The organism is Pontibacter sp. GD7 (assembly GCF_058216375.1).
Genome location: NZ_JBYZMP010000008.1, coordinates 57672 through 115342 on the forward strand (window position 1 = coordinate 57672; position 57671 = coordinate 115342).

Consider the following 57671-nt stretch of genomic DNA (forward strand, 5'->3'; position numbering starts at 1 on the left):
ATGTCGTCGTTGAGGGCGGCCTCTTCGTTGTAGAGGTTTATTTCGCGGAGCAGTTGCAGGTGCATCATCTTTGAACTCAGGAACCGGTTACGCTGCAAAAATTCGATACATCCCTCCACCCCAAACTCTGCCTCGTCTTCATCAAACACCTCGGTAAGGCCGTCGGTGTAGCAAAGCAGCACGGCGTGGCGCGGCACCTCAATGCGGGTTACCGACATAAATGGCAGCACATCAAACACACCCAGCATGGTACAGCCTTCGTTCAGGAGGCGGTGCGAGTTGTCTTCGTACAAAAGTATAGGTGCATTGTGGCCTGCGTTTACGTAGCTAAGCTCCCTTGTTTTACGGTTATACAGGGCCAGGAACATGGTCACGAACTTCTCGGCGATCGCATTGCGGTAGATCAGGTTATTTAGTTCAGCCACCACCGTGTTCAAATCGGAGGTCTGGCGAAGTATGGTTCTGAGGCCCGCCTGGAAATTAGACATCAGCAGTGATGCCGGCACGCCTTTACCCGAAACATCCGCCACACAGAAAACAAAGTTATCCGGGTCAATCTCGATAAAGTCGTAATAGTCGCCGCCGATGGACGAATGCGGAATATAACTGGCATAAATGGCTATGTCCTTATCGTTTGGCAAAGACTTCGGGAAAAGCATGGACTGCACCTCTCTGGCAATCTCTATCTCACGGCGAATGGACTCCTGGGCCAGTCGCTGCCGGGTCATTTTGTGGTTCTCGATGGCCACCAGCATAATGTTACTGACGGTCTGCACAAAATTCAGGGCCTCCATGTTTGTATGGTAAGGCTGCGTTTTGCCGATCATCACAAATGCCAGCACCCTGCCATTATGGAAAATCGGGATCACAATTTCGAAAGCACGCCATTTTTTATCCACGCTCAGTTTGGAGGTGCGCGTGATCTCCTTCAGGTCAAGTATGGCTTCGGGAATGTCCTGTCGGGTAAAGTCCTGCTCGGTGCCAAAACATACTTTGCACTGCCAGTTATCGTCGTGCACAAACAGCACCAAACGGCTTATCTGCAACTGGGCAAGCAGCGTAAACCTGTAAATTTTGTAAAGAGCCGGCTCCGGAAGGTTGTCGTTAATAGCCTGTGTGATTTCGAGCAAGGCCGACAGCTCCAGCTTCTTCAGGTTAAGTTCCTGTTGTATACTTGGTACGGTTATATCAGCCATTAGAAATCGGGATTTTAGGGTCGTAAGCATCGCGCAGGCCGTTGCCTAACAAGTTGAAGGCCAGCACGAGTAAACTGATGCTTATACTAGGTAAAAGTACTAAAAAAAGACCAGCCTTGGCACCTATCAACTGAAAACCTTCGTTCACCATCATACCCCACGAGGGAGCCGGAGGTTGCACGCCCAGGCCAAGAAAACTCAGGCCGGCCTCGATAAGTATAGCTGAGGCAAAGTTGGCTGTGGCAATTACGATAAGTGGTCCCAGCATGTTAGGCAGCAGGTGCCTGAATATGATCTTGTATTGCGGAACACCCAGCACGTTGGCGGCCTCTACATAGGTTTTTTCTTTCAGGCTGAGAATCTGGCCACGCACTACACGCGCCACCTCTACCCACATGGTTAAACCAACTGCCACAAACGCCACCCACACGCCTTTGCTGTCCAGGGCAAGGCTGATGGCGATCACCAGCATGATGCTCGGCACCGACCAGACCACCGTCATCAGGAAGAGCATCAGGTCATCTACCCGGCCACCAAAATAGCCACCCACAGCACCGATCGTGATGCCTACTACCAGGGAAATGAGCACGGCCACAAAGCCAATGCCCAGCGAAATACGGGTACCAAGTATAAGTCTGCTAAGTACGTCGCGGCCTGCCTTGTCGGTACCAAACCAATAGGTTTTCTGGGCTATCTTCTCACGCGTAACCACCTGTTTCAGGCTTTCCGGATCGTTGGTTTCAGCGTCGGTAACCAGGTCAGTTATGGCATAGGCACGCACTTTGTCGGCCAGGGCGTTGTTGCTGCGCAAAGGCTGCACATACAGGCTATCGCCCCGGAAAGTATAATCCTCGATAGGCAACTCGGTAAATGGCGCCGGCCTCCCGAAAAGTATAAACTCAATGAAGTTGGTGTCATCTTCTTCAGCCATGAGCGCAGGCACTTTCAGCACCTGGGTGGTAAAGCCTGGCTGCCGCTTCTGCAGCTGCACAATGCCGTTGTTGGCATTAGGCGATGAGTCAGGCATGATGGCATAACCGGCAATGGCAACCAGCACGGCGAAAAGTATGATAAACAGGCCAACCATGGCAGGCTTGTTTTGTAGCAAACGTTGGCGAACGTAGTAGGAAGGCGGCCTCGAAACCGGGGTTTCCTTAACTTTTGTGGTCATTAGATGGAGTTATGGACAACCAGGCCCGCTTTAGTGGCCAGGTAAAAGTAATCTTGGCACTGCTGCCCGAAAGTAGCCTCGTCGTATTCGTGCTCCGTGTCCTGGTCCGGGTAAAGTATCTTTACATACCCTCGCTTTATCAGCGATTGCAGGGCAGCACAGATTTCGCTGTCTGTTAACGACAGGGTGGTTTTGAGGTCTGGGTAGGAGGCCACAAAGTATAGCTCGTCCAATATGTCAAATTCGTTATCGCTCATGAGTTCTGTATTGTTCTTCCTTTCCAACGGTACCTGCCAAACAAGCCGCCAATACCTGTAAACACCACATAGGGTATATACACCAGTTGCAATGGCAGCATGTGCCAAATGTAGTCCCTCCTGTTTAGGAACACTAGTATACGTTCTAAAAATAAGAAATCTATGGCAAACTTGGTAAAATATGCCCCCAGAAAAATGTGCAGCGACAGATGACCGAAAAGCAGCAGCGGGATAGAAAGGAACAACAGGAAATTCACGAGAAAAACAGTTAGGGCTACCAATTGAACATCTATGCTCTGGTAAGCACGCCACTTGCTGGCCCATCTTACCCGCTGTGACAAAAAGGGAATCAACCCCTTACATGCATTTGTGTAAACTACAGCTTTAGGGTCTTTCAGAAATACCGCCTTGCCGGGAAACATCCGGTGCACCTTGTGCAACAGGAACTCATCGTCGCCACTGGCTATGCCTTCGTTGCCCTCAAAGCCACGCACATGCTCAAAAATATTTTTCGGGTAAGCCAGATTAGCCCCGTTACACATGTTGGGCCTGTTTAAAGCCAATGATGCGCCTCCAATACCTATTAGACTAGCAAACTCGACCAATTGCATTCGTTCAAATATTGTACACGTATTCTGGAAGCATACAGGCCCGCTGATAAAGTATGGCTTTTGAGTTTCATAGGTTTGGGCAAACAGTTTAAGCCATTCTGCTCCCACGCTACAATCGCCATCCGTAAATACTAACAGCGTACCTCCTGACTGTTCTACGCCATACTTAACCGCACCTTTCTTCATACTTAAACCTGGCTTATCAGCAAGGCTCAACACATTCATACTCATTGTGGAACCCAAACTATATTGATGTATTAGTTTAAGTGTTCCATCGGTAGAGTGATCGTCTACTACAACCACCTCAAAAAGCTGTTTCGGGTATTGCTGCGCCTCCAGGTCCTGCAACAAATTCAGGATATTGGCTGCCTCGTTACGGACTGGGACGATAATAGAGATCGAAGTTGTAGGCAAATATTCATCATGGCTTTTACCTTGAGGCATGCTTACCCAGGCAACCAGCCGCCGCAGCACTATCCAGGCATAGGCCAGCAGCGAAAGCGACAGTAGCCAGATCATGCGGGCACTCCTTTCCGGGCCAGGCGCACGTGTAGTACAAAATATAAACCCACCGCGCTGGGCACTGCAATGTTTAGCAGCCAAAGGCTCAGGCTGGCGCTTAGTACCTGTAGCCTCCCCTCCCCTAGCAGCCCGAACAGGTAAATCGCCGACAACTCCCGCACACCCAGGTCTGATATAAGGCTAACCGATGGCACCACCGATTTAAGAAAGAATGTACCGGCTACGCCGCTCAGGTATTCTAAAGGGTACAGGTTTACACCAAAAAGTATAAGCAGCAGAACAAACTGTACCAGGAAAACAAAATACCTGCCCAACGACAGTACAAGCAACTGTGAGATCTCGGCAAAAGTATATTCCCCTATCACCGACACATACTGTACAAAAGGCCGTAGTGGTTTAATGGCACCAACAACAGCCACCATGGCTTTAGCATGATAGAGCAGAACTAGCATGGTAACGCTTACAGCCGCCAACAGAAAGAGCACACTTAGTGCCGCCCCGGGGTACTGAACCCAGTAAAACCGAAGTAAAAAGTATAGCAAACCCAGAGAGCCCACCAACACCGTAGCCACCAACTGGCAATATCGCCCTATGAAAATAGCCCCGATGGCCTCAAGGCGCTGGCGGCTTTTCAGTTCCAGTACCCGGCCAGCGTAATCGCCGAGGCGGTTCGGGGTGATAAAGCCCAGCGTAAGGCCCACCATCACGGCACGGTAGGCGGCGGCAAAACTCATAGGCTCCAGTTTGTTGCCCAATAGCTGCCACTTACTGGCCTCAAATCCCCAATTTACAGGTATAAGTACGGCCACAAGTATTAAAAGTCCGGAAGATGAGCTTGAAAGGGCTGTTTCTAAAATTTGCTGCCAGCTCATCAATGTATCCGGGGCGGTAAAAACAGCCTGGTGCAGCAGGTAGAATGTGAGCAACACCACCAGCAATTTACCGGAGAGTAAAAGGAACCTTCTATTGGGAGTAATGTTCAAGATATTGTCTTAATTTTGTAGCCTTATGGTTTACACTTCTGCACTTCCTCCTAATAAACTCATACTTGGCATAGACCCCGGTACACAGGTAATGGGCTACGGCCTCATCGAAGTTACTGGTTCTAAGGTACACGTGGTGCAGTATGGTGTGATCCACTTGAAGAGCTACAGCAATCACGCCATCAAGTTAAAGAAAATTTTTGACCGTATGATACAGCTCATCGACGAGTACCTACCCGATGAGCTTGCCATCGAGTCGCCATTCTTTGGCGTGAACGTGCAAAGTATGCTTAAATTGGGGCGTGCCCAGGGCGTGGCCATTGCAGCCGCTTTATCACGCGATATACCTTATGTAGAGTATGCCCCAAAAAAAGTAAAACAGTCTGTCACAGGTAACGGCAATGCCTCTAAAGAGCAAGTGGCAAGCATGTTAGTTCAAATTCTCAAAATTCAGCCTGATCCGAAGATGTTTGATGCGACAGATGCCCTTAGCGTGGCCCTTTGCCATCATTACCAGAAGGGCAACAACGCCAAGCAAGGAGGCAAGTCCTGGAAAACTTTCCTGGCCGACAACCCGGATAGGCTCGCCTGAGGCTGAAAGCTGCCTTTCATTTCAAGCTTTCGGCAAAGCCACACATTAAGCATTATGCACATCAACAAACTTATAATGTGCCACTTACGCAGCTTTACAAATTGTAATACCCTGTACCATTCAGTGTGTCAAAATATTAGCATCTGAAATTATTTTGCTCCAGTGCAAAAAATCGTACCTTTCCTTCGTAAAGGTAAGCTGTGCGTTAACAAAAGCGCCGCCGCTTTGTATTAAAAATAAATCATTTGAACCGTTGTCTTGGTAAAGACAGATTAAAGATGCTAGTTAAACAGCATACATGGATTTAGACAACAACAAACCCGGAAACGTTAGAACCCGGCGCAGGTATGTTACCACCCGGAGGCTCGACAGGATATTTGTGGAGTTGGCCAGCGTATTCCGGTTCATCGTACGTTTTTTTAAAGAATTACCGTTCCCACCTTACGAGTTTCGGGAGATCATCAAGCAGTGCTACGAAATCGGGGTGCGCTCGCTTCCGCTTATCTCCCTTACGGGGTTTATCATCGGTATCGTATTTACTAACCAGTCGCGCCCTTCGCTTGCCGATTTTGGTGCCACCTCGCTGTTGCCTGCGCTTATCTCAGTGGCTATTGTAAGGGCTATGGGCCCACTTGTAACCGCGCTTATTGCTGCTGGCAGGGTTGGCTCAAACATTGGCGCCGAACTAGGCTCTATGCGCGTAACTGAGCAGATCGATGCCATGGAGGTATCTGCTACTAACCCGTTTAAGTTTTTAGTGGTAAGCCGCGTGCTGGCCTCTACCCTGATGATACCCGCACTAACCATGTACACCACAATGGTATCATTGCTTGGTGGTTACCTGAACGTGCACCAGAACGAGCTCACCACCCTTACTACTTTCTTTTACCAGGTATTCGAGGCCATTACTTTCCTCGACATCATCGCTTCATCGGTTAAATCCGTGATATTCGGGTTTACGATTGGTATGGTAGGGTGTTATAAAGGGTATAACTCTTCTAAAGGTACTGAGGGTGTAGGCAAGGCTGCCAACTCATCGGTGGTAACGGCGATGTTCCTTATATTTATCGAAGAGCTGCTGATTATGCAGGTGATTAACGCAATTAGAGCATTTTAGCGCCAATGAAGGCAAAGGAAATAAACCCGAAGATAGACAGAAGCGAGAAAGTGATCTCTATTAGAGGTCTCCGGAAGGCTTTTGACGATTTTGAGGTGCTGAAAGGGGTAGACCTGGATCTGTATAAAGGTGAAAACCTGGTAGTGCTGGGTCGCTCGGGCACCGGCAAGTCCGTGTTGATCAAAATAATATCTGGTTTGTTACAGGCCGACGAAGGCTATGTAAACGTACTGGGCAGGGAGGTTGGAAAACTGATACCCAAAGAGCTGGATAAGCTACGGTTAAAGATCGGCTTCTCGTTCCAGAACAGTGCCCTATACGACAGCATGACCGTAAAGGAGAACCTGGAGTTTCCGCTGGTGCGTCACTCCAAAGAAATGAGCCAGCAGGACCGTGATAAGCTGATAGACGTGGTGCTGGATGCTGTTGGTTTGTCGCAGGCACTGCACCAGATGCCGTCGGAGCTTTCGGGGGGGCAGCGCAAACGCATTGGCATTGCCCGCACACTTATACTTCGGCCCGACATTATGCTGTATGACGAGCCTACTGCCGGCCTTGACCCTATTACAAGTATAGAGATCAACAAACTGATAAATGAGGTACAGCGCAGGTTTAACACCTCCTCCATCATCATCACCCACGACCTAACCTGCGCCCGCGCCGTAGGAGACAGAGTAGTGATGCTGCTGGACGGGCAGTTTCAGCGGGAGGGCACGTTTGAGGAGGTTTTTGCGGCCCCTGATGAGCGTATTAAAGCTTTTTACAATTACAACTTTATCGACTAAATGAGTTCTGCAGATAATAAACGAACCGTGATAGTGGGCATCTTCGTGTTCCTGGCTATTGTTATCCTGGTGGCAGGTATCTTCACGCTGGCAGGCCAGCAGAAGCGACTGATAAGCACCATCTCTGTGATGGCCATATTCGATGATGTGGCCGGCCTGAAAAAGGGTAATAACGTATGGTTCTCCGGTGTAAAGATCGGCACCATTAAGTCCATCAGCCTGTATGGCGATGCGCAGGTAATGGTAACCATGAACATCGAGGAAAGCGCACAGCAGTACATCCGTGAGAACTCCATGGCACGCATCAGCTCCGAAAGCTTTATCGGCAACAAAAATATTGTAATCGAGGGTGGCACCCAGGCAGCACCGCCAGTGGAAGACGGTGACATCATCAAGGCCATCAATCCCCTAAACACCGACGACCTGATGGAAACGCTGCAGAAAAACAACAAGAACCTGGTAGCCATTACCAGCGACTTCAAACAGCTTTCTTCTAAGCTCGTGCAAGGCGAGGGCACCATCGGGGCCATACTTACCGACACTGTGATGGCTGATAACTTCAGGGCTATTGTGGCAAACCTACAGCAGACTTCCAGAAGAACAGTGGCTGCTTCTAACGAGCTGTCTAGGTTTACATCTAAACTGAACAGGCCTGGCGGACTTGCCAACAGCATTGCCACCGACACCGTGGTTTACAGCAGATTGAAAGCATCTATGGCCGAACTGAAGCAAGCCACTGACGCAGCATCCGATTTGATGGAAAACCTGCAGGAAGCCAGCCAGAAACTGAATAGCAAGAACAATGCTGCAGGCGTACTGCTATCGGATGAACAGTTTGCAAGACAGCTGCAGCGCACCATGCAGAACCTGGAAACCAGCAGCAAAAAGTTCGACCAGAACATGGAGGCCCTGCAAAGCAATTTCCTGCTACGTGGTTTCTTCAGAAAACAAGCCAAACAGGAGGCCGAAGAGCAACTGCAGAAAGACCTGCAGCAGAAACAGCAGGATACTACGCGAACGCAGTAGTTTTTTTCGTTATTCGTTGTTGGTTGTTCGTTGTTCGGAATGTAGAGACGCAATATTTTGCGTCTTGCCAGCTACAAGGCAGTAGATTTCGTTATTGATTATTAGTTATTTGTTATTGGGAAATGTAATCTTGTCCCCTACAACGCAGTAGATTTCGTTATTGATTATTCGTAATTCGATTCTGTAGAGACGCAATACTTTGCGTCTTGTCCGCTACAGCGCAGTAGGTTTCAATTTTGATTATTGGGAAATGTAACCCCAGGGCATTTGAAGAGCTAACATAAAAAGAGGCGGGGCAAGTATAAAACTATACTTGCCCCGCCTCTTTTTATACTTTTACCTATACCTTAAATGTGGTATTCAGCTCTTATTTTCTCAGCTACTTCCTCCATCTCTTCTTTGCTGAATTCTTTTTTATTGGCAAAGTTCATGTCCTGCATGCTGTTTAGCGGAATCAGGTGTACATGTGCATGCGGCACCTCTAAACCAACCACAGCAACCCCAACCCTGTTGCAGGGCACTGCCTTTTTAATGGCCTTGGCCACCTCCTTCGCAAAAGCCATCAGGCCCAGGTACAGGTCATCGTTCAGGTCGAATATGTAATCCACCTGCTCCTTCGGTATTACTAAAGTATGGCCTTTGGTGGTCGGAAACACATCCAAGAAGGCAAGGTAACGTTCATTCTCTGCTATTTTATAAGCAGGGATCTCACCCTTAACAATCTTTGTAAATATCGAAGGCTCCATAGTTCGTTTAACGGCTGATTTCTAAGACTTCAAACTGAATTTTGCCGGCAGGGATGGTGATCTCCACAGTGTCTCCAACAGACTTGCCTAGCAAACCCTTACCGATTGGCGATTTAACGGAGATCTTTCCTGCTGCCAGGTCTGCTTCCTCTTCCGCCACCAGTGTATAGTCTACTACCATATTGTTCTTAAGGTTTTTGATTTTCACCTTAGACAATATCAGTGCCTTACTGGAATCCAGGTTCGACTCATCGATCAGGCGGGCATTGCCTACGATCTCCTCCATTTTGGCGATCTTTAGTTCCAGGTGGCCCTGTGCATCCTTGGCAGCATCATACTCCGCGTTCTCGCTCAGGTCACCTTTATCGCGTGCCTCAGCTAACTGGCGTGCCACCTCGGCACGTCCTTTTGTCTTGAGCTCAGCCAGTTCGTCTTTCAGTTTCTGCAAACCTTCTGCTGTGTAATAAGAAATCTTGCTCATAGTTATGTTCTCACGTTTAAAACACAAAAGCAAAAAGAACGGTTATGGCGCGCATAACCGTTCTTTTTGCCAAATATGTAAAATTATTTAATTCTTTTCTAGTTCGGCGGCAGGTGTGTTGGCAACAACCGCCAAAGTTTTAGCATAAGCATCAACTTCTGTCCTACAATTAGGCCTGCGAGCTTCTCTCTTTGGCCTCGACTAAGGCAAATATAATACTTTTAATACATAATAAACAATAGCCGCCTCAGCTATCTTTTTTACGTTACAAACCAAAGTTCAGCCGCCTTGTTTCCTAAATTTATACTTGCTGGTACAAGAGTAAAGTTGACTGCTCATAGGTTTGCTGGCACCACTCCCACTTCTCCAAAACCTGCTCAGGCACATTGCTTGTGTCGGCAACCGGTTCAAAACCGCATTGCTCATAAAACCGATGCAAATGACTAAAGGGCAGGCAGTAAACCGTTTTTTGCTCAGTCTGGTGCAGCAGGTAGGTAACTATACTTTTAGCCAGCCCAAAGCCGCGGCACTTCTCCTTTATATACATGCCCCCAAGCTCCAGACAGCTTTCATTTATACTTACCAAACGCCCTATACCAACCCGTTCCCCTTCTACCTCAACTATGGCAATGATCTCCTGTTCGTAGACTGAGGGGCGAAACCTGACTTTACTGTACTGTTCGTTTATCCACTCCAGCTCTTCCGGCTCGGCTTTCCTGATTGTAACATTCATACTTTAGTTTACGGAAAAACACACAAAGTATACAGTTGCTTAATTATGTTAAATTAGATTCAAGACTTTTATCCTTTCTACCAATACCTCGTTGATCTTAACATAAGATTCGTGCGTCCAGCCGGCAATATGCGGGGTAAGTATGACATTGATGGCCTGGGCCAGGTAATCGAAGGTTTGTTGCTGCTGCACTGTCAAAGTGTCTAGTTTTTCGTTTTCCAGTACATCCAGGGCAGCGCCTTTTATATTTCCGTTTTGCAGGTACTTCACTATTGCGGCCAGATCTGCCACATCGCCGCGCGAGGTGTTCAAAAACCAGATTGGTTTCTGAAAGCCTTCAAAAAATAACTCGCCAGCAAAATTCAGGTTTTCTTCAATAAACGGTATGTGCAGGCTTACGATATCCGCTTGTTGCTGCAGTTCTTCCAGTGATACACGCTCAGCGGGTGCGGCTATCTTTTCAGGGGCATAACGGTCGTAGGCTATAATGCGGCATCCAAAACCGCTGAGAACTCTGGCAAAGCTCTGCCCCATGTTTCCGTAACCTATAATTCCCACCGTTTTTCCGCTTATCTCCTCTCCCCTGTTTTCTTCACGCAACCACACTTTATTGCGCACCTCCATATCGCCGCGCACGATGTTGCGCATCAGGGATAACAGCAAACCTAAAGCAAACTCACCTACTGCCTGTCGGTTTCCTTCGTTGGCACCTATCAGGGCTATATTTCTTTCCTGTAGCGCATTGGCATCAATGTTATCTACACCGGCACCAGCCCGGGCCACAAACTTAAGCTTATCGGCATACTTCAGTGTATCAGCTGTAATCCGCATCTTGCTTCGTACAATCAGCCCGTCAAAGCCTGCCAGCGCCTCGCATACTTCCGCAGGTTTTATCTTTGGCCTGTAATCAGCCTCCATACCTATACTTTCCAGCATCGGAAATATACTTGGATGAATCTCATCGATGATCAGGACACGGGGCATAGAAATTATGAATTATGAATTATGAATTATGAATTATGAATTATGAATTATGAATTAAGAATTGGGTGGATTTTATACGTCAGAGTCTTTAAGGAGAATATAGCCCTCTTTTGATTTAATGTTTAAGGAAATGTAATTCGTAATTCCCTACAAACTATACAGCAGATGCGCCACGCCAAAGTATATGGTCAAACCTAAAAGGTCGTTGGCAGTGGTGATAAACGGACCGGCGGCCACAGCGGGGTTGATCCCGAATTTGTCGAGCACCATCGGCGTAACAGTACCCATAAGCGAGGCCAGCATTACCACAGAAAAAAGCGCCACCGATACCACAACAGATAACGTAAGGTCGTTTCTGAAAATATAGGTAAAGCTGAACACCAGGATCGAAATGATAAGTGCATTGAGCAGGGCCACCAACACCATTTTAAAAATACGCTGGGCAAAGTTCTCAAACATCACTGCGTTGGAAGAAAGCGTCTGGATGATGATGGAAGAAGACTGAATACCCACGTTACCGCCTGTTGCCGTGATAAGCGGAACAAACAGCGCTAATGCCGGAAGTATGGCAATGTCGCTTTCGAAGAAACCCATGAACTGCGCAGCCAGCAACCCACCCACCATACCGATAATCAGCCAGGGCAAACGCGAACGCGAAATTCGGAACACGCTGTCGTCTTCCTCCACGTTCTCCGAGATACCCGTCATCAACTGGCGGCTTAGTTCGGCTTGCTCCTGCATTACGTCTACCACGTCGTCGATGGTGATACGCCCAAGTAGCCTGCCCTGTATGTTTACTACAGGTATGGCTTCCAGGTCATACTTCTGCATCACGCTCACTACTTCGTTCTCATCCCTGAACGACTCTATCGAAATCACATCCGGGTTATAGATGTCCTTTACAAGTATGTCGTCTTTAGAGAGCAAAAGCGCCTTCACACTCACGCGCCCAACCAGCACGTCGCGGTTATCTACCACATATACCGTGTAAATGCGTGACACATCTTCTGCCTGCCTGCGAATCTCCTCGATACACTGCCTCACACGCCAGTTCAGGTTTACCTTGATAAGCTCTTTTGCCATCAAACCACCCGCACAATCCTCTTCGTAGTGCAGCAGGTCCAGGATGTCCTTGGCCTTCTCCTCGTTCTCGATTAAAGCAATTACCTCCTCACGCGTCTGCACCGACTGCTCGTTCAGAATATCCACGGCATCGTCGGAGTGCATCAGGTTTACGTAGCGGGCAATCTCGGCGCTGGTAAAGTAATCGAGAAAGTCTTCGCGTATGTCATAGTCCAGGTCGCTCAGGATCTCGGCTCCCACCTCCGGCGGCAGCAGGTCCATCACATACTTCGACTCGTTTGCATCCAGTTCGTAGAGCACCGTGGTAATATCGGCCGGGTGCATCTCTCCCATCGTACTCAGGATAAACTCGCTATCCTGGCGTTCAATGGCCTGCTCTACCTGCTCAATATAATCACGTGTAATCTCTAGCTGCTGCATACTATGGCTGTATATTCTGCTCTATCAGTTGGGTCAATTCTACGAAATCCTGCACGGAAAGCTGCTCGGCGCGTTTGTCGAAAACAGGCTGGGCAGTTACTTCAGGCGGCAAGTTATAACTTCGGAGTGAGTTACGAAGCGTTTTGCGTCTTGTTCCGAAACTTAATTTAACTACCTGAAAAAACAGTTTCTCGTTACAGGCCAGTTTCTCCACCTCGTTTCGCACCAAACTAATTACGGCAGATTTTACCTTTGGCGGCGGGTTAAACACCTTCTCTCCTACGGTAAACTTGTAATCGATAGTATAAAAAGCCTGCAGCAGCACGCTAAGTATACCATATGTTTTAGACCCCGGAGGCGCTGCGATACGCTCTGCTACCTCTTTCTGAATCATGCAAACCACCTCCGGCACCACATCGCGCTGCTCCAGCACTTTAAAGAATATCTGGCTCGAGATGTTGTAAGGGAAGTTACCGATAATGGCAAACGGCCCCGGGAACAGTTTGCTCAGGTCCGTCTTCAGGAAGTCGGCAGAGATAATGCGGTCTCCTAAGGTCGGGAAATGTTCCTGCAAGTAGGCAATGGACTCACGGTCTATGTCCACCACTGTGGTTCTGTAGGCTGGGTTCTGGATAAGGTACTGCGTGAGCACGCCCATGCCCGGCCCTATCTCCAACACATCCTGTACACCATTCGGCAGTGTAAGCTGGTCTACAATCTTTTTAGCAATGTTCTGGTCTACCAGAAAGTGCTGGCCCAGGTGCTTTTTTGGTTTTACATTACCCACTTTATACTATTTAGGAGCCTGAGTATCAAAAAGTATACTTTTCCGCTCAATCTCGTTATACCTTACATTGCGCCGGCGCTACAACCACAGCGGGTCTACAGCGCTTTTCGCATTACGTATTATACTTACTATATTTGAGGCTCAAAGATACGAACGACAAATGCCAACACAACTTAAATACGACACAAGCTTAGCTAAAAATACCGATCTGGCTATAATTATCGCCAAAGATGCGGTAAGTCAGGTGCAGGAACTGCAGCCGGAAGAGCAAAACTATGTGCAGCAGCAGGTAGACCAGGACGCCAGGTTCATTTACCTGAACCGCTACTCGCACCGCGTATATGTGCTGGTACAACCAGAGGCTAAAACCGAATATCTAAAAAATGAGGCGTTGCGTCAGGCGGGTCATGCGCTGCTAAAGCAACTGCGCACCGACAAGGCCAGCCAGGTAACCATACTTGATAAAACCAACTCGCAGGCAAGCTTATACTTAGCCGAGGGTTTATACCTTAGCAACTATCAGCACCTAAAGTATAAAACCAAAGACCCGAAAGCCAGCACGCTGCAAACCATTACCATTGCCGACGAAAGTATAAATGCAGACCAAGTGCAGGAACTTGCCAATGTGCTGGAGGCCGTGTATAAAGTGCGCGACCTGGTAAACGAACCACACAGCCACCAGTCGGCCACGCAATTTAGCGAGCAGCTGGAAGAACTGGCAAAGGAAGGTGGTTTTGATATTGAGATACTGGATGAGCTGAGAATTCAAAGCCTGAAGATGGGTGGCTTGCTGGCCGTGAACCAGGGCAGCGAAGAACCAGCCACCTTTAATATATTAGAGTGGAAACCTGAGAACGCCAAAAACAGCAAACCATACATATTGGTAGGTAAAGGTGTTGTGTACGACACTGGTGGCCTGAGCCTGAAGCCAACACCGCAGTCGATGGACTACATGAAGTCTGACATGGCCGGTGCTGCTGCTGTAACAGGTGTGCTTTATGCCGCTGCTAAAAACAAGTTGCCTCTGCACATTATCGGTTTAATTCCGACTACGGATAACAGACCAGGCGGCAGAGCCGTTGCCCCAGGCGACGTGATCACGATGCACAACGGCATGACCGTAGAGGTACTGAACACCGACGCCGAAGGCCGCCTTATACTTGCCGATGCCCTTAGCTTTGCCAAGAAGTATAACCCAGAGCTAGTGATTGACCTGGCCACGCTTACAGGTTCTGCCATGCGCGCAGTAGGTAAAGAAGGCCTGGTAGTGATGGGCACTGCCGGCGAGGAAGTAATGGCTGGCTTGAAGAAGTCTGGTGACAATGTGCATGAGCGTACTGTGGAGTTTCCGTTGTGGGATGAATACAGAAAACAGCTTGACTCCGACATTGCCGACCTGAAAAATATTGGTGGCGCAGACGCTGGCCACATAACAGCGGGCAAGTTTTTAGAGGAGTTCACTGATTACCCTTGGGTGCATTTCGATATTGCCGGCACAGCCTACCTGCACGCCGAAGACTCTTACCGCGGCAAGTTAGCCACAGGTTCAGGCGTTCGTCTGGTTTACAATTACCTAAACTCTCAGGTACGATAAGTATAAAATGGACAATAAATATAAAATAAAACTAGGCATCAGCATCGGCGACACTAATGGCATTGGCCCGGAGGTGATCGTAAAAACGCTCAGCGACCAGCGCATCCTTAACTACTGCACCCCGGTTATCTATGCCGCACCTGCTGTACTCAACAAGGTGCGCAAAGCCCTTAGCGCAGAGCATTTCTTCTATCAGCAAGTAAACGCTGTTGATGCACTGGTGCCACGCAAGATCAACCTGATCACCTGTTGGGAAAACGACCTGGAAGTTACTCCCGGCACCCCTACACCGGCATCGGGCAAAGCATCACTGGATTCGTTAATGGCTGCCTGCCAGGACCTGAAAGCTGGAAAACTGGATGGTTTGATAACGGCCCCTATCAATAAGGACAATATACAGGCTGAGGATTTTAACTTCCCGGGCCACACTGAGTTTCTTACCTCCTACTTCGATGCGCCTGAAAGCCTGATGCTACTGGTTAGCGGAGACTTAAGGGTAGCCACCGTAACCGGGCACATGGCCTTGAAAGATGTGGCAAACAAGATCACGCCTGAGTTGCTTATCCGCAAGATGACCATACTACTGGAGTCGCTGCGAAAAGACTTTGGCATACTAAAGCCACGCATTGCCGTGCTGGGCCTTAACCCACATGCCGGCGAAGAAGGCTTACTAGGCACCGAAGAGCAAGAGATCATCCGTCCGGCCATTATGCAGATGAAAGAGCGCGGCCATTTGGTGTTCGGTCCGTTTCCGGCAGACGGCTTTTTTGGCATGCAGCAATACAAGCAGGTAGATGCCGTGCTGGCCATGTACCACGATCAGGGGCTTATTCCGTTTAAAACTTTAGCTTTTGAGAGCGGAGTTAATTTTACGGCTGGTTTGCCGATCGTGCGCACTTCACCTGACCATGGCACCGCCTATGACATTGCAGCTAAGCATGTTGCAAATGAAACCTCTTTCCGGGAGGCGTTGTTCCTTGCCTGCGATATCATAAAAATGCGTAAAGAAGAACAGCTGGCCGCTGTTTAATAGCGTCAGGTATTTTTTTTATCAGATTTATATCATAATTTTGCGTCTTGCAATAAAAAGTCGGTTGTGAAAAAGCTAAAAGATTATGAAATCGGCATTGCCAAACTCAGCAACAAGGTACATACCTATGAGTTTGAGATGGATGATTCTTTCTTTGACCTTTTTGGGAAGGAGATAATTTCAGGAGGACAACTTATTGCTAACGTGGAGCTCGATAAAACAGAGTCGCTGCTCACGTTTAACATTGACATAAAGGGGCATGTGCGCCTGACCTGCGACAGAAGCCTGGATGAGTTTGATTATCCGGTAGACGTGCAGGAGGTTTTCAGGATCAAGTATGGTGATGAAAACATGGAACTGTCTGATGACCTGTGGCAGATCACAAGCGGTACACAGTCGGTAAACATTGCACAGCACCTGTATGATTACATCAGCCTCTCGCTGCCCATGAAAAAACTGCATCCGCGGTTTATCGAGGAAACAGACGAGGAGGATGAAGAGAATGAGGAGGACATCCTGATCTATACTTCGCGCAGCGAAAGCGACAGCGAAGATGAGGACGACGATGACGAGGACACTGATCCGCGCTGGGACGCCCTCAAAAACCTTAACTAAAAGAGTTTCAGAAGTATAAAAAGTATAAACTAGTAAGTAAATTTTCAACTAAAAAATGGCACATCCTAAACGTAAGATTTCGAAGACCAGAAGAGATAAGAGAAGAACTCATTATAAACTTTCTGAGAAAGCTATCGCAACTTGCCCTACTACAGATACGCCTCACCTGTTCCACCACGCTTACGTGGTTGACGGAGACCTGTACCACAAAGGCAAGCTGGCAATCAAAAATTATACAGCAAACGCGCAGTAAGCACTTACCCTGCTTTAAGTTTAAGTTCTGTATAATTAACAACAACATCCATTCATGAGGATCGCCTTAGACGCTATGGGCGGCGACTATGCACCAGAGGCTGTCGTTAAAGGTGCCATACTTGCCGTAGAGCTACTGGAAAAAGATGACGTGATCATGCTGATCGGCAAAGAGGACGTTATCAAACCACTGCTTGACGAATACAATTACGCTGGGAACAACATCCAGATTGTTCATGCTAGCCAGGTTATCGAAATGGGTGAGCACCCTACAAAGGCGCTTTCCCAGAAAACCGACTCTAGTATAGCCGTTGGCTACGGCCTGCTTAAAATGCAGAAGGTAGATGCCTTTTGCAGCGCAGGCAACACCGGGGCTATGCTGGTAGGTGCTATGTTTAGTGTAAAGGCGGTAGAAGGTATACTAAGGCCCTCTATTGGAGGCTTGGTTCCGAAGGTGAACGGTGGCTTCGGCATTATGCTGGACGTAGGCGCCAACGCCGACTGCAAACCAGAGGTACTGGAGCAGTTTGGCGAGATAGGCTCAATCTATGCCAAGTATGTGCTGGAGATCCCTAACCCGAAGGTCGGTTTGATGAACCTGGGCGAAGAAGAAGGAAAAGGCACTGTGGTAACGCAGGCTGCCCACCTGCGCTTAAAAGCGAATGGCAACATCAACTTTATCGGCAACATTGAAGGGCGCGACCTTTTCAACGATAAGGCTGATGTGATCGTGTGTGACGGTTATACCGGCAACATCATTCTGAAGATGGCGGAGAACATCTACGACATCCTGAATGAGAAAAACATGCACGACGAGTTCTTCGACAAGTTTAACTACGAGGCTGTAGGCGGAAGCCCGATCCTGGGTATTAATGGCAATGCTGTGATTGGTCATGGGGTGTCAAGCCCTAAGGCTATCTGCAACATGGTGATGCAAGCCCAGAAAATGGTTTCGTCTAAACTTTCAGACCGTTTCCAGAAAAAATACAGCGCATAATCTGTTTCCCTTAAAAAGGGTAATAGCTTAATATTTAATTGGCTTAATCTGTTTCAGTAATTCTTTTTAAGAAAACTGACAGGTTATGCCAATTTTTTTTTATTAATTTGCTCGCTTACAAAATTCTCTAACCGAAATAATCTTTACAATGAGTAAAATTACTGCCGCTATAACTGGGGTGAGTGGCTATGTTCCAGAATACGTGCTCACGAACAAAGAGCTCGAGACAATGGTAGATACCAACGACGAATGGATTACTTCCCGCACTGGTATCAAGGAAAGGCGTATTCTGAAAGGCGAAGGCTTGGGGACCTCACACATTGCTGTTCCGGCGGTAAGAGAATTACTTAAAAAGACTAATACTAAACCAGAGGAGGTAGACCTGCTTATCTGCGCCACCACTACCCCTGACATGGTTTTCCCGGCAACTGCCAACCTGATCACCGCGGAAGTGGGTGCTGTAAATGCATTCGGTTACGACCTTCAGGCTGCCTGCTCAGGCTTCCTTTACGCTGTGGCTACTGGCTCTAAATTTATCGAGTCTGGCAAGTATAAAAAGGTTATCGTGGTGGGTGCAGATAAAATGTCATCTATCATTGACTATACCGACAGAGCCACTTGTATCATCTTCGGTGATGGCGGTGGTGCTGTGATGCTGGAGCCAAACACAGAAGGCTACGGCGTGCTGGATGAGGTTCTCAAATCCGACGGTACAGGTGCACAGTTCCTGCACATGAAAGCCGGCGGCAGCCGCAAGCCAGCCACTGTGGATACAGTGCTTGCAAGAGAGCACTATGCCTACCAGGAAGGCCAGCAGGTGTTTAAGTTTGCCGTTAAAGGCATGGCCGATGTATCGGCTGAGGTAATGGAGCGCAACAACCTGACCGGCGACGATGTGGCGTGGCTTGTACCCCACCAGGCAAACAAGCGCATCATCGAGGCTACAGCAAACCGCATGGGCCTCAGCAACGAGAAGGTAATGCTAAACATCCATAAGTATGGCAACACGACAAGCGGCACTATTCCGCTTTGCCTATGGGAGTACGAAAGCCAGCTAAAGAAAGGCGACAACATTGTGTTGGCAGCTTTCGGTGGTGGCTTTACATGGGGCGCCATCTACCTGAAGTGGGCCTACGACCCTAAAAAGATATAACTATACTTAAAAAGCGGCCAATGGCCGCTTTTTTTTATGTCTGCATATTTTTGAAAAAGTATATATGCCCCTTCCCTTTGATCGGTTTACTGAACAGCTGAACCTGCCTTAATTTTTCCGTGTGCTCCGGATTCGCTTACTGCGGGCTCATGTAGCCATGCCAGTGCAAAAGCACCAACAGCCATCACAAGGTCTCGTACGGCTACATCGAGGTATTGCCCGGTGGTAATAAGGTTAATGGCAATACACACAAGCCAAATGCCTACAATGTACCCCCCTATTCTGGGTCTGAACAATACCAATATACCGGCAATGATCTCAATTACCCCCACGATAAGCATAAAAGTATGCGGATCAAAAGGAATAATAGCCTCAAATGTAGGGCTTAGATATTTGTCCCAGTTTGTTAATAAGTGCGTAAACTTATCTATGCCTGCCACAATGGGCACAATCGCATAAGTATACTTTGTTAGTGCCTGCAACCTATGCAGGCGTTCTGCTGAAATTTCGTTTGTCGAGTTCATAGTGATGCTTTAATTGGTTTTATACTTAGATGCAAAAAGAAAAAATCCGTTACAAAAAGTAACCATGATAGCCAAAGTGCATCCAATTGCTAAAAGCTATACCAAATGCACAATATGACTAAACAGAGTAAGCTTGCCACTGGCAGCAACATAACAGATTCAGAAATCATAGCACGAATATTATCAGGCGATAAGCAACTGTACGAGCTACTGATGCGGCGATACAACCAGAAACTATACAGGGTAATCAGGAGCTATCTTAAAAACGAGAAGGAAGCAGAGGACGCTATGCAGGACACCTACCTCAAAGCCTTCGAAAACCTGCTCCAGTTCCGGAATGATGCACAATTCTCTACCTGGCTTATCCGTATCGGTATTAATGTGGCGCTGGGAAAGCTTCGCAAAAATAAAATACTGGAAACCGCCCATTCTGATCAGATTGATTACAGTATGCTTAAAAGCCGTGTCGGCCTGCCCATGGATCCTGAAGACATCATTCTACACAAAGAAGCAAAACACCTGTTGGAGAAAGCCATTGATACATTGCCCGAAAAATATAGAATAGTGTATGTGTTACGCGAGATAGAGGGGATGGGCGTGCAGGAAGTAGCAACGTGCCTCAGCCTGTCGGAGAGTAATGTGAAAACAAGACTGCACAGGGCAAAAGCGCTGCTTAAGGAAAGCCTTTACCAGATCGCAAACGACAGGCATCTGTTTGAGTTTGGCAATAAACGCTGCGACGGTGTGGTACACAAAGTTCTACAAAATTTGCCCAGGCCTTAGTATAAAGTATAACAATGCCCGCCCTGAAGCCAAAAATATTAATGCATGGCTGCAAACAGGGCGCAAGCAGCCTTTGCCAAACCTGGCAGCACACTTTACTTAATGCTTTGTCACTTAACCCTTTTTTTTGATAACAAATTCGGCAGATTAACTAACTTTGCTTGCAATACATAGTTTTGCGCTATACTTTTATCGTTTCAAACAAGTACAACACGATTTAGAACATTTTATGGCAACCACAGCTGATATTAAAAACGGCGTTGTGATTGAATATAACAACGACCTATACCAGGTTATCGATTTCCAGCACGTAAAGCCAGGCAAAGGCCCCGCCTTTGTTAGAACGAAGCTGAGAAACGTGAGAAGCGGCAAAGTAGTGGATAACACTTTCTCTGCCGGCCACAAGATCACAACGGCACGTGTAGAGCAGCGCCCTCACCAGTTTATCTACAAAGATGACATGGGCTATAACTTTATGGACATGAACACCTTTGAGCAGGTAACACTGAACGAGAACATGGTGCCATTCGCCGACCTGATGAAAGAAGGACAGGAAGTAACCATACTTTTCCATGCAGAGACGGAAACCCCGCTTACCTGCGAGATTCCTCCTTTTGTGGAGCTTACGATAACGTATACTGAGCCAGGCATTAAAGGTGATACGGCGACAAACGCCTCAAAACCAGCCATCGTGGAAACAGGTGCCACTATCCAGGTGCCGCTTTTCATTGGTCAGGATGAAAAAATCAAAGTAGACACTCGTACTTATTCATACGCAGAAAGAGTTAAATAAACACATGAAAGCTAAAGAAATCCAGGACCTGATCGACTTTATCGCCAAATCTGGCTTGAATAAAGTTAACATTGAAACCGAAGAGTTTAAGATTACGGTACAGCGTGAGCCAAACCAGAAGGTGAAGTATGTAAGCGAGCCTGCTCCGGCTGCTGCTCCTGCTCCACAAATGGCAGCCGCTCCTGCTCCGGCTCCTGCCGCTGCTCCAGCGCCAGCCGCTGCGCCTGCTGCAGCTGCGGCTTCTGACGAGAGCAAGTATATCGCTATCAAGGCGCCTATGATCGGTACATTCTACCGTTCTTCAAGCCCGGAGTCTCCTGCTTTCGTAAACGTTGGCGACGAGGTTAAGAAGGGACAGGTTATCTGCATCATCGAGGCGATGAAGCTATTCAACGAAATTGAGTCTGAGGTTTCAGGAAAGATTGTAAAGGTGTTGATCGACAACGCTTCGCCGGTTGAGTACGACCAGCCATTGTTCCTGGTAGACCCAAGCTAATTTTTCAAATTTGAAAATTTGAGAATGAGAAAATTTGAAGATGGAGATGGTGTTAAAAACGTCTCCATTTTCATTGTTTATAATTTTCAAATCTACAAATCTCCAAATCAGATTTTATGTTCAAAAAAATACTAATTGCCAACCGTGGCGAGATTGCGCTTCGCATCATCCGTACGTGTAAGGAGATGGGTGTGAAGACGGTTGCCGTATACTCAACTGCTGACAAAGAAAGCCTGCATGTGCGCTTTGCTGACGAGGCCGTTTGCATTGGCCCTGCTCCCAGCGCGCAGTCATACCTGAATATCCCGAACATCATTGCAGCCGCAGAGATCACAAACGCAGACGCGATCCACCCAGGCTATGGCTTCCTGTCAGAGAATGCTGAGTTCTCTCGCATTTGTGCTGAGAATAACATCAAGTTTATTGGTGCCTCTCCGGAAATGATCAACTCCATGGGTGATAAGGCTTCTGCAAAAGACACCATGAAGAAAGCCGGTGTACCGACTATTCCGGGTTCTGATGGCCTGTTACAAAGCGCAGAAGAAGGCAAAAAGCTTGCAGCCAAGATCAAATATCCTGTTATCATCAAGGCAACTGCCGGTGGTGGTGGCCGTGGTATGCGTATCATCAAGCGCGAAGAAGATTTTGACAAGCTTTGGAACGATGCCCGCACGGAGGCGAAAGCCGCTTTCGGTAACGATGGTATCTACCTGGAGAAATTCGTGGAGGAGCCTCGCCATATCGAAATCCAGCTGATCGGTGACCAGCACGGCAACGTGGCGCACCTTTCAGAGCGTGACTGCTCTATCCAGCGCCGTCACCAGAAGCTGATCGAGGAGACTCCTTCTCCGATCATCACTGATGAGCTACGTGAGAAAATGGGTCAGGCTGCCATTGCAGGTGCCAAAGCCATTAACTACGAAGGTGTGGGTACCATCGAGTTCCTGGTAGACAAAAACCGTGACTTCTACTTTATGGAGATGAACACGCGTATCCAGGTAGAGCACCCGATCACGGAAGAAGTGATTGACTACGACCTGATCAAGGAGCAAATCAAAGTGGCTGCCGGCGAGAAGATCACTGGCAAGAACTACTACCCTAAAATGCACGCCATCGAGTGCCGTATCAACGCAGAGGACCCTAAGAACGGTTTCCGTCCAAGCCCAGGTAAGATCACGAACCTGCACGTACCAGGCGGCCACGGCGTTCGCGTAGACTCGCATGTTTACTCAGGCTATACTATCCCGGCTAACTATGACTCTATGATCGCCAAGCTGATCGTGACTGCTCAGACGCGCGAGGAAGCCCTGGTAAAAATGAAGCGTGCCCTAAGCGAGTTCGTGATTGAAGGTATCAAGACAACGATTCCATTCCACCTGAAGATGATGGATGACGAAGGCTTTAAGTCCGGAAACTTCACAACATCTTACCTGGACAATTACGATTTTAGCAGCATTGAATAGGCTATATTTTTTATAAAGTATAAAACCTCAGCTATATTAAGCTGAGGTTTTTTTATGACCCTCTGCAACCTACACCATCAATTTAAACTCTACTAGCTAGGTATGAACACTTTTTCAAAACTGTTGCTCTGCTTCTTCCTTGCAACCATACTACAGAGTTGTACTTCGGTACTTTATGTTGACACTACAATGCCTCCGGAAGTCGCTGTCTCTAATGAACAATGGAAGGTCGTAACAGTGAACAGGTTTAACCCGACGCAACTTCCCTTTAGCCGCGATAAGAAAGTAAATACTTTTACTGCAGGCGCCAGTGAAGCCATGATTGGTGCTACAGAAGCCATACTTCAGGATCCGACCTTTAGCCTGGCGGGAACTGATACGGCAGCTACATATTTGGTAAATGGCCAATCCCAGGAAATGACTCAGGAGCAGGTGCAGATGCTATATAAACAGTATCCGCACCACCTTATACTGTCTCTTGACAACATAGATGCTTTTTTTGACCAGGAAACAGTGAGGGAAAAAGACACCGACGGCACTGTTAACAAAACTGCCCATTATACCCTGCTTACCCGTACCGCCTGGACACTTTACGACAGCACAGGCCATGTACTGGACAGAATAACGCTTTCCAGGGCAGAGCCATATGACTCACGTGGTGTTATAAGTGGATTGCTGGCAATCGGCCCCTCGTTAGTAAATGCAGGGCCTGTCATTAACAAACTTGCCTGGCAAACCGGACAAGACTACTGGCAGCGCCTTCATCCGAAAAAGGTTAGCTTCGAAAGGCTTTACTATTCTAACAAAGAGTTTGCACAAGCGGCTTATAGTATGGCAACAAATGATTGGGAAACGGCTATAGTCCGGCTTACTACTTTAGCAGAGAATGGAAGCAGGAAAACTGCAGCGAAAGCAGCCTACAATCTGGCTGTTGTATATGAGGCTAAAGGAGACATTACAAACGCTAAGCAGTGGGCAAGGGAATCGGCTAAAAAAGGTAACAAACTAGCTCTTCTGCTCCTTCCGGATTTGGCGAAGTATAATTCCCAGATAAATGTTCGGTAAAGTATAAAATGAAAAAGGACCGGTTTAGCTGCCAGTCCTTTTTCATTTTATACTTTTTGCTCTTCATCCTGCATCAGTTGCTCCAACTCGCCGTACCAGGCTTCGCCATACTTTCTGATAAGCGGCTCTTTCAGGAACTGGTAAACTCTTACTCCCAAATCCTGCCCGAAACTACAGGCTGCACTGCAGATACCCCAGCGGTCATAGTTCAAGGCTTCAAAGTCCTCATACTTTGTAATACGGATAGGGTACAAATGGCAGGAGATCGGCTTTTTCCAACCTATCTTGCCATCGTAGTAAGCCTGCTCAATGGCACACTTCAGGGTATTGTTCTCGTCGTAAATGGCGTAGGCACACTCCCTGTTGTCGATGGTTGGTGTAGAGTAATCGCCCTCAAAGTCCTGAACATACAGCCCCTGGTCTGCCACAGCCTGTTTGCCTGCGCCAGTCATGTAAGGCTTGATGTGCTCGTAGTTCTCTTCCAGAATCGCCAGTTCGTCTTGCTCCAACGGTGCGCCCAGGTCGCCTTCTACGCAGCAGGCACCTTTGCACTTCTCTAGATTACAAACAAAAAACTGATCGCGGATGTCGTCGCTGATAACGGTATTCTGAAGGACTATCATTGGGTAATTATTTACTAGGGAGACAAAGGTAAATATAAATAAGTTTATTTTAGGAATTGCAGGGCTCTAGCGGCGCTGATAGATGGTATGTGATTGTACGGCTTTTCTATCTAGCTGCTGCTTATTCTCAGTCTTACTTGCCTATAGTTTCATCTCCAGCTTTGGTGCCCTCAAGGCCGGGAGGCCTCGCCTTTTCGCATCGCGCTGCACCGTCTTCCTGCCCTCGTGCCTCGGGCTGCCTCTCTCCGTTCGGCACCGGAACCCGCTAAGGCGCTCAACGCAAAGGCTGGGATCGACACTTCTTTGCTATCGGCTGTCGCAACTGGAGAGAAAGTATAATTGGTAATGGCAAAAAATTCCCCTCCTTGGACAAGGAGGGGCTAGGGGTGGTTTGACCAGGTAATGCGAGATTCCCCTCTGGGGGTAGGGGCCCTCTTTTAAAGAGAGGGGCAGGGGTGTGTTAATCGTCTGCAGAAAACTCCCCCCTTGGACAATGTTCGAAGATTGCGAGCGTAACCCTGAGGGGTTAGGGGTGGTTTGACCAGGTATAGCAGAAAAGCGAGTCTGGAGACTAGCACCCATTTGGCGACACCAGCTGGATGCTGGCGCCAGTAAATATGGGAAAGCTCCCTCTCCTGTTCTTAGGAGAGGGCTGGGGTGAGGTAATACTGGGGTGGTTAGACACGATACTGCACAAAGACTCTCCTACTCCTGCATCCTCTCCCAAAAGTCCTCATCCAGATCCTCCACATGATCTATGTCAGACAACTCAGGCAACACTTTGTGCGAGAGGTGCAGGCGCTCAATATCAAACAGGGTATCCGGGAAAACATGCTCGGTACTCCAGCGTTTATTTCGGAAAAGCTCAGGGTGCAGGTGGTTCATGCCCAAAAGGTAGTAACCTCCATCCAGAGCAGGCCCAATAACCACTTCATGTGTTTTAAGCGCATCAAAAGCCTTTTCTATAATGGCAGGGGTAAGTTGGTGGCAATCGCTGCCGATGATAACCACTGAAGTATAACCCTGCCCAAATGCACCCCTGAAGGCAGCCTCCATCTTCTCACCCAGGTCCCCGGAAGGCTGCACCTGCTTTTTATACTTGTTGTTGGGCCACAAATCGTGCTGGTCAACCTCATTGGAGTAGTAGACTACCTTATCCATGGGCAGCTGCTCCGTTACCTGTTTTGTGTGCTGCAACAGGTGCATGTAGATCGCCAGTGCCTCTTCAGGCCCGACGGAAGCCGCCAGGCGTGTTTTAACCTTCCCCAGCTCAGGGTTGCGCACAAACAGCATCAGTAAGTTTTTATCATTCATATACTTTTTCTCCCTTTGTTAGCCACACACCCCAGCTTTTAGAGAATACATGCACCTTTTGAGTAGGGCCTTTGGCATTCCGTACCGTATAACCTCTGTTTACCCATTCGAAAATACCGCCATACAGGTTGTATACGTTGGTAAAGCCAGCTGCCTTCAACTTCTCCCCTATCTTTTCGCTTCGGTAGCCAACCGAACAATACACTACCAACGGGGCATCTTTAGGCATACTTTGTAATTGCGCCAGGCTAAACTCCTCATATCCTACATAGCGGGCATTTGGCAAATGGCTTACCTGGTACTCCTTCTCCGACCTGGCATCCAGAAGTATAAATTCCGGCTTCTTTGTTTTAGAAAGTTGCTGGTAAAGGGCTTGAGGTTTTATCAGGGGCACAGAATGTTCATACAGGCCATCCAGCATTACATAATAAGCTTTGTCGCTGGTTTGTCCGCAGGCCTTTAACAGAAAGAGGTATGCAAAAACGAACAGTAAGGGCACTTTTTTAGGCATAGGATAATTACTTTACGGTTTCGCCGCCACAACTGGAGCCGGCACCTGCTGTACACCCATAGCAGTGTTGGTTAAGTATGATATGCCGATTGTCCAGAGCCTCCAGGTCAAAATCCCTGATATGCTGTGGCACACTTATAGAAATGTTCAGGTCAAGCATTTGATTGAAGTCGCAGTCGTAGAGGGAACCGTCCCAGCCCACCGATATGGTATTGCGGCACATCACACCCGCAGCGGCTACAGGGTTAAAGCTATCCACCAGTTTCTGCATGTACGATTCATAATTGCCACTTTGTACCAGGTAATCCAGGAAACGGCTGATGGGCAGGTTAGTAATGCAGAACAAACTGTTAAACTCGATGCCGTAGCTGCTTTTTAGCCTGAGCTTAAACTCAGCCTCCATGGCTTTTTGCCCGCTTGGCAGAAAGGCACCTGATGGGTTATACACCAGGTCAAGCAGCAGGCCGCTTCCCTCCTGTCCGTAACCAACTGCGTTTAGCATCTGCAGTGCTTCTACTGATTTCTCAAAAACGCCGTCACCACGCTGTGCATCGGTACGGGAAGCCATAAAGTACGGCAACGATGACACCACATGCACCTTATGCTTTGCGAAAAACGTGGGCAGGTCGTTGTACTTCTTATTGGCAAGTATAATCGTAAGGTTACAGCGCACGATAATCTCCAGACCCAGCCTAGAAAGTTCCTCCACAAACCACCTGAAGTCAGGGTTCATTTCCGGGGCACCGCCAGTAATATCAACGGTGTTTATCTGGGGTGAGTGCCGCAGTGCATCGATGCATTGCTGCATGGTTTCACGCGTCATGATCTCTTTGCGGTCCGGCCCGGCGTCTACGTGGCAGTGCTTACAGGTCTGGTTACACATTTTACCCACGTTTACCTGCAAAATAGTAGTGCCGGTTGGGGTAAGCGGAAACAGACTGTGCTCGCGTAGGCGCTCGGCAAAGGCAGGGTATTGCTCTCCGTGGCTGCCAGGTTGCTGCAGCACAGTGAGTTGGTACAGCGAGTCGGCCAGTTCGTGTTCCTGGCTCTTCAATGATCTTGTTGTTATACCCATAGGCTACATGCTTACCTCTTTCACTTTATTCATCATTTGTACCCCGTGCACCAGTGCTGCGCCACCTTTTATTGCCGCAGCCACATGCAGAGCCTCCATCATCTGGGCCTCGTCAGCACCTTTTTGCAGGCAGTCTGTGCTGTACGCATCAATGCAATAAGGGCATTGCACGGCATGAGCCACGGCCAGCGCGATCAGCGCCTTCTCACGCTCTGTCAGGGCGCCATCTTTGAACACCTCTCCATAATAATCAAAAAATTTACGGCCAAGCTCCGGTTGCCACTCTGTTATGCTTCCGAATTTAGAAAGGTCGGCTGGGTTATAATAGGTTTTGTCCATGGTCAAAGTATAAATTAGATCTAGTTTTATGTAAGAAGCCTAAAATACGGCAAATGTTCAAGCTTTGGATTTTATTTGAGCAGGCAACTGACGTTATACCCGTTGCAACAGTGGGGTTAAACCATAAGTAGTTTTAGTTGCTTTAACTTAAAACACCCGGAACTGTTTCAGCAAGTATAAATCGGTTTACCCTTAACTGAAAACAACCATTAAGCACCAAAGCTGTATATTTACCCGCAAGCACAAGAAAAACTATGGCCATACAAAGTATAAATCCCGCCACCGGAGAGGTTGTAAAAACGTTTCAGCCCCACAGCTCTGAAGAAGTTAACACCAAGATAAACGCTGCAGAAAAGGCTTTTAAGCAATGGCGCGAAGTGAGCTTTGAGGAGCGTGCCCGATTAATGCACAAGCAAGCTGACATTCTGGAAAATGAAGCTGAAAAGTATGCCAGGCTAATTACACTGGAGATGGGCAAGCCATTGAAAGACGCTGTGGCAGAGGTAAAAAAATGCGCCAAAGCCTGCCGCTACTATGCCGACAATGCAAAGGATTTCCTGCAGGATGAACTGATTGAAACGGAGGCATCCAAAAGTATGATCGCCTTTGAGCCGCTAGGGGTTATACTTGCCATTATGCCCTGGAACTTCCCTTTCTGGCAGGCTTACCGGTTCCTGGCCCCTGCCCTTATGGCTGGTAACGTGGGTTTGCTGAAGCATGCTTCCAACGTTCCGCAATGTGCTCTGGCCATTGAAGAGATCGTGCGCAAAGCAGGCTTTCCGGATAACGTTTTCCAAACCTTGCTGATAGGTTCCAAGGAAGTAGTGTCTGTGATCGAAAACCCGATCGTGAAGGCTGTTACCCTAACCGGCAGTGAGGGCGCTGGCGCACAGGTTGCCGAAATTGCAGGCCGCGAAATAAAGAAAACTGTATTGGAATTGGGTGGTAGCGATGCCTTTATTGTGCTGGAGGATGCCGACCTGGACAAAGCTGCTGAAGTGGCCGTGAGGTCGAGGATGGTGAACACGGGGCAAAGCTGTATTGCCGCCAAGCGCTTTATTGTGGTTGAAAGTATAGCCGCTGATTTTATGGAGAAGATGAAACAAAAAATGGCTAGCCTTAAAACAGGAGACCCACTTACAGATGATACAGATTACGGCCCTCTGGCCCGAAAAGACCTTGCCGAGGACCTGGAAAAACAGGTAAAAGCATCCGTGAAAAAAGGTGCCGAAGTTGTACTGGACGGTGGCCGTGATGGCGAAGACAGCGCCTACTTTAAGCCAATGATACTGAAAAATGTAAAGCCCGGAATGCCTGCCTACGAAGAAGAAATGTTTGGTCCGGTGGCGGCTGTTATTGTGGTTAAAGATGAGGAAGAAGCTATAAAGGTAGCCAACGACTCCCGCTTTGGCTTAGGTGGCGCCGTCTGGACACAGGACAAGGAAAGAGGTTTGCGTGTGGCGCGTAAGGTAGAAACAGGTGCCATGTTTGTAAACGCATTGGTGGCCTCCACTCCTGAAATGCCATTTGGCGGCGTTAAAAAATCCGGTTACGGCCGTGAATTGTCATACTTAGGCATCAGGGAATTCGTGAACCAGAAAAGCATCTGGATAGCTTGAGTTCGTTGTTGGTTGATCGTTGTTCGTTACTGGTTATTCGTTATTAGTTGTTCGTTATTCGTTATTGGGAGCGTAGAGACGCATGTTTCGTTATTGGTTGTGCGTTATTCGTTATTTATATCGTAGAGACGCAATATTTTGCGTCTTGTCTGCTACAATGCAGAGGTTGTTTGTACGCGGGCTACGTACATGACCATTTACAATGCAAAAACCTCACAGGTCTGGAAGACGCTGTGAGGTTGGAGGCTTCCTGGTGTATTTTATACCAGATCAACCATTTGTAAATCGCTGTATATACTTCAGGATAATTTGATGATTAAGAAAACCTGAAAACGCTCACAGCATCTTCCAGACCTGTGAGCGTTTTACCATCTAGCAAAACCCAACCTATTACAAGCTGTAGTCCAATAACCGAATAACGGGCAACGAATAACGTAAGCCCTTGCCTCGTAGCAGACAAGACGCAAAATATTGCGTCTCTACATTCTAAGAACGAACAACGAATAACCAATAACGAAACATGCGTCTCAACATTCTAATAACGAATAACGAACAACTAACAACTAACAATACCCCAGCAACTTATAGATCAGGAAGCCCGAAACTTCGTGTATCAGTAAGTGCCAGTTGCTAAAGGCGGATGCGCTGGGGATGATGAGTTCATCGGGGGTGAAACGGCGTTCGTAAGCGTAGAAATCAGCGGTGAAGCTATCGGCATTTATACCTGCCTTCGTAAAACAGGCCGCTGCACGGCGCATGTGGAAAGCCGATGTAACCAGTAATACTTTATCAACCTCCGGATGCTTTTTAAGGAATTCAGCTGTGTTAACGGCGTTCTCACGTGTATTGCGGCTGTTATTTTCCGTGATGATGTCTTCCTCAGGCACCCCAGCCATTAACAGGATCTTTTCGATCTGCTCCGCCTCCGGAATTCTGTCTGCCAGTATATAGCCGCTGCCGCCGGTAATCAGAAACTTGTCTATTTTCCCCATCCGGTAAAGCTGCAGCGGGTGCAAAAACCTGTCTGAGCCCTTTGAAGTATGGATTCGGTCGGGTACATCTTCGCGATAGGAAGTTACACCGGTAAGTATAACCGCCATATCATAGTCATTCACTTTACTGATGGGCATTGCTTCGATCTCCCAGGCACGCCAGGCCTCGTTCGATAACAGCGGGTTAGAAAACACCAGCAACAAACCAACGGCACTTACCAACGCGATGCGTCTCCACTTCTGCGACTTCAGGAAAACAGCCAGTAACAACAACAGGATCACCCAGATAAGGGGCATCAGCAGAAAATGAAGTGTTTTGGAAAGTATAAAGAACATGGATAGCGAAAGCGGTTATACTTACGGCCACGGCAAATTTGCCGCACCAGTCCCCCAAATATACTCAAGTATACTTTTTAGAAAAACTTCCGGAACACCCACAGCAACAGCGACAGGAGTATGCTCAGCAAAATCATGCTGGTAATGGGTGCATAAAAGCGCATGTTCTTACGCTCAATCCGGATATCGCCGGGTAAATGCCCGAACCAGCTAAATTTATCGCCGGCCAGCCAGACAACAAGGCCAATCACCACAATCGCAGCGCCAATAATTACGATCATTTTTCCTGCCTGCATATTTTCACCTTACTAAGTATGAGGTAACAATTTATACTTTAAAATTCTAATATATCTAATTCTGCTCTCTTCGCTGCCTGTACGGAAATCGATAATGTGCGTCGTTGTTGGTTGTTAGTTGTTAGTTATTGGTTGTTGGTTATTCGTTGTTGGAATTGTAGAGACGCAATATTTTGCGTCTTGCCTACTACAAGGCAGTAGGTTTCATTTTTCGCTTACCGTTGTTCAAATTGTAGAGACGCAATATTTTGCGTCTTGTCTGCTACAAGGCAGTAGGTTAGTTATTTGTTGCCCGTTGATCGAACTATAATTCACAATTCGTTGCGTCTTGCTGTCTAGATGTAAAAACGCTCACAGGTCTGGAAGACGCTGTGAGGTTAGTAACTTCCCGTGCTGTCAGCGGTGAACTTTGTGCGATTTATTTCAGGGAAATCGTTGATAAAATTCCGATATCATTACAGCATCAATCAGTGTTGCGCAAGTATAAACCCTTCGGAAATGCCGCTAAAAATGGCTAAATTTGAATCTGTATAATTCACTAAAATTCCCGAAAGCTTGAAAGTTTGCATTGCTGAGAAACCGAGTGTAGCCCGTGAAATTGCCATGGTAATTGGTGCCAAAGCCAAAAAAGACGGTTACTATGAAGGCAACGGCTATCAGGTTACCTGGACCTTCGGGCACTTTTGCACTCTGCGCGAACCCGATGATTACCGCCCTGAGTGGAAACGCTGGAGCTTATACGACCTGCCCATGCTTCCCGAAAAGTATGGCATCAAACTGATGAACGATGCCGGGGTGAAGAAGCAGTTTAACATAATAAAGCAACTCTTAAATAATGCAGAGGAGGTTATAAACTGCGGTGACGCCGGCCAGGAAGGTGAAGTGATACAGCGCTGGGTACTTACAGAGGCAAAGTATACAAAACCTTTCAAGCGCCTGTGGATCTCTTCCCTTACCGAGGATGCCATTCGACAGGGCTTTGCCAAGTTAAAACCCGGCTCCGACTTCGATCTGCTGTACCAGGCTGGCAAGAGCCGCGCCATCGGCGATTGGCTGCTGGGCCTTAACGCCACGCGCCTGTTTACGCTGAAGTATGCCAACGGTAGCCGGCAAACGCTCTCCATCGGCAGGGTGCAAACCCCTACCCTGGCCATGATCGTGAACCGCCACCATGAGATCGCCAACTTTGTGCCGCAGCCTTACTGGGAACTGAAGACCATTTACCGCGAAACGGTTTTCTCCAGCACCAACGGCCGCTTCCAGAAAGAGGAGGAAGCACAGAAGATAATGGAGGCGATCAAAGAGGCTGAACTTACGATCACAGATGTAGAAACTAAAAAAGGTACCGAGTCGGCGCCAAAGCTCTTCGACCTTACTTCGCTGCAGATCGAGTGCAACAACAAGTATGGCATGTCTGCCGACGAGACCCTGAAAACGGTGCAGAGCCTCTACGAGAAAAAAGTTGTCTCCTACCCTCGTGTGGATACTACTTTCTTGCCTGATGATATTTATCCGAAAATACCGGGTATACTTCAGGGGTTGAACAACTATAGAAACGAAGTGGCACCGCTGCTTCAGAATAAGATCAGAAAAACGAAAAAGGTTTTTAACAACAATAAAGTAACCGATCACCATGCTATCATTCCTACAGGCGCCTCTGCGGGCAACCTGTATGGCCGCGAGGCAGATGTGTTCGACATTATTACCAGAAGATTTATAGCAGCCTTCTACCCGGATTGTATTGTGAGCAACACTACCGTAATGGCAGAATCGGCTGGTTATACGTTCAGGGTAAAGGGCAAGCAAATTTTGGATCCGGGATGGCGGGTACTGTATGGCGCTGAAGAAGTAAAGTCTTCTGATGCTCCAACTGGGAAAGAAGGCGAGAACAAAGACGAAGAAGAAGCCGCCGGCGTACTGCCACACTTTGAAAAGGGAGAGCATGGGCCGCACGAGCCGATGCTGGACAGGAAAATGACTAACCCGCCCAAAGAGTATACCGAGGCTACGCTGCTTCGCGCCATGGAAACAGCCGGTAAGCAGGTAGACAACGATGAACTGAAAGAGGCCCTGAAGGAAAACGGCATCGGCAGGCCATCCACGCGTGCCGCCATCATCGAAACGCTATTCAAGCGCCAGTACATCCGCAAAGAGAAAAAGAAGATCGTGCCTACGCAAATGGGCATCGATCTGATTGGTGTAATCCGGAACCAGACCCTGAAGTCTGCTGAGATGACAGGGCAATGGGAACGCAAGCTGCGCCAGATCGAAGGCGGTGAGTTTAAAGCAGCAGATTTTTTAAAAGAGCTACAGGACTTTGTGATCAGCCTGGTGCAGGAAGTAAAGTATGACAAGGCAACCGTAACCCTGGAGCCAGCAAAGGAAGAAGCCAAAACAGCTCCGGCTAAAAAGAAAACCACATCTTCCAAAAAAAAACCAGCCCCTGCAAAAGGCCTTGGCAACTGCCCGGCTTGTAAAGAGGGCCACATACTTAAAGGCTCAAAGGCTTATGGCTGCATCCGGTTTAAAGAGGGCTGCAGGTTCCTGATCCCGATAGAGCAGCAAGGCAAACAGCTAACCGAGAAACAGGTGCAGGCATTGTTAAGCAAAGGCAAGACGCCTGTTATCAAAGGCTTTAAAAATGAGCAGGGCGAAAGCTTTGATGCCACACTTATACTTGATGCCAACAAAAAAGCGGTACTGCAAAAAGCTGAGAAAGCTGCCGAGACCGATCCTTTTGCCCAGTGCCCCCGTTGCAAGCAAGGCAAGATGCTGAAAGGAAAAGCCGCTTACGGCTGCAGCCGGTTTAAGGAAGGATGCCAGTTGCTGGTTCCATTTGAGAAGGGTGGCAAGCAGCTTAGTGAGAAACAGATCGGGGCTCTGTTGCTAAAAGGCAAAACCCCGAAAATAAAAGGCTTTGTTACCGAAAAGACCGGGCAGCCTTTTGATGCCGCCCTCAGCTTTAACGAGCAGTGGCAGGTGGTTTACCAGTTTTAGCCTTTGCCCAAAGTATAAAATAAGAAAGGGGACAATCTGCTTGCCCCCTTTCTTTTTATACTTCCCATGTTATGGTGATACTTACTTGATCGTAAATTTGATCTCCTGCTGCTCCAGGTTGGTGCGCTTATCTGTTGCCGAAACCAACAGTTTATACTCCCCTGGTGCTACACCGGTTAAGGCTACGGTTGTGTCAAACTCTACTACGTTTTTCTCCGGGTGCTTCTTAAAGCTGAAAAGCGTTTTCTCTGCATTCACGCCTCTTACCGAGAACTCCAGGTCTTTCACCAAATCCTTGTCCACTACGGTAACATTAAGGCGCAGCCCCTGAGCCGCCGAAACAGACTGGTTGTTTGTAGGATTGTTAATGGTAAGGCTCGGCTTTGAACCGTCTGGCTGTAAGCTGCCATCTTCAAATAGATCCTCGCATGCCGTGAGCATGCCTACTGCTAAAACACAGCTAAGCAATGTTTTAAATTTCATGGGTATTTGGCTAAAAGTTAAATTCTGTTCCTTTGGCAGCGGCACCATCTCCTATTGCATTTAATTGTGCCGCTCTGTAATAGGGCTAGTATTACAGTATGTAAACTTACAATTATTTCGTCAATATCAAAATAATCAAGCGCTTAGAATCATTACAATTCCTTTAAAGCAATATATCAACTAAAATGCAAAATTGGTTCATTCAAAACGCATCAATCCTTGCACTAAAATACATTTTCATGTTTTTTAGTTATAAAATCCTAATTCATCTAACTTAAATAAAGTACAAAAACAAATGTCATAAACATTTATAACTGCACAAAACAGCTGGCACCAGGAGTGTAAAAACGGTTTAATAAACTACCCGGAAGTGACCACAGAAAATTTATAATTAAGAAAGATAAATACAGCAACGATAACTTAACCGATTTCCCTCCGTAAAAAAACACGTCGTGGCATATAAAAAAGCCACATTCAGCGAATTTTTAAGTTTAACCATAAATTAATAATTATGAGAAGCTATGAGAACTCGGGTTATAACCCGTACAACGACAATTATAGGTCTGAGTCGAGAAGCTCAGGTAGAAGTTATTCATCAAGTGATTACGACAGCTCACCACGCAACCGCAGCTATGGTAGCTCCAATTATAGTTCAGGCGATCTAGGCTCAGGCCGGGATGCTTATTCAAACTCCGGCTATGGCAACACTTCCAGCTATGGCCGTTCATCAGGTTACGGATCTTCCGGTTACGGCTCTAGCCAGTCATCTTATGGCTCGCCTCGCTATGGCACTGGTTCCTCTTATGGTTCAGGCTATGGCACTGGCAGCCGCTACAGCAACTACGACAGCGACAGAGACCGCTATGGCCGCGACAGCTGGGACCGTGCCGGCGACCGTGTAGAAAATGCCTGGGAGCGCACTAAAAACCGCGTTTCTAATGCCTGGGATAGAGCAACAAACGATAACGACCGTGATGATTACAGAAACCGCAGCTACGGCAGCAACTATGGTACATCAGGATACGGTTCATCGCGTTACGGCACTGGCTCAAGCTATGGCTCTGGTTACTCTTCTTACGACAGAGACCGGTACAGCTCAGACTATGACCGTGACAGATATGACAGACATGAGCGTGGATTCTTCGATAAGGCAGGCGACGAAGTAAAGTCGTGGTTTGGTGATGAAGAAGCTGAACGCAGAAGAAGAATGGATGAGATGCGTGACCGCGAGCATGACAGCGATTACAACAGATATGGGAGAAGCTCCTCTTCGTACACAAACACCTATAGCGGACCTCCCTACTCTTACGGATCATCTTCGAGAAGAGACTATGAGTGGTAGAAACACCAACAGTAGACCGTTTTCGTACGGCTACCTGTGGTAGATTTACCTAAGATAGTGGATTAACTCCACACAGAAAGCCCACTGCTTATGCAGTGGGCTTTTTTTATGCCCAGATGGTTCCGAAGCAAACTGCTTTTTTTACATTTGCAGTTATAACAAAATCTTTTAGCCAACTAATACTTTTCATGAAAAGACTCTTACTACTAACTGTGTTTGCCCTTGCAGGCTACACAGGCTTTGCGCAGCAACTTGGCGTTAAGGCTGGCGCTACCTATGCTACTTTTAAAGGAAATGATGCCGGCAATTATGAGTACAGGCTCGGCTACACAGCTGGTGTAATGCTGCAGCAGCACATCACCGACCTGGTTGGCGTGCAGGTGGAGGCACTCTATACTTCCAAAGGAGGTAAACTCGAGTCCAAGGTTGGCAGCAACGAGATCAACGACATCTACAGACTGAACTATGTGGACGTACCGGTTATGCTGCACATTTCGGCAGGCGGCATGTTCATCGACATGGGCCCGCAGGTGTCTTTTATTGCGAAGGCGAAGCAGATACGTGAGACAAACACCAGCAGCACCACCACAACCGTTGAAACGGACATTACCGACAACCCATACCCAGTGGATTTCAGCTATGTGGCCGGCCTGGGCTTCAGGGCTGATAACGGCATTGGCATTGAGTTGCGCTACAACGGTGGACTGAAGAAAATTGACGATGAGGGTCCGCTAGTAGGCAAAGAGCGCCGCAACTCCTCGTTTAGCCTGATGCTAAGCTACCTGCTTTTCTAAGCTTTAAATTATCCACAACAAACACAAAAGCCCCTCAAATAAGGGGCTTTTGTGTTTTAGTAACCTTAAACTGTGGGGGCTAAATAAGTTTGTCGTCATAGCCTGGAAAGGCCATCTCAGTATTTTGCTACAGTTGAAAAAAGTATAATCCTAGTGCATGGCCATTACAGACACATCCGGGATGTTGCGCATCTCTACCCTGATGTTTCGCTCATGCGCCGTTTTATTGAACTCCTGTATCGCCTCCAGCACATCGTAATCGATATACTCTGAGTTTTCACCGTCTATTACAACGTGGCTGTTGTCTGGCAGGTGGTCCAGGGTAAGCACAATGCTGGCCTTGTTCAAAAACGACACGTGCTCGCTAAGCTTAATGCGGATAACGTTTTTATCGGTCTGCTCTTCTTTGTGGTAAAAGTATGGCGACTTGTAATTGGCCTTCAGAATATAGAACACGCCAACTGCCAGACCAACGCAGATACCCACAAGCAGGTCTGTGAAAAGTATGGCCAGGATGGTAACGATGAAAGGTATAAACTGCTCTGAGCCGATTTTAAGCTGTGCCTTGTAAAGCGATGGTTTGGTAAGTTTATAGCCTACCACCAATAGCACGGCAGCCAGCGCTGACAGTGGAATCAGGTTCAGGAAGTTGGCCAGGAACAGTACCGAAAGCAACAGTAGCAAACCATGGAAAAAGCTCGACATTTTAGATTCGCCGCCTGCCGCTACGTTGGCAGAGCTTCTCACGATCACGGCCGTCATTGGCAAGCCGCCTATCAAACCACTAAGCATGTTACCTACGCCCTGTGCTTTTAACTCACGATTCGTTGGTGTTCTGCGCTTGTGCGGGTCCAGCTTATCAACGGCCTCCACGCTCAATAGTGTTTCCAGGCTGGCAACTATCGCAATCGTAAAGGCTACCACGTAAACCTGCGGGTTTGAAAGCATGGAGATGTCCGGGAAGCGAATCTCATTCCCTAGTTCTGTTAGTCCGCCAATTACGGGCAGCTTTACCAGGTGCGAGGCATTAATTACTAGATCAGGCGCAAAAGCTCTGAATGCCTCGTTCATAGCAATAGAGGTAAGCACCACGATAAGTGCACCAGGCACCAGCTTAAAGAACTTAAAGCGCTTCAGGCTTGCGCTGTCCCATACTATAAGTATAAGCAACGACACGACACCCACCATCAAAGCGCCTTTGTTAATTGCAGAGAAAGCATAGATCAGCTCCGAGAAAGTGGTGCGGCCATCAGGCTGTATGAAAGTCATCTCTCCGAAGAAATCTTCATCGGCACCCATAAAGTGCGGAATCTGCTTCAGTATAAGTATAAGTCCTATGGCGGCCAGCATACCCCGGATCACAGAAGACGGAAAGTATAAACCGATCACGCCGGCCTTCAGGAAGCCAAGTACCAACTGGATAGCACCCGCCAGAACTACTGCAAGCAGAAATGCCTCGAAGGTCTGCAGGGTTTCGATGCCGTTTAAAACAATTACAGTCAAGCCTGCTGCAGGGCCGCTAACGCTAAGCTGCGAGCCGCTTAACAAGGACACCACAACACCGCCTACGATGCCAGTCAGGATACCAGAGAAAAGTGGTGCGCCGGATGCCAGGGAGATACCAAGGCACAGCGGCAGGGCCACCAGAAAAACCACAAGCCCCGCAGGAATGTCCTTCCCAAGCGTGGCCAGGTAATTAGAAGTTCTTGTGTCAGATTTCATAAAAAAGATTTGTACGCTATAAATTTGATGTAACTGCCACAGATGTGGCAATCAATCTTGGTCTAATGCGTAAACCTACTGAAGCCAGATTAACAAGGAATTAAAAAGTCATTAAAACCAGATTAAAATTTGGAGCCGAAAGGTATAAAGTGATAAGCCTGCGGAAGTTTTATGGTTACCTTTGTGCCTTTATTGATAACAGACTCTACCAGTATCTGACCTTTGTGCAGCTTAAGCACACGTTCGGCAAGCGGCAGGCCAATGCCATGCCCGGTTATACTTCGCACGTTCTCCGCCCTGAAAAACGGCACGAACACATGCTTCAGGTCTTCTTCGTTTATGCCCACTCCCTGGTCGCTTACCTCCAGTATCACCTCGCCGGCAGCCAGCCTGATGATCGCATTAACCGTTTGCGTGGTAGGGGTATACTTCACGGCGTTTTCCATCACGTTTACTACGGCAATCAGCAGAAGCGTTTCGTTTCCATTTACCACCAGGCGGTCCTCATCGTCCGGGAAGTTGGCGAAGTCGATGTTGATGTGCGCATTCGGAAGCCTTTTCAGCACCTGCTCGTGTGCCATCCACACCAGTTCGTCAAACCGCAGGTAGCTAAGCTTTATCTTGGATGGGTCTATACTTGCCTGGGCTATCTGCAGCAAACCGTTGGAAAGCTCTGTCAGTAATCGGGCATCCTCTAAGGTAGACTGCAACACACGCTCATACTCTTCGGCTTCGCGGGGCTTCATCAGGGCTACCTCCAGTTCGCCTGTCATGGCTGTTAGCGGGGTGCGCAGCTCGTGCGAGGCACTGGACACAAAGGTACGCTGCATCTCAAAGGAATGCTCCAGCCTGTCCAGCATGTTGTTAAAGGTCTGTGCCAGGTGCGATATCTCATCTTTGCCGTCGGCGTTGCTCAGGCGCAGGTGCAGGTCGCTGGCATTGATCTTCTCTACCTCGCTCACAACTTTAGTAATGGGTTTAAGCGCCTGCCCCGAAAAGATCCAGCCGGCAATAACCACGATGATCAAAGAGCCCAGAAACCCGACGATCAGGATAACCTTCAGGTGCTGCAGTTTGCGCAGGCTATACGCATCAATGGAAGAGGCCAACACAAAATAATTGCCTGACGTGCTCCTGTGGTAAATACCCACCACTTGCCTTACGCCCTGCTCATACTCTATTTTACCCTGATTCCTGATCCTGTTCAGTACATCCCTGCTGGCTCCAACATTTCCTTTGCCATCAGCAAAGATCAGCTTACCCTTTTTGTTGTACACTCTAACAGCCTCGTAGGGCAACTCCTGAAAATAGCTTATTTCATTTTTGCGCTTCTCTGCCGGGCTCAACCCCTCCGACTCAAGCACGAAGTTTGCCGTAATGTTGGCCCTCCGGTTTATCCGTTTGTAAAAGTCATCCTGCCTGTAAATGGAGGTGAAATAATAGATCACCAGGGAGAAAAAAATCAGTATGAGGGCAAAAATACTGGCAAATTGAATCGTAAGCTTATACCTTATCTTCATGGCCTACTCCTGCTCCTTAAGCACGTACCCCATCCCTACCAACGTATGGATCAGCTTGTTATCGTAGCCTCTGTCAATCTTCTTCCTTAAAAAATTGATGTACACGTCGATCACATTGCTGCCCGTTTCGAAAGAGGTTTCCCATACCTGCTCTGTTATATCCACCCGCGACACCACTTTGCCCTTGTTGCGAAGCAGGTAGTATAAAAGGGTGAATTCACGTGCCGTCAGGTTTACAGGCTTTCCGCCCCGGGTTACCTGCTTTCTGGCCACATCCATCTCCAGGTCTGCTATGGTAAGTTTTTCTCCTGAGCTGGTATCGGTGCCGCGCCTGGTCAATGCCCTGATACGCGCCAGCAACTCCTTAAACTCGAAGGGCTTGGTCAGGTAATCGTCGGCGCCGGCATCCAGGCCGGTTATCTTATCGTCGGTACTGCCGAGGGCGGTCAGCATTAGTATGGCCACAGTGGCGTTATGCTTTCTGATCTCCCGGCATACTTCTATCCCGTTAACGTTGGGCAGTATCACATCCAGCAAGATCACGTCGTAGTCATTCTGCAGCGCCATCTTCACGCCAAAAGTACCGTCGTAGGCCTGGTCTACATCATAGGCCTGCTCTTCCAGCCCTTTTTTAATAAAGGCAGCAACTTTTGGTTCATCTTCGATCAGCAGAATTTTCATAAGCCAAGTATAGTGGTAAAGTTTGGGCTACATGTTTAAACAGCACCTGCAAGTTAGGCAGCCTTCACCAATATCCGTACATTTCGGGGCAGGTGCCGCAACACAAGGTATCAAAAATTAACCGTACTCGTTGTAAGTATACAATGCCACATAACCACTCACATAAAAAAGAAAGTCACGGGCACGGGCAGCACCACCATGCCGGCGACAACATAAAGGTTGCCTTTTTCCTGAACCTGAGCTTTACCATAATAGAGCTGATCGGCGGCTTATGGATAAACAGCGTAGCCATACTTTCAGATGCCCTGCACGACCTGGGCGATTCCCTGTCGCTGGGGTTGGCCTGGTATTTCGAGAAGCTGTCGAAGCGTGGCCGCGATACAAACTTTACTTTTGGTTATAAACGCTTCTCGCTGTTAGGGGCCGTTATTAACTCCGTCATACTTTTGGTCGGCTCGATCATTATACTTTCAGAGGCCATTCCACGCATCTGGAACCCCGAACCGGTGGATGCTGCCGGGATGATTGGCTTTGCCATACTTGGCATTGTGGTAAACGGTGCGGCGGTGCTGCGCCTTAAAAGCGGAGACTCGCTGAACGAGCGAGTGGTGCGCCTGCACCTGCTGGAAGACGTGCTGGGCTGGGTAGCGGTGCTGGTGGGCGGTATTATACTTTACTTCTTCGACTGGCCGGTTATTGACCCATTGCTCTCACTGGGCATTACCGTTTTCGTACTTTACAATGTAATCCGGAACCTGCGCCAAAGTATGAAAATACTGCTGCAGGGCACGCCGGCGCATATCAGCACTGAAGATGTAAAAGCTAAGCTGGAATCAATGCCCGACATAAGCTCCGTACACGACCTGCATATCTGGACCATGGACGGCACCTACAACATCATGAGCATGCATGCAGTGGTTCCTGTCTCGCTGGGGGCTGAACAATCCGGTACGTTAAAGCAGGAAATACGCAAAACCATGGCAGCCATGAACATAAGCCATGTTACCATAGAACTGGAGCAACCCGGGGAGATCTGCAGTTTTGAGAACTGTGAGCCTGGCGATTAATTCTGGTTCAGGTGCACCGCCTCGCGTACCAGTTCAGAGAAATAGCTCTCGTCGATGTCCTCTACAGAACGGATCTTGATGTGCGGGTTCTGGCCATTACGGCTTACCAGCCTGCGGTTAGGGTCCGAGAGCTCTTTGCCACGGAAAAAGCCAAAGTGAATACCGCTGCGTGATGAGGCGAAATAGCAAACCGGTCCGTAAAAGAAATAACAGGCACTATCCCAGCGCACGCACTCTTCCAGGTGTGCCACGGAGGCATGGATGATACGGCGCACTTCATTGGCCAACTGCTGTTTTTCGGGAGTCAGGTTTTCGAGATACTCGTCTACTTGGTTTGTGGTTGATTTGCTTCTCATAAGGGTTTTTGCTCTGCTAAAGAGTTAGAGCTCGTGGGTTAAATATACAAATATTTGAATATTTAGGCAAATATGGTATAATTTCTCACCGGAAAAACTTATCCCGGCAAGGCAGATTAAAAAAGAATATACTTATAGGCCAGATGTTTGGCCAGGGGTAAATTTGAGCCATTATTAGCTGTTGGCGTGCTCCATTACCTCCAGCAAGCGGTGCTCCAGTTCGTTCAGGTCTATGTAGCCCCTCGATATCTGCTCAATGCCATGGCTGGTCACCAAAAAGGAACTCGGAAAGGCATCTGCGCCAATGTCGTGCACGTAACTGAATTCATCATCCATCTGCTGCATGATCTCCTCCGACTCAAACAGGGCCATGAAAAGGTTTTCTGAAATGCCAAACATACCTACTATACTGGCAAGCACCTGGGGTTTACGGATGTCCAGCCCATCGGCATAGAAAGCCGAATGCATGGCACGAAGCACCTCCAGGGTAAGCACCGGCCGCAGCAGGCGCACGCAGAGCAGCGCACGGCAGGCTGGTTCTGTGTTGTAAATAAAGTCGTGCTCCTTAAAAAAGCGGTAGTTAAAAGGCAAGTATGTCCGCTCCTGAACCTGGTGCCAGCTAATGGCAAGGTCATTTTTCTCGAGTTGAGATAACGGTGTGGTGGCATAGGCATGCAGGTCGCCGAACAACACCTGCACCTTCAGGCGCCCCCGCCACAAGGCCCTAAGGCGGCGCACAACAGCGGTAAACCCATAGCACCAGGCGCACATGGGATTCGTGATATAGATCAGGGTCGGGTTTTCCGAGGAGTTCAGCATAAGACAGTTATTTTGCCTTAATATTTACCTCATATTGCCTGGCAGGGTTTTATCTGTGGGCTTCCGAAATTCCTGCGAAAAGTATAATCCCCTCTGTATAAACCCATTTCGTCAAAAGCAGCTATTTTATACTTAGCCACCCACGCGCTTAGCTTTGTAGCCTGCTGCCTGCAGTGTTTGCAACACCTTATCACGAAAATCACCTTGGATAAGAATCTCGCCATCCTTGGCTGTACCACCTACACAGCATTTATTCTTGAGCATCTTGCCAAGTTCCTTTAAATCCTCATCGCTGCCTACAAAACCCTCCACCAGGGTAACCTGCTTTCCGCCTCTCGCTTTTTTATCCAGCATTACTTTCAGGTTCTGCTGCTGTGGTGGCAACGTTTCCTGCTCCTGCTCTTGTTCGTACTCGTAGTTAAAGTCTGAGTTTGTGGAGTAAACTACTCCCTGACGACCTTTCTTATTTCTATCTTTCATCTTTTTAATTAATTATCAGTAATGAGCAATGAATAAGGCGCCTGTTTAGCGTTTATTAAAACCCATACTGCCCGCCCTTGCAGCGTGTTCTCACCAGCAAGTATAATAGCCAGTGCCTTAAATTGTTAGTAAAAAAAACCAACAATGGCGGGTTCGATTTCTTTTAGCCGAAACCCTAAACAGCTTCAAGGTTTAAAATATTACTCATTGCTGTTCATTCATCATTAGTTAATTCCTTCCGGCACTACCACTTTCAAGGAAAGCGGATTCATGTGCACGTCAAATTCAGAGGCTTTACCCATAAATTCCCCATCTGCGTGGTACATCATAGGTTGATCGGTATGTACTTTTACGTTGGTCGTTTTAAAATATTCTGCACTATCGGGATGCGCCAGCTGCTTGGTAAGCATGCAATAGCTCAGGTTTAGTGCCTTTACCAGATCCAGCCTACGTACCAGGCACACATCCAGTAAGCCGTCTTCGATATCTGCCAATGGGGCTATGTAGGCATTGTTGCCATACTGTGCGGCATTGGCAAAAGCCATAACGTAGCAGTCTGTTTCAAAAGTTTTTTTATTGATGGTGGCTTTAACTGGCAAGTGCTTGTAGTTCATCACCTCCTTCATCACCAGCTCCACATAGGTTTGCAAGCCCCTCTTTTTGTTGCCGGCAAACACCGAGCTGATATAAGCGTCAAAGCCTATACCTGCTGTGGTAAAGAATGGGTGACCGTTTATACTTGCGCTGTCTATCGTAGCAGTGTGACCAGTGTTAAGAGTACTAATGGCCGCATCCAGACCCAACGGAATCTGGAGGTGCCGTGCCAGGCCGTTCCCGGACCCCTTAGGCAGTATGCCCAGGGCCGTCTCAGTATTCAGCAGGCCACGGGCCACTTCATTTACAGTGCCATCTCCGCCAACGGCTACCACAACCTCACAGCCATTTTCTGCCGCCTCTTTTGCCAGTTCAGGCGCATGGCCGGCATACTCGGTGTAGACAATTTCGTGTTTATACTTTTCCTGATCCAGAAGCTGCTCTATGCGTTCAGCAACATTTATCCGGCTTCTGGTGCCAGAGGTAGGGTTGATGATAAACCGAATATGTGCAGGTACAGCCATAGTGTAAAGTATAAACGACGCGTAAATTTACCTTTTATGGGCCACAATAAAAAAGCCTGCATGAACATCCATGCAGGCTTATTCTGTTATTGGTCATGCAACGCTTATACTTACTTCAGATGTATTGTCAGCACAGGGATGTTGGTGTGGTTTACAAGGTCCTCGGCTATACTTCCGCTCAGCAGATGCGACAGACCCGTTCTGCCATGGGTAGCCATCATGATCAGGTCGGCACGAATGTCTTCGGCAAAATGCAGGATTCCGTCCTCCTCCATCACATCGTTGTACACATTTATAGTATAGTTCTGCAGTCCATACTTTTGTGCTGTATGCTCCAGCTTCTGGCTAATACTGCTACTCGACTCAAAAGCGCCGGGCGTATTGATGTAAACGAGGTGCAGACGTGCCCCAAACATGGCCTGAAAACGCTTGAATTGCTCCATGGCATGGCGAATCTCCCGTTTGAAATCAGAGGCCAGCACGATCTCATTCACAGTAAAGTCCGGATCGCGGCGCTTCACAGTAAGCACCGGGCAATCGGCGGTTCGCACCACTTTTTCTGTATTGGAGCCAAGCAGAAACTCATCCAACCCACTGGATCCCTTCGAGCCCATCACCACTAAGTCAACCGCGTCTTCCTTTATTGTTCTCCTGATCTGATTTATCGGTTTGTTCACCTCTACCTGGTGCACCACATCCACGCCTGCATGATCAAAAGAGTTGACCAGGTGTGCCATATCTGCCTTCGTTTTTTCGAGTAGTTGCAGCACATACACATGCTCCATGCTGCTTGGCTGCAAAGTAAGGTCGCCGGTGGCACTAAAGCCTGAACCGTATGGCACCTCAACGGCATGCAACAGTTTTATAGCGGCACCTGTTTTTTTGGCAATGGCAATGGCTACCTCGTAAGCATAACGGGCCTGCTCCGAAAAATCAGTGGGTACTAGTATTCTCTTTATCATCGGCTTGCGTTTTAGTGGAATATTAAGTTACAAAAGTATCTTCATACTTTAATGTTATCCATGACAAGTATTTGTTTTTATACTGATGTACGTCAACTTTATACTTGTAAGTATAGATTCGTGTTAGCTTAATATGGAATTGGTTGAGTTAAAATAGCCTTGTGTTACTTTATAAAAGAATGTCAATTAGCATATTCTTGGTAACGGTAACTTGGAGAACCGGACCAAACCACTCCTAGCCCCTTTCTTATCCAAGGCTACGATTAGGACACGAGTATAAAATGCTCTATCTACCGCGAGTTTTCAACTCGTGGTTGTCCATGTGGGCAAGCTTTCAGCTTGCGTTAGTCGCTTTTTATACTTGTGTATTTCTACACAAGCTGAAAGCTTGCTATATAATAAACCACGAGTTGAAAACTCGCGGCAGGAATAACAGCGAATGTAAATTTGTGTCCTAGTAGTAGCCTTGAAAGGGCTAGGGGTGGTTTGATCATTTACTCAATTAAATACAATACCGCACATTTGAGCTAGGGTAAAGTAAGCATCGTTTATACCTTTGTCTGTATCAACTTAAATCTTCCAAGCAGAGAAAACAAAAGAGCCTGCCCCTTACAGGGCAGGCTCTTAAATAAAGCTTTTTATAGCTTAGCCTATCTTAGCAATAAGGTCAGCAGCTCTGTTTGAGTAGCCAGCCTCGTTGTCGTACCAGCCAACCACTTTTACAAGCGTTTCGTTAGCCGACGTCATCTCTGCGTCGAAGATACAAGAGTGTGGGTTACCGATGATGTCGATAGAAACGATTGGATCCTCAGTGTATTCCAGGATGCCTTTCATTTCACCTTCTGCAGCCTTCTTCATGGCAGCGTTGATCTCCTCTTTCGTAGCTGGCTTTTTAAGAACGCAAGTAAGGTCTGTAAGCGAGCCATCCGGAATTGGAACGCGCATTGCAACGCCATCCAGTTTACCTTTCAGGTGAGGAAGTACAAGTCCTACCGCCTTGGCAGCACCAGTTGAAGTAGGTACGATAGAGTAAGCAGCAGCACGTGCTCTTCTCAGGTCGCTGTGTGGCGCATCCTGCAGGTTCTGGTCGGCAGTGTAAGCGTGTACAGTAGTGATGTAGCCCTTCTCGATACCGAAAGTATCGTCAAGTACTTTAGCCATTGGCGCAAGGCAGTTAGTCGTGCACGACGCGTTAGAAACGATTGTCTCTTCGCCAGTCAGTACATCATCGTTAACACCTAATACTACTGTTTTGATATCTCCTTTGGCAGGAGCAGAAATAACTACTTTTTTAGCGCCGGCCTCTAAGTGACCACCAGCACCTTTTTCATCAACAAATCGACCAGTAGACTCCAGCACTACGTCTACGCCAAGTTTGCCCCAAGGCAAATTCTTTGGCTCACGCTCAGCTGTGATCTGGATTTCCTGGCCATTCACGATTATGCCATTGGCAGAAGCCTCTACAGTGCCATTAAAACGGCCGTGTACTGAGTCATACTTCAGCAGGTAAGCCAGCGTTTTAGTGTCTGTAAGGTCGTTAATAGCTACTACTTCAACGTTTTCTTTCTGAAGCAGCGCCTTAAATGTAAGTCTGCCGATACGGCCGAAACCGTTAATTGCAACTTTTATTTTAGACATGGTATCTAAGTTTGAGAGTTTTGATTTAACGCTGCGAAGTTACAACTACCATAGAGTAAAACCAATATTTTTTTCCAATCTGAGCATGAACGACTTACAGCTATTGTTAAAAAAATATGCATGAATGTTTTGCATGTATAAAAACACCCGCTATATTTGCACCACAATCAGACAGAACGGCCCGTTCGTCTAGGGGTTAGGACGCCAGATTTTCATTCTGGTAACAGGGGTTCGATTCCCCTACGGGCTACTGAAAGGGAAAAGTGACTATCACAGTTGCTTTTCCCTTTTTCTTTTTCCTTCAAAAACCGCTCTATCTCTTTGGAAAGAGCATAAAAGCCGTTCACCCTTGGGGTTCGATAACCCTCTATTTCGCGGTCATAATACACCCCGTCGGGAAACATCATCGCCTGCAGCTGCTTTCTGCCCTGCACGTCATCATTACCCCATGAAGATGAGATAGTTACAGCCATTTTCAACCCGTTTTCGATGAAGGATTTGGGGTTCGATAACGCAGGCGCGCACTTCTCCAGATTTCGCTCGATTTCCAGCAGTTCAGTCTTCAGCTCTGAGCTATACTTTACAAAGATTTCTTTCTCGATTTCACCAAAAGCATAGCGTCTTTCTAAAATTTCCAGTTTCTTTTTCAGCTCGGTGTGCTGGGTCTGCAGGCGCTTTTCCTCTGCCCTGCTTTCCTCTGTCAGTTTGTGGTAGGTCTCCTCCATGATCACCGAGAGCTTGGGCAGGTAGATGGCATCCACCTCGAGTTCTGACAAAAAGCCTTCATATAAGTTGTGCAGCTTACTGGCGTTGCGGTTAAGCCTGCAGCCGACGGTGTTGCACTTGTAGTAGTGGATTTGCTTCTTTTTCATCTCGTAGCCCGTGAGCGGCTTTCGGCAAGAGCCGCACCTGATGTGGTGCCTGAGCGGCAGTTCCTCGTCCTCCTTGACCTGCGTGTAGCCGTGGGCGTTCTGGGCCTGCAGCCCATTTACCTTCAGGAACATTTGGCGCGTAATCAGCGGCTCGTGCCGGCCTTCCACCACCTCCCCGTCTTCGAGCAGGCCATGGCTAATCAGACCACAGTAGAAAGGATTTTTGAACAGCTTGGTCAAGGTCTGGTTGTAAAGTGTCAGACCTTGCGCCTTGAGCCGCTTAATGATGTCGGTGTTGCTCAGCCCCTGCTCCGCTCTTAGCTGGAAAGCCAATCGTATCAGCCTGCCCGTCTTGTTGGGCTTCAGGATCACTTCTTTGCCCACGATCACCTTGTCGTAGCCCATGGGCACCCTGCCTACCCACTGCCCTCTTCGGATGCGGGCCTCCATGCCCGTCATGCACTTCTCCCTTCTCAGGTCGTTGTCGAACTGCGAGAAAAGGAACTGCACCCCCTGCTGAAGCTTGCCTGCCGCCGTCTGCGTGTCCACCGGCTGGGTCACGGCCACCACGGCGATGCCCATGCGGCCAAGCGCGTCGACGATGCCTATCGCTGAGGAGCCGGTTCTGGAGAAGCGGTCGTGGGAGTAGACAAGGATGTATCCCACGCGCAGGCGGCTTTTCTTCACGAACTCGAGCATCCGCTGGAACTCCTTCCGCTCGTCCGACTTGGCGCTCTCGTAGGTGCCGCCGAACTGCCCGGCCACCTGGTAGCCGTGGCGCTCGGCGTAGTCCGTGCACTTTGCCAGCTGGGTTGAAAGGCTCTGGTTCGTCTCGGCCTGCTCCTTGGTCGAGACGCGGGTGTAGATGATGGCCACCTTGCCGCGCGGCGCGGCCTTCTTGCCGCCCTTCTGCAACGGCCGGGCAAAGATGCTCAGCCCGCTCCCCTTCCCGGTCGCAGCACGAAGCGCAGCAGGCTTTTTGGTTGCAGTCTTAGCTTTAGACTTTGTAGCGGATACTGCTTTCGCTTTAAATACAGCAGATGTCGTAGCTGCTTTCTTTGTTCTGGGTGCAGCCTTGACTACTTCAAGCTTAACTGCGTTGGTTTGCTTTTTCATGTCCTGTCAGGTTAAAAGGAAAGGGATGCTGTTACTTTTTTGTTACGCTTGGATTTCGGCTTTTGTGCTTTAAAGGCTTTGGCCAATTCGGGGTCTGCTTCGGCTTCATCTGCCACAGTGGCTGCCGACAGCTCCTGCAGGTACCGGTTGAACGCCCAGGCCGAGAAGCGCAGCATGAAGTCAACCTTCGCGTGGGCCTCTTCCTGGGTCAGGTGCTCTAGCCCGGGCGTCTGCCGTAGCTCGCGTACGTGCCGTTCTACCGTTTCTACCTCTTCAGCTAGTTGATTGTAGTAGCTATCATAGCTGCTTAGCTGCTCTGCCGCCTCTTCATGTTCAGCTGCATCAGAAGCGCTTGCTCTGCCCTTAGGCTTTATTTGTCTGTGTTTACTGGTGTTTCTTTGTTGTTGGTTTTTCTGTTTTTGGTTTTTGGATAACGTTTTCAATTTGGTATTTGCCAGTGCCACAGGTCCGGGGCGACCGGTACCGGGGCGGGCTATACTATGGGTGCGGGGCTACCGCTGCCCTTGGCTCCTGCCCGATCAGCGTCCGGCAAGAGTAATTGTTAATGTAGTCTGAAAACTTTTAATTACTTCAATGCTAAATTCTACGGCGGTGCTCTTTGGTGAACTTCAGCCTGGAGCCCCCGCGGTTCTCGAGCTCTACCGACTGGTAGTTCTTCAGGGCCAGCGTCTCGATCAGCTCTTTCGACAGGGCCTCGTCCAACACCCCATCAGTTGTGGTGCGCAGGGTGATATGGCGCTTTTCATCAAAGGTGACGGTTACCTGCCTGAAGCTTTTGTTGCGAATGGCACGAACCACCTGCAACTCTTCCTCTGAGAGAAGCGACAGACGCGGAATGTAATCGGCCTTGTCCTCGTCCAAAATAAAAGCTGAAAGGTGCTGCGTGATGGATAGGAACACGTGCGTTCTACCCAGTAGCACCTGCCCTTCCGGCCCCATGCCCTGCATCTCGTCGAGCCAAGGTGCCAGCTCCCCTGTCGGAAAAATAAAGATGCCGGCTTCCTGCTTGCGGTACAAGGCGGAATAGATTAGTGTTTCGAGTAAAGAGAACCGGATGCCGTAGCTGGCCTGTGCGGCCTGCGCCTGCCCACTCAGATATTCTTCTATCAGCGCCTCAACTTGTTTAGCGGGCATCGTTTTGCCGAGCTCTTCCCGAAGCTTTGCGATCATTTCCGGAGTAAGCGCATCAGCAGGTATTTCCTGTACATCCATCAGGTACTCGCGCAGGGCTTTAACCCGTGCAAGCGGCAAACCCAGCTCGCGCAGCTCTTTGGCCATCTTGAGCCACAGGTACTCCAGAAAACTGAGCCTGGTCCAGGCCTGCTCTTCCGTTTTGGGTGCCAGGCCCGCCTTCTTCCAGTCCACATAAAGCTTGGGGGCCACCCCGGTCTGCTTCAGGGTAAAGATCGGCTCGCGCAGCTTCTCGTACAGTTCGGGTATCTGGTCCATCTCCTGCAGGTCTAGCTGCAGCGAAAAGTCCTCCGTGCCGGTTTCCGTAAGTGGTGTCTCCTGTTTCATGTATGGTCAGTTCCTGTATATTCCCCAAAGGTAATATTCACTTTTTACTATACAACAGGTTTGTAATATTTGTTTTATTTCATGATAAAATATTTTCTAAAGCCGGTTCTTGGGCTCAAAACAGCAGCTTAGGTCAGCAAAAGAAACAGCGACAAGATCTGAAAAACGGATCTCGCTTGCGCGCATGCACGCGCACGTCATGCGCAGGCGGGCGCGGATATAGAAGCGTTGGTGCCAGTTGCGGACACTGAAAATAAAGCCGGAAAAGCATCCGCTGCGGCAAGAAAAGGAGAATGCCGCACCTGCGCTTCCACAGCTTGTCTTGTGGGGACTTTTGCGGATAGCTAAGTCACGTGCGCACAGACAGTTATCATCACTTTTCACCCTACCGCAAACAGTTAAAACCAGCAGCCGGAGCATAGGCTTTCCGCGGTCGGAAACGCGACGGAAACCACCACTATTCAGCATTAGTTGCGGAACAGGCAAGACCGCCTTCCGCACGAAGCCTCCAGAACAACGGCTGAAACAGCCATTCAGTAGCAACTGCAACTCACGTGTTACCAGATAGTTACAACTGTTTATGAAAGCCGGAAAACAGGCCAAAACAGCGTTTTCCGGAGCTCCGCACCTCGCGGCCCAAAACAGGTTTTAGAGCCGACCTCAGGGCGCGTGAGATTTCACAGGCTGATTTCATGGTAAAATACCACGGACAGAATGCACTTAACCATCAAAAAAGAGCCATGAAAATAAGTACGGTGATAAGGCGGCAAATCCGCACGCGGGAAACACCCTCTGGCGCAGCCGATACAGACAATTTTTGTGATCAAAAAAAGTACTGCAAATCAACCTGTTTTCCGGCGCATACACCACAGGCAGGATCACGTTTGGTTGCGGAGCTTTTTCCGCGGCCGGAAAGGCCGCTACAGTAAGTTACGCGCTTTTCCGTACACTCTTTTTGTTCCGTAATTAAATCCAGATTCAGGCAGCAATTGCAAGTATAAACCAACGGTTTTCCGCACAAAAAAACACCGGATATGAACGCATTAATTCCGTCTGCCAAACCCGTGCATAAATAAGAGTAAAACAGCGGTACGGAGCACCCGTTTTCCGCGGGTTCCGGATAAGACTTTAGCGCGGCGGCACGCCTACCCATAGTGCAACTGCAGCCTGTGTTATACATGCAGACAATTCAGCATCCCCTCCTTTCCCAGCCGGACTGCACGGCCGCTTGCACTTTGCCGCGTCTCCGACGGCCGTTCACCTCTCCGGCAACCGCCTCTAGAGCATCGCAAAAACTCTATATTTTTCTACGGAACAATGCCACCTTTTCCGTACCTTACACACCTGTTTCAACACCGAGTACCAAGTATACATGAGCAATAAAGTTACCACCTCCGCCAAAGCAAAGGCGGACATTGATTTTGAAAACGAACTCTGGAATGCCGCCAACGAACTGCGCGGCGCCGTAGCCGAGAACCAGTACAAAGACTACGTGCTTTCGCTGCTGTTCTTAAAGCACCTTTCCGAGCGATTTGAGATACGCAAGCAAGAGATAGAACAGTCCTTTGCAGACCCGCAGAGCGACTATTATAACATAGAAGACCACCAGCAGACCGAGGTGCTGGAAGACGAACTGGAGTACCAGGTAAAGAACGTATACCGCCTGCCCCGCGAGGCTACCTGGGCCTACCTGCGCGAGAACGCCGAGCAGGACGACATCAAGGTGAAGGTAGACCAGGCCTTTGTGCTGATCGACGAGCTGCTGGCCAAACGCAACCCCGACTACAAAGGCGTGCTGGAGCCGATCTTCGTGAAGAGCCAGCTCTCCCCTACGCAGGTGGCCGGGCTCATCAACCTGTTCTCCAAAGAGAAGTTCTCCGAGATCAACAACCCCGAGTCTGATATTTACGGCCGCGTGTATGAGTACTACATCGGCAAGTTTGCCATGGCCGAAGGCTCCGGTGCAGGCCAGTTTTTTACCCCGGGCTCGGTGGTGCGTTTGCTCGTGGAGATGCTCGAGCCGCTCAAAGGCCGCATCATGGACCTGGCCTGCGGCTCGGGTGGTATGTTTGTGCAGAGCCTTAAGTTTTTGCAGGCGCACGGCGGCGACAAAAACGACATTTCCATTTACGGGCAGGAGCGCTACGAAGGCACGCTGCGCCTCTGCAAAATGAACCTGCTGCTGCGCAACCTCTCCTTCGACGTGAAGCTGGGCGACTCGCTGCTGCAGGACCGCTTCCCCGACCTGAAGGCCGACTATGCCCTCATGAACCCGCCGTTCAACATCAGTAACTGGCACCCCGAGCTGCTGCCCGACAATGACCCGCGCCTCTTCGGGGCCAAAGATACCTTTACCACGCCCGGCAACGCCAACTACATGTGGTTCCAGACGCTGTGGCACCACCTGAGCGAGCGCGGCACGGCGGGCGTGGTGATCGCCAATGGCGCCATGACCACCGGAAGCGCTGGCGAAAAGAACGTGCGCGAGCACATGATACAACAGGGCATGGTGGACTGCATCGTGCAGATGCCCGACAAGCTGTTCCTGACCACAGGCATACCGGCCTGTATCTTTATACTCAGCAAGAACCGCGACGGCCGCGACGGCGAGCACCGCGAGCGCAAAAACGAGATCCTCTTTATAGATGCCCGCAAACTAGGCAGCATGGCCAGCCGCCGCCTACGCGTGTTCGAAGATGCAGACGTGGCCCGCATTGCCGACACCTACCATACCTGGCGCAACCTGGCCGGCAGCTACTCCGATGTGGAAGGCTTCTGCAAGGCCGCTACCCTAGCCGAGGTGGCCGCCAACAACTACGTGCTCTCGCCGGGCCGCTACGTGGGCTCCGAAGCCGAGGAAGACGACGGTGTTCCGTTTGAAGAGAAAATGAAGCTGCTGACCACCGAACTGGCCGCTCAGTTTGAAGAAAGCGCCCTGCTGGAGAAGCGGATTCGGGAGAATCTGGAGGGGATTGGGTTTATTCTATAACACATCTATATCATATTATAAAGCTTATGAAATTAAACTATTACTTGTTTAAAGATACTGTAACAAGCTTCGAACAGTTATACAATTCTGAAAAGGTATCAGAAGAAAACAACTATTATGAACTAGCACCTGCAGCAGGAAATAACTGTGATTTTCAATTCAAAGTCTTTATACAAAAGAATAAAGTAAAGCAACCTAAATGGCTCCCCTTCTTTCAAGATCATGTGATCATTGATGATGCTAACAGTATCAATAACACTGTTAATTCTTTTGTAATACTTTTAAAGGTTAACCATCAAGATAAAGATTACTTCTATGCAATTACTGGTGGATTTGGTTTCAATGCAATAAACAGAGATAATATAGAGCCAGGCTTTGGCCTTAAAGTAGCATTGAACACTATAGATCCTGATAACATAAAAACATGTGATGTTAGAAATGTTGATTTAAATACTAAACAGCAAAGAGTACTATTTAGTAAAGGAAGTAAGATAGAAGATTTTAGCCTTGACTTTGATCAGGACCTTCTAAACATAATCGCAGGTAAACCAACTGATGTAAATGTAGGCTCAAATCTACATGGTGCTGATAGTTTAAAACTTAAATCAGATATAAACTTCACTCAGTTAGGTCAAAAATGTATCGAATTAACAAGGCTTTTTTTAGCTGATAATTATACCCATAACTTTTCCTTTATTGATAACATTAGACAAGTAAAAGCAAATTCTCAAATTGCTGAACTCAATGATCTTCTTGTTGTTTCCATCAACAATAGAACAACAACCGGAATATCTCTATCCTATCCGGACATGATTGAGTATCAAAATTGTGATAGCTATAGGATTAAATACGGGAGAACTCAATCTGATTATGAAGATGTTACTATAGATAACATTTATGATTTTCTTGGTCAATCATCTATCACACTAGATGACATTACAAAAAAGATAAAAATAATAGGTTTTCAAGATGGTAGCCCTCTTACTACAGCTGTCTCTTTACTAGAGTTTATAGTTTATGAAACTAATTTTAATAACAAAACCTATATTTTATCTTTAAAGAAATGGTATGAAGTTAATCCTGATTATTTAAACACTATAAATACAGCAGTTCAAACGATCCCTTTATTACCAACCCCAACATACCTCCCAGCTTTAACAAGAGGAGAAGCAGAAGGAGATTATATTGCTAGACTTGACAATACTCAGGTTCTCCAACTTGATAAGGAAAATTTTCAAATACCCAATTCCAGAAGTAAAATAGAAATTTGTGATGTTTTTGCTGATGCTAAGTTTTATTGCATAAAACGAAAGACAAGTTCAGCAACACTTAGCCACCTATTCGCTCAAGGTAGTATCTCTATGACATTACTTAAAGACTATATTGAGTATAGACAAGAAACATGTAATAGATTAAACCAACATTTTCAGAATTTAAATCTAACTCCTCAAAATTTTCCATATTCACAACATACTTTAGTTTACGCAATAGCAACAGATAAGCCAGGGGATATACGAGACATTCTTCCTTTCTTCAGTAAAGTAAATCTCATTCAACATTACAAGAACGTTAAGCGATTAGGTTATAATGTTGAAGTATGCAAAATTGATGTGAATTGAAACTCTTTACAGATTACAGAGGACTTATCTAAACAGTTGAAATTTAGTTCACCTTTGCTTATTGTATTAAACAAATTATACTAAAGAGACTAAGATGCACAGTTGCTTTACTTGGGAGTCAATGGGTTTCCTTACTTCTCCAACTCCAATTAATGGTGGAGGCATTTATTTATTAGTGTTTAAAGGTAATCCAAAACGAGTTGTTTATGTAGGAGAGACTAACAATTTCGATAGACGAATCAATGAGCACCATCAGGCATATCTAAATGGAGGACGGACCATTTGGCGAGTTGAGGCCCATAACGATGTTTATGAGCTAATGAGCTATAAAGGAGAAGGGCAACGTTTTAAATATTATGCTTCATTAGCCAAGAATAGAAAGCTCTGGGCTAGTACAGCTATACAAAAGAAAGAAGTTTCAAATGACTTATGCAAACACGACAAGTTTGAGAGTAATTGGTCTGAATTTGTAGAAAAAAATTACATCAAAAATATTGAAGTGTGGATCTGCAGAACTCCAGATGTCAAGGAACTTAGAAAAAGAATTGAGTCACAAATCCAATATAGTTTAATGATCAACTATAGTATAGGGTCACACATCCATAATGGCAAAAACAACATGTGTTGGTTAGGTAAAATTGAATACGGAAAAGAAGTATTCGAAAGCCCCTATACTTTCTCTAATTTACCTGACATCTCAAATGAGTTTACAGAGATTTTATTCAATCTAACAGGAAAGAGCGTTATAAATTATCTTAAACCGACCAAAGCTAAAAAGAAAGAAGAAAAGGCTGAAAAGGTCGCTACGGCAAGACAAACATTTAAGAAAGCTGGAAAGTCATTTACCATACTTGAGACTTCTAACCTAAAATTATATATAAATCTTAATAAACCTTTATATGAAATAGCTGAACTATTGCAAAGGCCCCCTGAGCAGATAGAAAAAGAATATAAGAAACTACTACAATGCAATAAATTGCCTGAACTCAGGTATGAATAGATAATAGCATTGAAAATAGCAGCATAATTACTCAATACATGACTACTTGGACTACCTACATACTTTCCGAAATATGCACTAAAATAGGCAGCGGTGCCACTCCAAAAGGTGGTAAGTCTGCCTATATATCTGAAGGTATTTCCTTGATCAGAAGCCAGAATGTACTTGACTTCACATTCACAGAAGATGGTTTGGCTTTTATCAATGAAGCACAGGCAAAAGCTTTGGCTAATGTGGAAGTGCAAGAGCGTGATGTGCTGGTAAATATTACTGGTGATTCTGTTGCCAGAGTATGCCAGGTGCCTAATGAGTATCTGCCTGCAAGAGTAAACCAACACGTAGCTATACTTCGTGCTGATACTTCTAAATTCTCTCCTGAATTCCTGAAGTATAGCTTATTAACAAAGTATAACAAAGATAGACTCTTATCACTTGCCTCTACTGGTGCGACACGCAATGCCTTGACTAAAGGTATGCTGGAAGAATTTGAAATTTCAGCACCTGAAGATGTTGCTGTTCAAAATCGCATAGCCGAAATCTTATCTGCGCTGGATGACAAAATAGAGCTGAACCGCCGCATGAACCAAACGCTGGAGCAAATAGCGCAAACGCTCTTCCGGCAGTATTTCGTGGATAGTATCGATGAAGAGAATCTTCCGGAGGGATGGCAGCAATGTACGTTGGAAGAGATGATTGACATCAAGCATGGCTATGCTTTCAAAGGGAAATTCTTTAGCGATGAACCGACAGAGAACATACTTGTGACACCTGGTAACTTTAGAATTGGTGGCGGCTTCAATACCAAAAAGTATAAATTTTATAAAGGCGCTATACCTGAAGATTATATTTTAGCTAAAGCTGACTTGATAGTCACTATGACTGATTTAAGTAAGGATGGCGACACTTTAGGTTACTCTGCACTTGTACCAACTATACCTGGTAAGCTACTCCTGCATAATCAAAGAATTGGAAAGGTAATCTATAAATCAGAGCTGCCTTTAAAGTTCTATCTGTATTGGCTTATGCGCTCTGATTCCTATAGAGCTACTGTTTTAGGAAGTGCAAGTGGAAGCACAGTAAAACATACATCGCCCTCAAGAATACTTGAATACAAGTGCATTATACCTAGCGCTGAAGCATTACTGAATTTTGAAGAGCAAGTAAGAGAGCTTTACGAAAAGGAACATGCAAAT

The 57671-nt window shown here is 47.6% G+C and carries 56 protein-coding genes and 1 tRNA gene (2 of these 57 cut by a window edge); 25 read left to right on the forward strand and 32 right to left on the reverse strand.

Translation table 11 applies throughout. The features are described 5' to 3' along the window. The 5 genes in view from AC4BAP_RS13345 to AC4BAP_RS13365 are tightly spaced (each overlapping or abutting the next) and all read right to left on the reverse strand, a layout consistent with a single transcriptional unit that may run on beyond the window. Window positions 1–1196 carry the 5' portion of a GAF domain-containing SpoIIE family protein phosphatase gene (locus tag AC4BAP_RS13345; protein ID WP_490583164.1) on the reverse strand. Its footprint begins 28 nt before the window's first position, so only the first 1196 of its 1224 coding nucleotides appear in the window; it begins with the start codon at window positions 1194–1196; its stop codon lies beyond the left edge, outside the window. Continuing rightward, on the reverse strand, window positions 1189–2367 hold the full coding sequence (locus tag AC4BAP_RS13350) for an ABC transporter permease (protein WP_490583165.1): 1179 nt from the start codon (window positions 2365–2367) through the stop codon (window positions 1189–1191). The genes AC4BAP_RS13345 and AC4BAP_RS13350 overlap by 8 nt, the downstream gene beginning before the upstream one ends. Then, complete coding sequence (locus AC4BAP_RS13355) at window positions 2367–2624, reverse strand: hypothetical protein (protein WP_490583166.1); 258 nt, start codon at window positions 2622–2624, stop codon at window positions 2367–2369. Before AC4BAP_RS13355 ends, AC4BAP_RS13350 begins: the two co-directional genes overlap by 1 nt. Continuing rightward, on the reverse strand, window positions 2621–3754 hold the full coding sequence (locus AC4BAP_RS13360) for a glycosyltransferase (protein ID WP_490583167.1): 1134 nt from the start codon (window positions 3752–3754) through the stop codon (window positions 2621–2623). The genes AC4BAP_RS13355 and AC4BAP_RS13360 overlap by 4 nt, the downstream gene beginning before the upstream one ends. Next, a complete protein-coding gene (locus AC4BAP_RS13365) occupies window positions 3751–4740 on the reverse strand; it encodes a lysylphosphatidylglycerol synthase domain-containing protein (RefSeq protein ID WP_490583168.1) in 990 nt (329 codons plus the stop codon). Before AC4BAP_RS13365 ends, AC4BAP_RS13360 begins: the two co-directional genes overlap by 4 nt. A 25-nt stretch (window positions 4741–4765) precedes the next feature. Here AC4BAP_RS13365 and ruvC point away from each other — a divergent pair, with 25 nt between their 5' ends. The 4 genes from ruvC to AC4BAP_RS13385 all read left to right on the forward strand — a co-directional run bounded on the left by ruvC (window position 4766) and on the right by AC4BAP_RS13385 (window position 8260). Continuing rightward, window positions 4766–5332: a crossover junction endodeoxyribonuclease RuvC gene (ruvC, locus tag AC4BAP_RS13370; protein ID WP_490583169.1), complete on the forward strand. Its 567-nt coding sequence runs from the start codon at window positions 4766–4768 to the stop codon at window positions 5330–5332. A gap of 298 nt (window positions 5333–5630) precedes the next feature. After that, window positions 5631–6449: an MlaE family ABC transporter permease gene (locus tag AC4BAP_RS13375; protein ID WP_490583170.1), complete on the forward strand. Its 819-nt coding sequence runs from the start codon at window positions 5631–5633 to the stop codon at window positions 6447–6449. Window positions 6450–6454: 5 nt separating this feature from the next. Then, on the forward strand, window positions 6455–7234 hold the full coding sequence (locus AC4BAP_RS13380; RefSeq protein WP_490583171.1) for an ABC transporter ATP-binding protein: 780 nt from the start codon (window positions 6455–6457) through the stop codon (window positions 7232–7234). Then, on the forward strand, window positions 7235–8260 hold the full coding sequence (locus AC4BAP_RS13385) for an MlaD family protein (protein ID WP_490583172.1): 1026 nt from the start codon (window positions 7235–7237) through the stop codon (window positions 8258–8260). A 347-nt stretch (window positions 8261–8607) separates the two neighbouring features. Here AC4BAP_RS13385 and AC4BAP_RS13390 read toward each other — a convergent pair whose 3' ends face one another. The 6 genes from AC4BAP_RS13390 to rsmA all read right to left on the reverse strand — a co-directional run bounded on the left by AC4BAP_RS13390 (window position 8608) and on the right by rsmA (window position 13494). Further along, on the reverse strand, window positions 8608–9006 hold the full coding sequence (locus AC4BAP_RS13390; protein WP_490583173.1) for an HIT family protein: 399 nt from the start codon (window positions 9004–9006) through the stop codon (window positions 8608–8610). A gap of 7 nt (window positions 9007–9013) precedes the next feature. Further along, complete coding sequence (gene greA / locus AC4BAP_RS13395; RefSeq protein ID WP_490583174.1) at window positions 9014–9487, reverse strand: transcription elongation factor GreA; 474 nt, start codon at window positions 9485–9487, stop codon at window positions 9014–9016. 301 nt (window positions 9488–9788) lie between these two features. Further along, complete coding sequence (locus AC4BAP_RS13400) at window positions 9789–10220, reverse strand: GNAT family N-acetyltransferase (RefSeq protein ID WP_490583175.1); 432 nt, start codon at window positions 10218–10220, stop codon at window positions 9789–9791. Window positions 10221–10268: 48 nt separating this feature from the next. Beyond that, window positions 10269–11204, reverse strand: a complete 936-nt coding sequence (locus AC4BAP_RS13405; protein ID WP_490583176.1) for an NAD(P)-dependent oxidoreductase — start codon at window positions 11202–11204, stop codon at window positions 10269–10271. Between the two features lie 147 nt (window positions 11205–11351). Beyond that, on the reverse strand, window positions 11352–12707 hold the full coding sequence (gene mgtE / locus AC4BAP_RS13410; protein WP_490583177.1) for a magnesium transporter: 1356 nt from the start codon (window positions 12705–12707) through the stop codon (window positions 11352–11354). A 1-nt stretch (window position 12708) separates the two neighbouring features. Beyond that, the gene (gene rsmA / locus AC4BAP_RS13415; protein WP_490583178.1) at window positions 12709–13494 is read right to left on the reverse strand and encodes a 16S rRNA (adenine(1518)-N(6)/adenine(1519)-N(6))-dimethyltransferase RsmA; all 786 of its coding nucleotides are present in this window, start codon (window positions 13492–13494) and stop codon (window positions 12709–12711) included. A gap of 160 nt (window positions 13495–13654) precedes the next feature. On the opposite strand from rsmA, the gene AC4BAP_RS13420 reads away from it, so the two are divergent. The 6 genes from AC4BAP_RS13420 to AC4BAP_RS13445 all read left to right on the forward strand — a co-directional run bounded on the left by AC4BAP_RS13420 (window position 13655) and on the right by AC4BAP_RS13445 (window position 19135). After that, window positions 13655–15088, forward strand: a complete 1434-nt coding sequence (locus AC4BAP_RS13420; protein WP_490583179.1) for a leucyl aminopeptidase family protein — start codon at window positions 13655–13657, stop codon at window positions 15086–15088. Window positions 15089–15095: 7 nt separating this feature from the next. Further along, the gene (gene pdxA / locus AC4BAP_RS13425) at window positions 15096–16118 is read left to right on the forward strand and encodes a 4-hydroxythreonine-4-phosphate dehydrogenase PdxA (RefSeq protein ID WP_490583180.1); all 1023 of its coding nucleotides are present in this window, start codon (window positions 15096–15098) and stop codon (window positions 16116–16118) included. 66 nt (window positions 16119–16184) lie between these two features. Continuing rightward, window positions 16185–16733 (forward strand): YceD family protein, encoded by a 549-nt coding sequence (locus tag AC4BAP_RS13430; protein ID WP_490583181.1) that lies wholly within the window; start codon window positions 16185–16187, stop codon window positions 16731–16733. 55 nt (window positions 16734–16788) lie between these two features. Next, on the forward strand, window positions 16789–16986 hold the full coding sequence (gene rpmF / locus AC4BAP_RS13435; RefSeq protein WP_187068434.1) for a 50S ribosomal protein L32: 198 nt from the start codon (window positions 16789–16791) through the stop codon (window positions 16984–16986). A gap of 54 nt (window positions 16987–17040) precedes the next feature. Next, entirely contained in the window at window positions 17041–17982 is a 942-nt protein-coding gene (plsX, locus tag AC4BAP_RS13440; RefSeq protein WP_490583182.1) for a phosphate acyltransferase PlsX, read from the forward strand. Window positions 17983–18130: 148 nt separating this feature from the next. Then, the gene (locus AC4BAP_RS13445; protein ID WP_490583183.1) at window positions 18131–19135 is read left to right on the forward strand and encodes a beta-ketoacyl-ACP synthase III; all 1005 of its coding nucleotides are present in this window, start codon (window positions 18131–18133) and stop codon (window positions 19133–19135) included. A gap of 86 nt (window positions 19136–19221) precedes the next feature. Here the strand turns inward: AC4BAP_RS13445 and AC4BAP_RS13450 are convergent, their stop codons facing one another. Next, complete coding sequence (locus tag AC4BAP_RS13450; protein WP_490583184.1) at window positions 19222–19659, reverse strand: tRNA (5-methylaminomethyl-2-thiouridylate)-methyltransferase; 438 nt, start codon at window positions 19657–19659, stop codon at window positions 19222–19224. A gap of 114 nt (window positions 19660–19773) precedes the next feature. Here AC4BAP_RS13450 and AC4BAP_RS13455 point away from each other — a divergent pair, with 114 nt between their 5' ends. The 5 genes from AC4BAP_RS13455 (at window position 19774) to AC4BAP_RS13475 (ending at window position 24259) form a co-directional block, all read left to right on the forward strand. Then, on the forward strand, window positions 19774–20442 hold the full coding sequence (locus AC4BAP_RS13455) for an RNA polymerase sigma factor (protein WP_490583185.1): 669 nt from the start codon (window positions 19774–19776) through the stop codon (window positions 20440–20442). Window positions 20443–20671: 229 nt separating this feature from the next. Continuing rightward, window positions 20672–21235, forward strand: coding sequence for an elongation factor P (efp, locus tag AC4BAP_RS13460; protein WP_490583186.1), 564 nt, complete (start codon window positions 20672–20674; stop codon window positions 21233–21235). A gap of 4 nt (window positions 21236–21239) precedes the next feature. Further along, entirely contained in the window at window positions 21240–21731 is a 492-nt protein-coding gene (accB, locus tag AC4BAP_RS13465) for an acetyl-CoA carboxylase biotin carboxyl carrier protein (RefSeq protein WP_490583187.1), read from the forward strand. Between the two features lie 116 nt (window positions 21732–21847). Then, complete coding sequence (gene accC / locus AC4BAP_RS13470; protein ID WP_490583188.1) at window positions 21848–23194, forward strand: acetyl-CoA carboxylase biotin carboxylase subunit; 1347 nt, start codon at window positions 21848–21850, stop codon at window positions 23192–23194. 102 nt (window positions 23195–23296) lie between these two features. After that, on the forward strand, window positions 23297–24259 hold the full coding sequence (locus tag AC4BAP_RS13475) for a DUF6340 family protein (protein ID WP_490583189.1): 963 nt from the start codon (window positions 23297–23299) through the stop codon (window positions 24257–24259). 47 nt (window positions 24260–24306) lie between these two features. Here the strand turns inward: AC4BAP_RS13475 and AC4BAP_RS13480 are convergent, their stop codons facing one another. The 5 genes from AC4BAP_RS13480 to AC4BAP_RS13500 all read right to left on the reverse strand — a co-directional run bounded on the left by AC4BAP_RS13480 (window position 24307) and on the right by AC4BAP_RS13500 (window position 28121). Next, window positions 24307–24882: a DUF3109 family protein gene (locus tag AC4BAP_RS13480; protein WP_490583190.1), complete on the reverse strand. Its 576-nt coding sequence runs from the start codon at window positions 24880–24882 to the stop codon at window positions 24307–24309. A gap of 705 nt (window positions 24883–25587) precedes the next feature. After that, a complete protein-coding gene (locus AC4BAP_RS13485) occupies window positions 25588–26196 on the reverse strand; it encodes a TIGR04282 family arsenosugar biosynthesis glycosyltransferase (protein WP_490583191.1) in 609 nt (202 codons plus the stop codon). Then, window positions 26189–26707 (reverse strand): rhodanese-like domain-containing protein, encoded by a 519-nt coding sequence (locus AC4BAP_RS13490; protein ID WP_490583192.1) that lies wholly within the window; start codon window positions 26705–26707, stop codon window positions 26189–26191. Before AC4BAP_RS13490 ends, AC4BAP_RS13485 begins: the two co-directional genes overlap by 8 nt. 7 nt (window positions 26708–26714) lie before the next feature. After that, window positions 26715–27782 carry an arsenosugar biosynthesis radical SAM (seleno)protein ArsS gene (gene arsS / locus AC4BAP_RS13495; RefSeq protein ID WP_490583193.1) on the reverse strand — a complete coding sequence of 356 codons (1068 nt, stop codon included), beginning with the start codon at window positions 27780–27782 and terminating at the stop codon, window positions 26715–26717. Window positions 27783–27785: 3 nt separating this feature from the next. Then, entirely contained in the window at window positions 27786–28121 is a 336-nt protein-coding gene (locus tag AC4BAP_RS13500; protein ID WP_490583194.1) for an arsenosugar biosynthesis-associated peroxidase-like protein, read from the reverse strand. A 254-nt stretch (window positions 28122–28375) separates the two neighbouring features. Between AC4BAP_RS13500 and AC4BAP_RS13505 the strand changes: the two genes are divergently transcribed. Next, window positions 28376–29740, forward strand: coding sequence for an NAD-dependent succinate-semialdehyde dehydrogenase (locus AC4BAP_RS13505; RefSeq protein ID WP_490583195.1), 1365 nt, complete (start codon window positions 28376–28378; stop codon window positions 29738–29740). Window positions 29741–30303: 563 nt separating this feature from the next. Here AC4BAP_RS13505 and AC4BAP_RS13510 read toward each other — a convergent pair. Then, the gene (locus tag AC4BAP_RS13510; RefSeq protein WP_490583196.1) at window positions 30304–31068 is read right to left on the reverse strand and encodes a YdcF family protein; all 765 of its coding nucleotides are present in this window, start codon (window positions 31066–31068) and stop codon (window positions 30304–30306) included. 77 nt (window positions 31069–31145) lie between these two features. After that, window positions 31146–31364 (reverse strand): DUF2905 domain-containing protein, encoded by a 219-nt coding sequence (locus tag AC4BAP_RS13515; RefSeq protein ID WP_490583197.1) that lies wholly within the window; start codon window positions 31362–31364, stop codon window positions 31146–31148. A gap of 555 nt (window positions 31365–31919) precedes the next feature. Between AC4BAP_RS13515 and AC4BAP_RS13520 the strand changes: the two genes are divergently transcribed. Beyond that, on the forward strand, window positions 31920–34361 hold the full coding sequence (locus AC4BAP_RS13520; protein WP_490583198.1) for a type IA DNA topoisomerase: 2442 nt from the start codon (window positions 31920–31922) through the stop codon (window positions 34359–34361). 81 nt (window positions 34362–34442) lie between these two features. Here AC4BAP_RS13520 and AC4BAP_RS13525 read toward each other — a convergent pair whose 3' ends face one another. Beyond that, window positions 34443–34844: an Ig-like domain-containing protein gene (locus AC4BAP_RS13525; protein ID WP_490583199.1), complete on the reverse strand. Its 402-nt coding sequence runs from the start codon at window positions 34842–34844 to the stop codon at window positions 34443–34445. 511 nt (window positions 34845–35355) lie between these two features. Here AC4BAP_RS13525 and AC4BAP_RS13530 point away from each other — a divergent pair. Then, complete coding sequence (locus AC4BAP_RS13530; RefSeq protein ID WP_490583200.1) at window positions 35356–36186, forward strand: SWFGD domain-containing protein; 831 nt, start codon at window positions 35356–35358, stop codon at window positions 36184–36186. A 188-nt stretch (window positions 36187–36374) separates the two neighbouring features. Then, entirely contained in the window at window positions 36375–36980 is a 606-nt protein-coding gene (locus tag AC4BAP_RS13535; RefSeq protein ID WP_490583201.1) for a porin family protein, read from the forward strand. A gap of 150 nt (window positions 36981–37130) precedes the next feature. Here the strand turns inward: AC4BAP_RS13535 and AC4BAP_RS13540 are convergent, their stop codons facing one another. The 3 genes from AC4BAP_RS13540 to AC4BAP_RS13550 form a co-directional block, all read right to left on the reverse strand. Further along, window positions 37131–38702 carry a SulP family inorganic anion transporter gene (locus tag AC4BAP_RS13540; RefSeq protein WP_490583202.1) on the reverse strand — a complete coding sequence of 524 codons (1572 nt, stop codon included), beginning with the start codon at window positions 38700–38702 and terminating at the stop codon, window positions 37131–37133. 122 nt (window positions 38703–38824) lie between these two features. Beyond that, on the reverse strand, window positions 38825–40222 hold the full coding sequence (locus tag AC4BAP_RS13545) for a HAMP domain-containing sensor histidine kinase (protein WP_490583203.1): 1398 nt from the start codon (window positions 40220–40222) through the stop codon (window positions 38825–38827). Between the two features lie 3 nt (window positions 40223–40225). Next, the gene (locus AC4BAP_RS13550; RefSeq protein ID WP_490583204.1) at window positions 40226–40903 is read right to left on the reverse strand and encodes a response regulator transcription factor; all 678 of its coding nucleotides are present in this window, start codon (window positions 40901–40903) and stop codon (window positions 40226–40228) included. Window positions 40904–41046: 143 nt separating this feature from the next. Here AC4BAP_RS13550 and AC4BAP_RS13555 point away from each other — a divergent pair, with 143 nt between their 5' ends. Beyond that, window positions 41047–41970, forward strand: a complete 924-nt coding sequence (locus AC4BAP_RS13555; protein WP_490583205.1) for a cation diffusion facilitator family transporter — start codon at window positions 41047–41049, stop codon at window positions 41968–41970. On the opposite strand, the gene AC4BAP_RS13560 is transcribed toward AC4BAP_RS13555, so the two are convergent. The 6 genes from AC4BAP_RS13560 to gap form a co-directional block, all read right to left on the reverse strand. After that, the gene (locus AC4BAP_RS13560; protein WP_490583206.1) at window positions 41967–42326 is read right to left on the reverse strand and encodes a DUF1801 domain-containing protein; all 360 of its coding nucleotides are present in this window, start codon (window positions 42324–42326) and stop codon (window positions 41967–41969) included. The two genes, AC4BAP_RS13555 and AC4BAP_RS13560, sit on opposite strands and share 4 nt — an antisense overlap. Window positions 42327–42500: 174 nt before the next feature. Then, on the reverse strand, window positions 42501–43145 hold the full coding sequence (locus AC4BAP_RS13565; protein WP_490583207.1) for a DsbA family protein: 645 nt from the start codon (window positions 43143–43145) through the stop codon (window positions 42501–42503). Between the two features lie 132 nt (window positions 43146–43277). Then, window positions 43278–43625, reverse strand: coding sequence for a translation initiation factor (locus tag AC4BAP_RS13570; RefSeq protein WP_490583208.1), 348 nt, complete (start codon window positions 43623–43625; stop codon window positions 43278–43280). A 224-nt stretch (window positions 43626–43849) separates the two neighbouring features. After that, window positions 43850–44743, reverse strand: coding sequence for a diacylglycerol/lipid kinase family protein (locus AC4BAP_RS13575; RefSeq protein WP_490583209.1), 894 nt, complete (start codon window positions 44741–44743; stop codon window positions 43850–43852). Between the two features lie 110 nt (window positions 44744–44853). Next, complete coding sequence (locus AC4BAP_RS13580) at window positions 44854–45705, reverse strand: universal stress protein (RefSeq protein WP_490583210.1); 852 nt, start codon at window positions 45703–45705, stop codon at window positions 44854–44856. A 645-nt stretch (window positions 45706–46350) separates the two neighbouring features. After that, entirely contained in the window at window positions 46351–47343 is a 993-nt protein-coding gene (gene gap / locus AC4BAP_RS13585) for a type I glyceraldehyde-3-phosphate dehydrogenase (RefSeq protein WP_490583211.1), read from the reverse strand. Window positions 47344–47521: 178 nt separating this feature from the next. Here gap and AC4BAP_RS13590 point away from each other — a divergent pair. Beyond that, window positions 47522–47593, forward strand: a tRNA-Glu gene (locus AC4BAP_RS13590). Here AC4BAP_RS13590 and AC4BAP_RS13595 read toward each other — a convergent pair. The 3 genes from AC4BAP_RS13595 to AC4BAP_RS13605 all read right to left on the reverse strand — a co-directional run bounded on the left by AC4BAP_RS13595 (window position 47556) and on the right by AC4BAP_RS13605 (window position 50870). Next, the gene (locus AC4BAP_RS13595) at window positions 47556–49331 is read right to left on the reverse strand and encodes a recombinase family protein (RefSeq protein WP_490583276.1); all 1776 of its coding nucleotides are present in this window, start codon (window positions 49329–49331) and stop codon (window positions 47556–47558) included. The genes AC4BAP_RS13590 and AC4BAP_RS13595 overlap by 38 nt on opposite strands. An 11-nt stretch (window positions 49332–49342) precedes the next feature. Further along, window positions 49343–49774, reverse strand: a complete 432-nt coding sequence (locus AC4BAP_RS13600) for a hypothetical protein (RefSeq protein ID WP_490583212.1) — start codon at window positions 49772–49774, stop codon at window positions 49343–49345. Between the two features lie 154 nt (window positions 49775–49928). After that, entirely contained in the window at window positions 49929–50870 is a 942-nt protein-coding gene (locus AC4BAP_RS13605) for a hypothetical protein (RefSeq protein WP_490583213.1), read from the reverse strand. Between the two features lie 1372 nt (window positions 50871–52242). On the opposite strand from AC4BAP_RS13605, the gene AC4BAP_RS13610 reads away from it, so the two are divergent. From AC4BAP_RS13610 to AC4BAP_RS13625, 4 genes are all read left to right on the forward strand, one after another. Next, complete coding sequence (locus AC4BAP_RS13610) at window positions 52243–53859, forward strand: type I restriction-modification system subunit M (protein ID WP_490583214.1); 1617 nt, start codon at window positions 52243–52245, stop codon at window positions 53857–53859. A 26-nt stretch (window positions 53860–53885) separates the two neighbouring features. Then, window positions 53886–55478: a DUF6119 family protein gene (locus AC4BAP_RS13615; protein ID WP_490583215.1), complete on the forward strand. Its 1593-nt coding sequence runs from the start codon at window positions 53886–53888 to the stop codon at window positions 55476–55478. A 121-nt stretch (window positions 55479–55599) separates the two neighbouring features. Further along, window positions 55600–56478: a GIY-YIG nuclease family protein gene (locus AC4BAP_RS13620; RefSeq protein WP_490583216.1), complete on the forward strand. Its 879-nt coding sequence runs from the start codon at window positions 55600–55602 to the stop codon at window positions 56476–56478. A gap of 38 nt (window positions 56479–56516) precedes the next feature. Next, window positions 56517–57671: the 5' portion of a restriction endonuclease subunit S gene (locus tag AC4BAP_RS13625; RefSeq protein ID WP_490583217.1), read on the forward strand. 120 nt of this gene lie beyond the right edge of the window; only the first 1155 of its 1275 coding nucleotides appear in the window; it begins with the start codon at window positions 56517–56519; the stop codon falls past the right edge of the window.

Coding starts and splice junctions, on each gene's coding strand:
- accB (WP_490583187.1), top strand. CDS start 21,240: ATGAAAGCTAAAGAAATCCAGGACCTGATCGACTTTATCGCCAAATCT.
- AC4BAP_RS13355 (WP_490583166.1), bottom strand. CDS start 2,624: ATGAGCGATAACGAATTTGACATATTGGACGAGCTATACTTTGTGGCC.
- AC4BAP_RS13500 (WP_490583194.1), bottom strand. CDS start 28,121: ATGGACAAAACCTATTATAACCCAGCCGACCTTTCTAAATTCGGAAGC.
- AC4BAP_RS13565 (WP_490583207.1), bottom strand. CDS start 43,145: ATGCTGAACTCCTCGGAAAACCCGACCCTGATCTATATCACGAATCCC.
- AC4BAP_RS13510 (WP_490583196.1), bottom strand. CDS start 31,068: ATGTTCTTTATACTTTCCAAAACACTTCATTTTCTGCTGATGCCCCTT.
- AC4BAP_RS13480 (WP_490583190.1), bottom strand. CDS start 24,882: ATGATAGTCCTTCAGAATACCGTTATCAGCGACGACATCCGCGATCAG.
- AC4BAP_RS13350 (WP_490583165.1), bottom strand. CDS start 2,367: ATGACCACAAAAGTTAAGGAAACCCCGGTTTCGAGGCCGCCTTCCTAC.
- greA (WP_490583174.1), bottom strand. CDS start 9,487: ATGAGCAAGATTTCTTATTACACAGCAGAAGGTTTGCAGAAACTGAAA.
- AC4BAP_RS13405 (WP_490583176.1), bottom strand. CDS start 11,204: ATGCCCCGTGTCCTGATCATCGATGAGATTCATCCAAGTATATTTCCG.
- AC4BAP_RS13570 (WP_490583208.1), bottom strand. CDS start 43,625: ATGAAAGATAGAAATAAGAAAGGTCGTCAGGGAGTAGTTTACTCCACA.
- AC4BAP_RS13445 (WP_490583183.1), top strand. CDS start 18,131: ATGAGTAAAATTACTGCCGCTATAACTGGGGTGAGTGGCTATGTTCCA.
- AC4BAP_RS13595 (WP_490583276.1), bottom strand. CDS start 49,331: ATGAAAAAGCAAACCAACGCAGTTAAGCTTGAAGTAGTCAAGGCTGCA.
- pdxA (WP_490583180.1), top strand. CDS start 15,096: ATGGACAATAAATATAAAATAAAACTAGGCATCAGCATCGGCGACACT.
- AC4BAP_RS13540 (WP_490583202.1), bottom strand. CDS start 38,702: ATGAAATCTGACACAAGAACTTCTAATTACCTGGCCACGCTTGGGAAG.
- AC4BAP_RS13455 (WP_490583185.1), top strand. CDS start 19,774: ATGACTAAACAGAGTAAGCTTGCCACTGGCAGCAACATAACAGATTCA.
- AC4BAP_RS13380 (WP_490583171.1), top strand. CDS start 6,455: ATGAAGGCAAAGGAAATAAACCCGAAGATAGACAGAAGCGAGAAAGTG.
- AC4BAP_RS13475 (WP_490583189.1), top strand. CDS start 23,297: ATGAACACTTTTTCAAAACTGTTGCTCTGCTTCTTCCTTGCAACCATA.
- efp (WP_490583186.1), top strand. CDS start 20,672: ATGGCAACCACAGCTGATATTAAAAACGGCGTTGTGATTGAATATAAC.
- AC4BAP_RS13505 (WP_490583195.1), top strand. CDS start 28,376: ATGGCCATACAAAGTATAAATCCCGCCACCGGAGAGGTTGTAAAAACG.
- rpmF (WP_187068434.1), top strand. CDS start 16,789: ATGGCACATCCTAAACGTAAGATTTCGAAGACCAGAAGAGATAAGAGA.
- AC4BAP_RS13550 (WP_490583204.1), bottom strand. CDS start 40,903: ATGAAAATTCTGCTGATCGAAGATGAACCAAAAGTTGCTGCCTTTATT.
- AC4BAP_RS13525 (WP_490583199.1), bottom strand. CDS start 34,844: ATGAAATTTAAAACATTGCTTAGCTGTGTTTTAGCAGTAGGCATGCTC.
- arsS (WP_490583193.1), bottom strand. CDS start 27,782: ATGGGTATAACAACAAGATCATTGAAGAGCCAGGAACACGAACTGGCC.
- AC4BAP_RS13400 (WP_490583175.1), bottom strand. CDS start 10,220: ATGAATGTTACAATCAGGAAAGCCGAGCCGGAAGAGCTGGAGTGGATA.
- accC (WP_490583188.1), top strand. CDS start 21,848: ATGTTCAAAAAAATACTAATTGCCAACCGTGGCGAGATTGCGCTTCGC.
- ruvC (WP_490583169.1), top strand. CDS start 4,766: ATGGTTTACACTTCTGCACTTCCTCCTAATAAACTCATACTTGGCATA.
- AC4BAP_RS13515 (WP_490583197.1), bottom strand. CDS start 31,364: ATGCAGGCAGGAAAAATGATCGTAATTATTGGCGCTGCGATTGTGGTG.
- AC4BAP_RS13535 (WP_490583201.1), top strand. CDS start 36,375: ATGAAAAGACTCTTACTACTAACTGTGTTTGCCCTTGCAGGCTACACA.
- AC4BAP_RS13450 (WP_490583184.1), bottom strand. CDS start 19,659: ATGAACTCGACAAACGAAATTTCAGCAGAACGCCTGCATAGGTTGCAG.
- mgtE (WP_490583177.1), bottom strand. CDS start 12,707: ATGCAGCAGCTAGAGATTACACGTGATTATATTGAGCAGGTAGAGCAG.
- AC4BAP_RS13580 (WP_490583210.1), bottom strand. CDS start 45,705: ATGATAAAGAGAATACTAGTACCCACTGATTTTTCGGAGCAGGCCCGT.
- AC4BAP_RS13545 (WP_490583203.1), bottom strand. CDS start 40,222: ATGAAGATAAGGTATAAGCTTACGATTCAATTTGCCAGTATTTTTGCC.
- AC4BAP_RS13560 (WP_490583206.1), bottom strand. CDS start 42,326: ATGAGAAGCAAATCAACCACAAACCAAGTAGACGAGTATCTCGAAAAC.
- AC4BAP_RS13555 (WP_490583205.1), top strand. CDS start 41,047: ATGCCACATAACCACTCACATAAAAAAGAAAGTCACGGGCACGGGCAG.
- AC4BAP_RS13385 (WP_490583172.1), top strand. CDS start 7,235: ATGAGTTCTGCAGATAATAAACGAACCGTGATAGTGGGCATCTTCGTG.
- AC4BAP_RS13615 (WP_490583215.1), top strand. CDS start 53,886: ATGAAATTAAACTATTACTTGTTTAAAGATACTGTAACAAGCTTCGAA.
- AC4BAP_RS13360 (WP_490583167.1), bottom strand. CDS start 3,754: ATGATCTGGCTACTGTCGCTTTCGCTGCTGGCCTATGCCTGGATAGTG.
- gap (WP_490583211.1), bottom strand. CDS start 47,343: ATGTCTAAAATAAAAGTTGCAATTAACGGTTTCGGCCGTATCGGCAGA.
- AC4BAP_RS13490 (WP_490583192.1), bottom strand. CDS start 26,707: ATGCCTAAAAAAGTGCCCTTACTGTTCGTTTTTGCATACCTCTTTCTG.
- AC4BAP_RS13575 (WP_490583209.1), bottom strand. CDS start 44,743: ATGGCTGTACCTGCACATATTCGGTTTATCATCAACCCTACCTCTGGC.
- AC4BAP_RS13375 (WP_490583170.1), top strand. CDS start 5,631: ATGGATTTAGACAACAACAAACCCGGAAACGTTAGAACCCGGCGCAGG.
- AC4BAP_RS13610 (WP_490583214.1), top strand. CDS start 52,243: ATGAGCAATAAAGTTACCACCTCCGCCAAAGCAAAGGCGGACATTGAT.
- AC4BAP_RS13605 (WP_490583213.1), bottom strand. CDS start 50,870: ATGAAACAGGAGACACCACTTACGGAAACCGGCACGGAGGACTTTTCG.
- plsX (WP_490583182.1), top strand. CDS start 17,041: ATGAGGATCGCCTTAGACGCTATGGGCGGCGACTATGCACCAGAGGCT.
- AC4BAP_RS13620 (WP_490583216.1), top strand. CDS start 55,600: ATGGGTTTCCTTACTTCTCCAACTCCAATTAATGGTGGAGGCATTTAT.
- AC4BAP_RS13485 (WP_490583191.1), bottom strand. CDS start 26,196: ATGAATGATAAAAACTTACTGATGCTGTTTGTGCGCAACCCTGAGCTG.
- AC4BAP_RS13420 (WP_490583179.1), top strand. CDS start 13,655: ATGCCAACACAACTTAAATACGACACAAGCTTAGCTAAAAATACCGAT.
- AC4BAP_RS13530 (WP_490583200.1), top strand. CDS start 35,356: ATGAGAAGCTATGAGAACTCGGGTTATAACCCGTACAACGACAATTAT.
- AC4BAP_RS13390 (WP_490583173.1), bottom strand. CDS start 9,006: ATGGAGCCTTCGATATTTACAAAGATTGTTAAGGGTGAGATCCCTGCT.